Genomic DNA, 57,671 nt, shown 5'->3' with positions numbered 1-57,671 from the left:
CCGGATTGATTCCTAATACGATAACTTCGAGATTGTTCAGATTATCATTGGCTTTTACAAAACCGAATTTATTTTTTTCGATAATATCTTTAAAATTTGAAGTTGTGAGGCTATTTGTTTTTATTAATTTGGTTGTGAGATAAGACGTTTTATTTTCCTCTGCAAATTTGGTGTTGTCATGATACATATATCCGTCTGTTAAAATGAAAAGAATATTTCTTTTATCATTTTTAATGCAGTAATCTTTCACTTTATTTTTAAAAAATTCCCAAATATCAGAACCGACATAATTTCCGTCGTGTATTGCAGACTGATAAATGTTTAAAGGTAATTCAGAATACTTTTTATCAACAGAATCAAAATAATTTCGTTCTGTATTTTTATCAAAAGCAACCTTAAGTTCTTTTGTAAACTCATTCATCTTCGGATCGGAAGGTTCAGGATTAAAGAAAACCTGCATCTGATCATCGTAAGTGATGATCTTCTTTGATTTTATGTGATTTAAAAAACCTTTTTCAATGGACTTGATATATTCCGTATCTCTTTGGAAATATTCCATCGTGGGATTTGGGTTTGTTTTAGGATCAATTCTGTCTGACAAATCAATTAAAATACTGAGATTGATATTGTTTGAATCTACTTCAGGTGGACAATTTGTACAAGGTGATGGAGGTGGAGTTTTTTTGCAAGAAACTAAAGAAATAATCATTAATAAATAAAATATCTTTCTCATAATCTGTAATTTATAAAGATGATAAGTAAACAAGGTTCTGATTGTCCGAATTGGCTCCCACGGTTTCCAGATTGGTATTGTACGTTGATATACAATCATCGATCATTGTTTGTTTTTCCGTTCTGGAAACCGCAATTTTTTCTCCAATGAATGTGATCCAGCCCTGAACATATTCCGAAGCATATAATTTGTAATCTTTAGTCGGAATGATCACTCCGTCAATAATATTCTGAAGTTCTTCAATTCTGCCTCGGGTTTTTATGATCAATTCTTTCGTATTCCCAATTGCTGTAAGAATTTCTTCAATTTCCGTCTTTAAAACATTGATCTTTTCCTGAAAAAACTCGACTCTTTTCTGCCTGATTTCCTGTTCGTTTTTGATCTTGTCTTTTTCCCGGTGTTCCTTCATTACAAAATCAAAAACAACTCCCCAAATAATGTAAACAATGAACCCTGCGAAAATAATTCCCCAAAACTGAATTTTGGTAAAGGCTATTTTAAGGTCGAAATCGGGAGAGTTAAAAGTTTTGTTTAATTCATATAGTTTTGATTCGATTTCATAGGCTAAAATAGAATCGAAAACAAAGGTCACGATAAACAACAGACCAAGCTTTACGTAATTGGCCTTGGTTTTATTTTCTCCGAACATGTGAATCAGAAAGCCTAATCCGAGAAATACAAAGGGAATCAATGTAACAAAAGCCACTTCAATAAAACCGTCATTCCAGGCTTTCATCCAAGCATTTGCATCCAAAACACTCTGTATCACAGTACTTTTGGCATCAAAGGTCTTAAAAAAGGCCGAATAGGAAGTTGAAATATAAAATGTTCCTAAATATAAAGTGATGGGAATCAAAAGAATCAATCCAATCCAGAACTTTGCTGATGCACCTCGTGTTGCTTTCACATTATATTTCTCAGGATTTCTAGGAAGATCAAGGATTTCAGCTTTTAACGCTTCAATCGTATGTTGATGGTTTTCAACTTCTGTATTTTTTGTTTTCAAAAGTTCTTCTTTGGTGTCCTGTGAAACCGTTAAAGCCTTAATTTCAGTTTCCCGATTTTTCTGTTCATTAACATAAGATTCCTTGAGTTGATGCTGCTTTTCCACCATTTCTTTTTCTTCATTCTGAAATTTCGAATAAACCGCATCAAGACAAATTGAAAGGGTAGAATGATTTCCGCTTGTTCGTGAACTGTCTCTGTAACCCGATTCGTGATAAGTTCTTTTTCTGCTTTCTTCGAGAGATTCGTCGGCCGGGTTGATTTCAGTTTTTGGAAGCTGTTCCTGCTTGGTTTCTATGGGAACAGATTTTAGTCTGAATAAATTTTTTATGCTTGTAGTATCCATAGTGTGTTAATTTTTTAATTCGTATAAAATTTCGTTTTTATTCTTTCCGATTTTTACGGCTTCAATGAGATAATCTACAATTGCCGTTACATTTTCTTCCAAAAAACCGAACATCAGAACGTATTTTTCCATTGCAGAATATTCGTTCGGAGAAACAATTCCGTCTGCCCAGATCATTACTGTAAGATCGTACAGGTAATCTACCTTTTCCTCAATAGTTTTTGGAATTAATGATTTTAAATTGATTGGATTCAGAAGAATTTCGTCCAGATTTTTAGATGAAATGCCTCTTTCTTCGGCAGATTTGTACAACATTTTCAATTCTAAGGCACTGAAATCATCATCACAGATCGCCATCTGATACAGCCTTAAAAAATGAGCTTTGAGATTTTCCGTTATTTGATTGTTTTCCATGGTGATTATTCTTCTTTTGGTTTTTTAGGATTAATGATTCTGTCTCTGGAAACAGTTCTTCGATGGATTGGTATTGACGGTTCTGAAGTTTCTTCGGTAATTTCTTCTTCCTTTTTCGGCTCGGTTATTTCTATAAAATTGATCAACAGAAATAAAATTCCCGTTATCGTATCAATTGGGATCCACAAGCTTTTTCGATATAGATAAATAGGAAAAACAGGATTGAAAAGAATAAGGATAACCAGAAAAATTATACTGAAATAATGTTGCTTAAAGCTTAATGTATTGTATAAAACCAATAGAGCTCCTATGGAAACAAGAATTCTGAGGAAAGTATAATATTCTATGGGAAGCTTGAAAATACCGATGAAACAACAGATCGCACAGAAGGTGAGAAATGGTTTCATAATGTTTGTTTAAAATCCGGTTCTGAGATTATATTTATAATTAAAGCGGTCTTCAGACATAAAAATCAATACGAAGAAATCGAAAAATGCAATTAATGCAGGGATGAAAGTCCAGCAAAATACCAGATAAAGTATTCCCAAAGTGTTTTGTCCTAAGTAAAATCTGTGAATGCCTATTCCTCCAAGGAAAAAAGCAAGTAAAGCGGCGGTAGATTTTGATTTCATAATTTAAACTCGGGATAAGATTTCGTTCTTTTTTTCTTCAAATTCTTCGGGGGAAATTATTCCGTTTTCTTTCAGGCCTTTTAATTTTTGCAATAATTCAAAAGGATCTTCATTTTCTATCAGCAATGTCTTTTTCTCCTGCTGAAACTGTTGAGGCTGTGTGATGATAGGAGTTGCATTATTAACCGTAACTCCTCCCGCAGAAGCTCTCAATGTTTCGAGATTCTTTTCTCTTCTCACACCTCTCATTCTTTCTTCCACTTCCTGAGCAAACTGATACAGTTTTCTGGCTTGATTTTTAGGAAGATAATCCATCATATTGGTGAAGTTTCGTGTGGTTTTCATCATAAAAGTTGCGCCGACAATGCCTTCTTTAATGTGACAATCTGCAATATCTACCCAGCTGTAATCCTGAAAATCCATAGACAAACCAAAGTTTTTTGGTCTGCAGAAAATAATTCTTCTGTTGGTAAGGGCGATGCAGTCCGGAGATAAATTGAGTAAAGGTTTCTTCTGAACTGCAATATATTCTACGGTTTCCTGTGAAGTAAGAAGGCTGTTGATTCTTCCTAAGAGCTTTTCAACAGCTTGAGGATCTTGCTCTTCATTTAAAAATTTCTTTAAGTTCATATTATTTGTATGTGATTATTTTACATTCTTATAATAAACATATCCTTTTTTTCCGCTTGATTTAACCTGTACTTTGTACCAGGGGCCTTCCTTTGAAAGCTGAATAAGCTTCATGTTTTTCGTCACTTTTTCTATGATTTTAGATTTAAAAGAAGGCTTTTCGTAAATATTTGTTGTGGAAATCCCGGCAATATATCTGTTGTTGGAATTAACGTTGACGTTTACCTCATCAATATGAATTTTTGGTGATTTACTGGATTTTCTTTTTGATGTTTTATAAGAATCTGGAGATTTATGTTTCTTAGATCTGCTTCTTTTGGAAGAACTTCCTGAAGACGAGCTGCTTCCGGAAGAACCTCCACCGCAAACGCCACAGGTTCCTCCACCGCTGCAATGTCCACACCGTGAACAGTTAGAGCAAGCGGTGCAATAGGCAGAACCTGTACATCTTCCGTCGTGTCCTATATTGTCATTGGCTTTAAAACAGGAATTTAAAAGAAATAAAGTGAAGGTAAATATGATGAATGGTATTAGTTTTTTCATGGTTAGTTATAGTTTTCTAATGTCTGATGAAGCTGGTTTCTGTAATTGTAGATTTCGTCAAGTGTGTTTAATAGAACTTTCTCTCCCGCTTCTTTTCCGTTGTGAAAAGTTTCCAAATATTTATTAGCGGTATTGAAGTGAAGTCTGCAAAGCGGTTTTCTATTATTATCATCCAATAAAATTGCGAAGTATGACAAAGTATCTCTGTAAGCAATTCTTGCAGAAGGAATTTTTTCTCTTAGAATGGCTTTTACAATTTGAAATCCTTCCAGCTCTTCTTCTGTTGTTACGATTTTGGATTCGTTATTTTCATCAATAGGCTGCGAACTTTTAACGTCGTCTTCCTGTTTTTCGATCTGTTCATTAATGCTTAAGGCTGATTTTAAACGGAAACTGATGGATTCGTTGATAGAAGTTGTTAATGCTTTTTTGGCATATTCTTTAAACGAAATCATCCGGTTTGCCGTTAAAGGTTTTTCAAAAAAACGGTTAACCAAGAGCTTTACCAGTTCATCAGACGGATTTTCAATTTCTTTCTCAAATTCTTTTCTGATGGCTTTGATGTATTTTAAGGCTTCTGCGGAATCGAGAATACTTTCCAGATTATAGTCTTTCTTGGTGAAGCTTTCCAGAATTTTGATGGAACTGTCTTTTAGGTCTTCAATATTAATCGTGAAAAAAGGTTTTTCATCCATAATATTAGGTTTCTCAAGATCTGTGTAGAAGTTATAAACTATTCCGTTCGTCAAAACTCCGAATCTTGTTTTCGATACATGATAATATCTGTGAAGCTGAGAATTATGCGCATCAGCACTTTCTTTCCAGTGTTTACATTCAATAATGAAAATCGGCTCATCATTATTTTTGATGACATAGTCAACTTTTTCTCCTTTTTTGGTTCCAATATCGCAAACATGTTCGGGAACGACCTCCGTTGGATTGAAAATATCATATCCTAAAATTTGGATAAAAGGCATAACGAAGGCATTTTTTGTTGCTTCTTCCGTTCCGATCTGGTCTTTTAAACCGATGACTTTCTGATGTAACTGTTCAAGTTTAATTTTAAGATCCATGATTTATTTTTTTAAAGTTTCATCAATAATTTCTGCAGTCGGAGCATTTTGCTTTACCGAAGCAATTCCGTTTTCCATGCCTGATTTTGTGCTGTAAAGCTGGCTTTTTCCGATAATTTCACCGTTTCTTGCTTTAAGAACGAAATAGTCTTTTTTATTCACTGCAACTCTTCGGTCGTATCTGGAAGCGTCCTGAGAATTAATTTTAACGGATTCAATTCCTTTTACACACGAAGCTTTCTGGACATAGCCTTCGCTTGTTAAAATAATTTCGCCATTTCCGGCTTTCAGATTAAACTGATACTCTTTATTTACTCTTTGAGTGATGATAAATTTTCCCATGGTTGTTTTTTATTTCTATTTGTAAATCCAGTGATTAAAGAAATAATCACTGGAAATTAGATCTAAGCGTATTGAATTAATTCCCAAGTAACCGCTTTTCCATCGTAAGGAGGCATTCTGTTTCCTTTTGAAATTGGGGCTGTTGTAGAAGGGTTTCCAACAACCTTCCAAACTCCTGATTCAGGACAACTTTCTCCTGTTTTCGCTTTTGTTCCTAATGGTTTTTTCATAACAAAAATTATTTATTGTTTAACAATCCAAAAATATGAGCATTAATTTTCGATCGGTTACGGAAAACCGTAAACGCAGAATATTTAATAAAAAAACCTTCCAGAGTTCCTGAAAGGTTATTAGTTTTTGATAAAATAGAAGATTAGATAATACCGATGTCTTTGCACATTACAACAAGTTCGATATTATTTTTGGCTCCCAATTCGTAGCGGAGATCATTCAGCCTTTTTTCGATGGCACTCTTACTGTCGGGTGTAATTTTGTTTTCTTTAAAATGTTTTTCGATATCGCCCTGTTTCCATCCTTTGGCAAGAAGTTCAATAAGCGTAACGTCATATTCTGTAAACTCAAAGGAAGTATTTCTAATGGAATTTAAAATCTCCTGCGGAATAACGGTTTCGCCGGAAAAAACTTTTTTAATTGTGCTTCTGAGATCTTTTCCGTCATTTCTGCCTTTACTTACAAAACCATTAATTTTGTGTATTTTAAAAAGATCATCAATAATCTTCGGTTTCTTCTCAATGGAAAAGGCAATGACTTTCAGGTTCGGCTGAATTTTTTTGACTTCTTCAATGAGTTGTTGTCCGGAATTGATCTTCTGCAAAATATGGTCTTTATCAAAAGACAGATCTGTAATCAGCAGATCGTAGGATTCAACAGTTGCAGCAGTAGTTTTTATTTTTTGCAATGCATCATCACAGTAATTCACAAAATCAAAATGCTGAATCTGTAATTCGGTAAGGGCATTGACCACGCCTAAATTTCTGACTTCATGATCTTCGGCTATCAGTACTTTTTTAAACATATTTCGATTGTATTGGTATGGTTATCTCAATAATTAATCCTCCTGTCGGATTTTTTTCAAAAGTAATATCTCCTCCAATGCTTTCAATACGGTTTTCCGTATTATGTATTCCTGTACCTTTTTGCTGATTCAGATCCCCGATTCCTACGCCGTTGTCGGTATATCTTATGATTAAATTTATATCATTTTTTTCAAATTTCACAGAAGCCCGTTTTGCCTTGCTGTGTTTTTTCATGTTCACAAGAATCTCTCTTATGATGTAATACAATTCAAGCTGCGTATTGTAGGGAATATTTTCCCAAATACTTTCCTTGTAACTCACCGGCAAGACTCTCTGTTCCTCGGAAGAGTAGGAGGTAATCATATTGATGAAGCGTTGCGCAAAATCTTTTTCTGCAATATTTTCATGCGAAATGTCTCTAGATTCTTCATACATTTTTTCGATATCATTGAGAATTCTTGTCTTATCCATTTCAGGATTATTCTGAACATCAATCATCATGTGATACAAGCCATTCGCAACCACATCATGAACCTTTTTCGACATTTTGAGCTGTGTGTTTTTTACTTCGAGTTCTTTTTCTTGCTGAAGGCGTTTTTTTCTTTTTTTGTAGTAGAATGCACCTCCGATTAATGCTAATGCTAAAGCTGCAAGACCAATGTTTTGTTTGAAACTTTTGTTTTTTAATATTTGATTTTCAGCATTTTTTTGTTCTACATCATATCTTACGACCGCAAATTGATTCTTAGCTTTACTTTTGGCAATTTGTAAACTATCATTTAATGTTTGAAACCTGCCAAAATATCTAAAATAATTTTTTTTGTCTAAATTAATTATCTTTTGTAAAGCTTGGATTTGATCTTCTTTACTATCGTTTTTAGTTGAAACTTCGAGCATTTTTTTTGCATAATCAAGTGCCTTAGTAGAATCTCTCTTTAAAAAATAATTAGATAGCGTAGCATAACTGGAATTTTCTTCGTACGGATTTTTCTCTTCTTGTCTAATCTTTAATGCTTGATAAAGTTCGGGTAAAGCATCGTATTGTGGGTTTTCATTAAATTTTGCTCGTGCTAAGTTATTTAATGCTCGTGCATATGAAATTTTATTTTTTGTATTAAGAGCTTGTTTAAGATTTTTTTTTGCCTCTGGGTATTTTTCTATTGTTGTTAGTACATTTCCAAGATTATTGTAATATGTGTATTTATTTTCGGGAATATTTGCGTATTTAATGGCTTCTTTATAAAATTTCACTGAATTATCAAATTCATAAAGATATGAAGAACATATTCCCATATTATTATAGCTGGCGGCTAATGTAAGTTTAATGATACTATCCTGAGTGTTCTTGAGAAATTTATTTGCTTCAAGAGAAGTTTCAATACTTCCGTAATAATCACCATTATAATGTTGAATAATTGCCATATTTACTAACGATTTTCCAACTCCAACAGAATCTTGTTTTTCTAGATAGGCATTTTTTGCTAAGTTGAAATAATAAAAAGCAGAGTCTTGATCTATTTCTTTTGCTTTTTTATAGTAAGTATTCGCAATACTTTCCCTTTGATCTAAAGGATTGGTCTTCTTACAAGAAGAAAATAAGACTAGAAAGATAAATAAAAAGGAGTTTTTCATGGTTTTAAGTTTTAATGTTACAAAGTAATAAAAAAGAGCAGATCTAAACAATCTGCCCTGTAATGATTAATTAAGGTTGTGTAAATGGAGGTGGAGTCTGTCCTGTATTGCCCCCCGTATTACCTCCACTGCCTGGAGGATCTCCCGGATCAGTTCCGCCGCCCGGATTTGTCAATTGAGTGGTTGTCTGTCCGTTATTATCGTGATTACATGATGATGTATTTGCATTATTATTTCCGAATGCTAATGAGATTAGCATCAATATGAAGTTTAACATTGTTCAAAAAATTTGAAGTTGAAATTTGTTTTCTTCCTCTCACGAAGTATTTATCGTGAGCTGTACACATTTAAAATTTCGAAGCGCTTCTAAAATTTTTTGGGAAGTGAACCTTCAAAAACGGAAGAGAAACATCTGCTTCCCAACCCGGAGTTTTCTTCCGTTTTATCTGGCGATTTTTGAAATCAGTTTGGTAAATTTGTTATTGTCTTTTGTTTTAATTATTTGTTTATCAACTGATTTCTGATTACAAATTTCTGGGAATTTTATATGATGTCACAGACACAAAATAGACATCAATAGACATAAGATGGACAGGATATTCGTTACGGAAACCCGTAATGCGACACGGTAGAAAATCAAGTATTTTGTAATACCCTTAAAAACTATATATGTCCAAAATAAAACTACTAATCAATGAAGTATTTAAACAAGGAGAATTAGATTCTGGTAAGAGTAAAAAATATCCTTTATCTCTTTTTTTAAAAGTCCATCTTGAAGCTTTTAATCTTTATGTGGATGAAAAGACATTTGTTAGATATTATGAAGCTTATGTTTTAGGAACAGGAAAGGAAATGGCTCCTGAACCTGACACATTGAATAAGCTAAGTAATTATTTAGGTTATAGCGATTTTACAGAATTCTCCAGAACTTTTGTCAAAAAAGATGATGAGGTAAATAAAACAACAGTAAAAATAGCTGTAGATGGGGATGAAGAATCCTTAACGGAAAAAATTTCTAAAGTCATCATTAATATTACCAATGAGCAATACTTTAAAATGCCTGATTTTATGAAAAAAAATGGATTAGGAATTATGGAAATGGCTTTACTTATTTGTCTTGCTACAGGCAGCGTTGTTTTTTCTAACAATAAAAAAACGAATACTTTAGGTTTTATATCAGGTATGGAACTTGCAACTGAAAAAAAGTATATGTATTGGGATGGAGAAATGTATATTGCAACAGACAGTACTTACATAAGTCCTGAATTTGAAGTTGTCGCAATGGATGAATTTAGGTTCAAATTTTTCAAGAGAATCACAAGAAAAGACACAATGACTGTTGAAAACTCCCTTGGAAAGACATGGTATTCTAAATATTACGGAGACGTAGAATTTTTTACAGCAGACGGAATTGATCCTGACAATAACAGGGAACTAAGAAAATCTACTGCGCCGATGATTGAAAAGTATGCGGGTAAAAATGCAGATTCTATTCAGGTGGAATAATTTCCTTCACAATAATTTAAAATTCAATTAAAACAATTCGCAGGATATTCCTTTAATTTCGTCTATTTTAAGATGAATAAAGGAATATTCTCATTTTTGTTAATGCTGTTCTCGCTGTTTTCGGCTCAGCAAAAATCTGTACAAATCGCTTTTCTTTCGGATGTGCATTTTCAGGATTTGTATGGAGGTTTTTCGGATCATGATTTTAAAGGAATTATCAATCCCAAAACGGGAAAATCAACGATCTTGAGAACGATGGATTCTCAGTTGCACTCCACAAGAATTTTTAATGAAAATTATTTTGCTTTCTTAAAAGCATTGGATGATGTTGCGAAAAAAGGAATTAAAATCGTTGCCATGCCCGGTGATTTTTCGGATGACGGACAAGCGTATAATATCCGGGGTTTACGCGAAATTTTAGAACAATATCACAACAAATATAGCATCGATTTTTATATTACCACAGGAAATCATGATCCGGTCGGGCCGTTTCGGCAGGATTCAGGAAAAGATGACTTTCTCGAACCGGACGGAAATTCATTGGGAATTTACAGTAAGGAAAACATCGGGAAAGTAAAGAATAAAATCATCACCAAAGACATTGCAGAATCTGGTTATCTGGAAATTTTAGATGAGTTAAAAGACTTTGGGTTTTATCCTAAAAAAGAAAATCTCTTTTGGAGTACGCCATTCAATTTTCAGTCCGTTAAAAATTATTCTTACGAAAAAGCTTTTCAAAATGCCGATTACTCCAGAAGAATGTATGAAGTGGCTAAAGGTTTTTCTGTGCCGGATTTAAGTTATGTTGTTGAACCAGTAAAAGACGTTTGGATAATTGCCATTGACGGAAATACTTACATTCCTAAAAACTTAAATGGCAATCCCAATAATCCTGCCAATTATAAAGGGGCAAGCTTGGGTTACAACAATGTTTTGTCTCATAAAAAACATCTGATTGATTGGGTAAAAAAGATTACAAAGGAAGCAAAACTGAACGGAAAAACAGTCATTGCTTTCACCCATTATCCGATGATCGATTTCAATGATGGAGCGACGAGTGAAATTAAAAATTTGTTAGGCGAAAAAAAATGGCAGCTGGAAAGAGTTCCCGATGAAGAAGTGGCAAAGGCCTTTGCCGATGCCGGTCTTCAGATTCATTTTGCCGGTCACATGCATATCAACGATACAGGAATCAGAACGTTTGGGGATAAGATGCTGGTGAATATTCAGGTACCTTCGTTGGCGGCTTATCTTCCGGCATACAAAGTCTTGACGATAAAATCTCCTGATCAGATGGAAGTCCGGACAGAAGTTTTACAGGATGTTCCGGGTTTTGATGAATTATTCCCGCTGTATGAAAAAGAATATGAAGCTTTACAAAAAGATAAAAACCAGATCCTCTGGAATAAAGATATTTTACAGTCGAAATCGTATCATGATTTTATGCTGTTTCATTTAAGAGAGCTGGTTCGGTTGAGAATGATTCCCAACGACTGGCCAAAAGATTTTATTGAAAAGGCAGAAAAATTAAATGGGAAAGATCTTTTGTTGCTCGTTCAAAATAAAGTTCAATTACAAGAAAATAGAATCAGAACCGATGGTTTTAAAGCGTGGAATTTTAAGGATCTGCTGTTGGATCTCTATAAGTTTCAATCCGCTGATGAACTGGCAAAAAAAGACATTCCGAAAGAGCGATTACGGCAATATCAGACCTTAGAGAACCTGTTTCAGGAAAATCGATCCCAAGATCCGTTTATTTTACAATTAAAATCTGTGTTTAAAATTCTTTCATTGCTTTCAAACGGTGATCCGGCCGATCATTTTGAAATTGATCTGAAAAAGCAAAAGATCAAACGTCTGTAGTAATCAAAAAAACCTGAAAAAGAAAAGACCATTAAAATCTGATGGTCTTTCCTATTATAAATCTAATCGTAAAAAATGTTCTCAAGCTTTCTGACTACGAAATTAATGAGTCTTTTCTCAAATTGATTATACAATGTGTTAAGTGTTTTTTAAAATTGTGTGAATGCGGGAAACTCCCTGTCTGATGTGTTTACAATTAGATTTATTGTAATTTTCTCAAAATGGGAAATTAATGTTGTATTGATTTTAAAATAATGTTGTGTTAAAACAATTTGAATTTTAATGTCTTTATTTTGTACTCCGAAAAAGAGAAATATAGTACAGCTGTTGTATTGAAGGGTTTGATAACTGTAGGATTAAAAATCAAAGCTTTAGAATTAATTTCACCTCATATAAAACGATTATTTTTACAAAAAAAGCGAAGGGATTGCTCTCTTCGCTTTTTGTTTTCAGGGTTGTAAAGGTTATGCTTGGTTTAGCATTCCCAATTCTCCGAAATGTTTTTTAAACTTCTGGATTTTAGGACCCACGACAGCGCTGCAATAGGGCTGTGTCGGGTTTTCATTATAATATCCCTGATGATATTGCTCGGCTGGCCAGAAAATATCAAATTTTGTAAGCTCCGTTACGTACGTTCCCTGCCATCTTCCGGATTCCTGAGACGTTTTGATGGCCTGTTCTGCTTTTGCTTTTTCAGCTTCATCTTTATAATAAATTACAGAACGGTACTGTGTTCCGATGTCATTTCCCTGTCTGTTCAGTTGGGTAGGATCGTGAAGGAAAAAGAAAACATCCATCAGCTGTTCATAAGAAATAACTGCCGGATCGTATGTGATCTGTACTACTTCTGCATGTCCGGTTTCTCCGGTGCATACCTCTTCATAGGTCGGATTGTCTTTATGCCCTCCGGAATATCCCGAAATGGCAGATTGTACTCCTTTCAGCATATTGAAACAGCTTTCCACACACCAAAAACATCCGCCTCCGAAAGTGATCTGTTCTAAATTATTGTTATCCATTCTAAGTTGATTATTGTATTTAAATATTTTCTCTTGTAAGGAATATTAATGGAGAAAAAACCAATCAAAAATAAGGAAAAGTTTTGCATTTGTATGTTTAATTACAGCTTGAAACGCAAATCACATTCATAGATTTTAGAAATGATAGTAAAAAAACAAACAACCCCAAAAATGAAATTGTTTGTAATTGATTTTAAATGTTGTACTGTTTTATTCAGGACCAACAGGAGTGTAAACGCACCATCCTCTAACGCAAGTTGCTGTATATAAAGGTTTGGGAACACAATAATTGGTACAAGGTCCCTGTACTCCTCCTGAAATTGCTTTTTGTTGTTTTCTGCTTAAAGCTTTAAGATTTTTCATATTAATGATTTTTTGGTTTTTAATACAGTACAAGTTAAACAATTTTTATTTGATTTTTAGTGATCAATAATTTCACATTGTGAAGTATTTTAGAAACAAAAAAGCACCCTAAAAAGGATGCTCAATATCATTTAAAATAGCTTTCAATTACTTTTCCCAAACCAATGCACTGGCTCCCAAAATAGCAGCATCTGCTTCGTCCAGTTCACTGAAAACCAATTTTACTTTGTTCCTGAAAATAGGAAGAAGGTTTCTTTCCATGTGAAGTTTGGTGGGCTTTAAAATAAAATCTCCTGCTTTAATTACGCCACCAAACAGAAGGATGGCTTCAGGTGAAGAAAACATCACAAAATTAGCCAATGCTTCCCCTAATTTCTGTCCTGTATATCTGAAGACCTCGATTGAGATCGGATCACCTTTCAGGGCACACTCGTGTACCGTTTTAGAATTGATGGCTTCTTCCGGATATTGGTTCAGCATAGATTCCGGGAATTCTGCCCTCATTTTCTTTGCTGTAATGGCGATTCCCGTTGCAGATGCATAAGCTTCTAAACTTCCTTCAGAACCTGTGCTCCAGTGTTTTCTTCCTCCCGGTTTTACAATAGTATGACCCAGTTCTCCGGCGAATCCGTCATGTCCGTAGATCAGTTTACCCCCTGCAATAATACCGCTTCCTACCCCGGTTCCCAAAGTAATCATGATAAAATCTTTCATTCCTCGAGCTGCTCCGAAAAGCATTTCACCGATAGCGGCGGCATTAGCATCATTGGTAATGGTACAAGGAAGTCCGAATTTAGCCTTCATTAATTCCGCAAAAGGGATAATACCTTTCCACGGAAGATTGGGGGCCTGTTCTATGGTTCCTGTATAGTAGTTGGCGTTGGGAGCTCCTACTCCTATGCCATCAAAATTTTTCTCTTTTCCGTGGCTGTTGATCAGGGGATGAACTGCTTCGTATAAAGCGTCAATATATTCTTCTACAGTAGGGTAGGCATCCGTTCGGATATTACCTTTTTCCAAAACTTCCCCTCTGTGGTTTACCACTCCAAATTTTGTGTTCGTTCCGCCAATATCAATTCCCAGCGCAACGTGTTTTGACAAATCTACTAATGACATTCTGTTGTAAAATTCTAAAAGGTTAAAATTATAAAAAAGATTGTATCATTAGACGATTAAGCAACATTTATTTTAAAAAAAATTTCAGACCGTTTTCAGGGTCTTTTTTTTCCTTCTTCCCCACCAGATCATAAAGCCAGTGACTGGTAATGAGGCACATATCAAACTTACAATGAAAGCGATGATTTTTGTAGGAAGCCCTAAAATGGATCCTACGTGGATGTCATAATTGGCTCCAACCGTTTTTTCTCCGAAATTTTTGTCTTTCATATCGTGAGTGTGGAGCAATTCACCTGAGTTTTCATCAAAAATCAGACTGCTGCTTTTGTGGTAAGAATATGATAAGTGTTTTACGTAAACCTCAAAATTCGGATGTTCATGATCATCCATGTGTTCGTGGCCCAAATCGATAGAGAAACCGTAAGAATCCGGATATTTTGCTTTAACCGTATTGCTGATCTTATCCAAAGTTCCCTCTGTTCTTAATTCTATCGGTGCTTTTGTTTTAATAGATGAAAAATCGGGATAGGCTGTTTTTCCCCCTGAGAAAACAAAGTACATCGCTGCCTGAACGACAAAAAATGCGTAGAATAGACCTGTAATTGAGAAGATTAAGGCAAAGATAGAAGCATAAAATCCTAAGACATTATGTAAGTCGTAATTTTTTCTTTTCCAGCTTTTTACATTTTGCCATTTGAAAGAAAAACGCTGTTTTCTTGCGGCTTTGTTTTTCGGCCACCAAAGAATAATTCCTGAAATCAGCATGATGACAAAGATGATAACCGGTATTCCGACTACATATGTTCCCCAGGACTGCTTCAGTAAATAACTCCAGTGGATCATTTTTACAATCTGGAAGAATCCGTTTTTCTCATCATACGTTCTCAGGACTTTTCCGTTGTAAGGGTTTACATAAGCGGCTTTATAAATCGGAAATTCATCAAAATAATTCCAGCCTTTCGGATCGTGCTCGTACCAATAAAAAAGATAAGACATCTTTTTATCCATCGGAATATTTACCCAATGCACAGGATATTTTTCTTTCACCTGCTCTACAACGGCGCGTTCCAAAACACGGATTGGCAGAACCTGCTTCTGCCCGATATTGGGCTCGTTATGATAAATAACGTCCTTGCGGGTAATGTTTTCGATTTCGTCCTTAAAAACGTACAAAGCTCCTGTAATCGAGATAATGAAGATCAGAAATCCAATGCCCAAACCCAACCACAAATGCAGTTTGCCTGTCCATTTTTTAAATACGCTTGGCTTTTTTTTGTGATGCTTTTTCCTCATGTTTTCCTTAAGTCCGGCAAAGATAAGATTTTAATTTTTATTTAGAATGTTTATAAATTGTTGTGCCTTGAAGTGATTGTCTGTTTCATCGCAAGGTTAAACAAAGGTTTTTCTTCTAATTTTTATATGAGTTTTAAAATAAATCAACTTAAAATTTATATTCCACCATGAACGTTCCTCTCATTCCCAAAGAATTGGTGAAGTCGGCATCTCTGGCTCCCCACCACGCAATGGCAGGCTGATACAGTTTATTGAAAACATTTTCTATCCCCAGAGATACTTTCCAGCTTTTATTCACATCATAGCTTGATTTAAAGTTGAAGATCGTGTATTCAGGAACTCTTCCTTCGCCGTAAACATATAAGCCTTTTGCATTTGGCTCGAATCTGTCCTGTGCGAAAGTATGAAGCATATCCAACCCAAGAGACAAAGATGAAATTGGTCTCACCTGAACATAAGCCAAAACTTTCGGGGCAGAAATTCTGCTGTTGTTGATCTTTGTCGAATAGTCTCCGTCATCTTTCGGTGAAGTTACTCCTTCCATCCAGCTGTAGCTTCCTCCGAAATTGATCCATTTAAGAGGTGTGAAATGTAAGAATCCTTCCACACCGTAAACCACTTCTGGCGCTCTCTGTACGATAAAGGCATTGTTGGCCCCCTGTGCGTAAGAGTAGCCCAGTTTTGAGGTGCTTACATAAGAAGTTACCTCATAGTTTACCCATTTGGCGATTTGTCCGGTTACCCCTAATTCATAATTATTAACGATAATCGGTTTTGTTTCAATTCTGTCGATGGTGCTTTCTGTAGCGTCTCTTAATGTTCTTCCTAATTCATTGATTGAGAAAGACTGAGAAAAGCTTCCGAAAATATTCACAAGCGGATTGATATTGTATCGTACCCCGATATTTCCGACCAAGCTGTTGAAATCTAGTTTTCCACCTTTCACAAAAATGCTGTTAGGGAAAGTTCCGTCGTTTTTGATTCTTGGCAATGTGTTGAAATCACTTACATCCACCTTCATATTTTCGTACCGGAAACCTCCTTTGATGGTCAGTTTTTTTAATAAATCAATTTTAACCAAAGCGAACGGTGCGATGTTGGTCATGCTCATTTCAGGAGTCCAGAAACGTCCGTCTTCAAGTTTCTGAGCGGTTTTATCATTCAAAACGTCTAAACCGTAAATGATTTCTGCCTGAGAGTTTGCAGCATTCCAAAGCTGGGTATCTAAATTTAGTCTTGCCCCTCCTTTTCTAGAAACAATATTAGACTGCCCACCGTTTAAAAAAGTATTGCTGTATCCGTATACCGTTCTGAAATCCTGGTAATAAAGGTTGGTATTTAAAGCAGTTCCTTTCCAAAGGTTTTTGTTGTCGTAGCTTAGTTTATAATTGTGATTTCTTGGTGTTCCCTGCGGAGTCGTTTCTAGTCCGTTTCCTACACCTTCTCCGATGGTCGGTTTAATTCCATATTTTCCGTTGACCAAACCTAAATTTAAATCAGATTTTGAGGCATATCCGATATAAGAAGCTTCAATTCTTTGATTATCATTGATATCGTAACCTAACTTCAACATTCCGTTGTAATTATCCATTTTTGCGGTGCTGTAAGTCGGGCTAAGATTTACACCGTCTGCATCTTTCATATAGCCTGTTCTTTCATAAGCCAATGAGGCAACATAATCAAAATTTTTGGTGATTTTGCCTGACAATAACTGACTTGCTCTGAAACCCAGGGTTCCTCCATAGGGCTGCCCGCTGATTCCTACCTGAGAAATTCCTGAAATTTTCTTATCAGAACTGTTTTTTCTTGTAATATAATTGATAATACCCCCGTCTGCACCGTTTCCGTAAATTGATGAAGCCCCTTTAATGACTTCAATTCTTTCAATGACCGAAGGATCGATCACCCTTAGATCTCTTGCTCCGTTTCGAAGTGGAGTAGACTGTGGAATTCCGTCAATTAAAACCAAAACCTGGCGACCTCTTAATGTTTGTCCGGTATTTGATGTCTGTCCTGAACTTGTTGCCAAACTCGGAACCGTATATTGTAAAATACTTGTAATATCTGAATTTACCGTTAGCTGCGACTGAATCTGCTTCTGGCCGACAATGGTTACTGAGCTTGGAATTTCCTTGATGCTTTCTTTTTTTCTGGAAGCCGTTAAAACAATTTCGTCTACTTCTTTTACCTGTACAGAATCCTGCTGCTGAGCGAATGTTGTGATCGTTGCTAAAATAGCTACGGATAATATTATTTTTTTCATTTCTTAGTTCCTTTTTTCTTCTTTCCCAACCATACCAAAAAGCCTGTTACAGGAAGTGAGGTGCAAATTAAACCTGCCATAAACCAGATAATTTTTCCTACAATTCCGAAGTATGAGCCTGTATGGACATCATAATTGGCATTGGCATATTTTTCGGCGTTAGTCAGATCTTGATGAGGTTTATTGGCTAATAGTTTTCCTGAGTATTTATCAAAAACCAGCTGATTTCTGATGGCAAATTTTCCGTCTTCACCATAAATGAGGACAGGAATATTTTTCAATTCTTTTCCTTTTTTATTTTTTCCGTTTAATGGAATCCTGAAACTTGAAGAGGATAAGTATATTTTTTTTGTTTCCTGAGCGGTGATGTCAAATACCGAACTGTTCTTTGCTAATAATGAATCCGGAGATTTTATTTCTTTTTCTTTCGGAAGCTCCCATGATCCGGATAATGTAATGTTGAATACATTTTTCACCCAAGGATAAGCGAAGTAAATTCCCGATAAACTTAATAATAAAGCAATAAAAGAAGTATAGAATCCCAGAATATTGTGAAGATCATAGTTTTTACGCTTCCAGGTCTTTACATTTTTCCAGTCGAATGTTAAACGTCCTTTTCTTGCTTTTTTGTTCTTCGGCCACCAAAGGACAATTCCTGTAATCAATAGAATGATAAATAAAACTACCGGAATCCCGACCACATATTTCCCCCAATCCGATTTTAATAATAAACTCCAGTGTATGGATTTTAAGATAGGGAAGAGGTCGTATTTTTCATTATAAATTCCGAGAATTTCGCCGGTATATTGATTAACGTAAACCAGCTTGTTGATTTTTATTTCATCAAAATAGTTCCACGCTTTTTTATCTTTTTCTACATAGAGAAATTCGTAAGATTTGTTTTTGTCTAATGGAATTTCAACCGAACTGATCGGAAATTTCTCATTAACTTCTAATGAAACTTTCTCTTTCAGCACTTCAATGGAAAGTGGCTTTGGGGTAACTGTTTCAGCGTTTACATAAATGACATCTTTTCTAAGCTGATTCTGGATTTCATCCTTAAAAACATACATCGTACCCGTTAAAGAAACAACAAACACAATAATACCAACGGACAAACCCAGCCACAGATGCAGCCTGGCAGACCATTTTTTTGTAAACGAAGGTTTCTTTTTATGGTGATGCTTTTTCTTCATGAGAAAAAAGTTAACCTTTTGAGGGGTTAACTTTTGTTTTTATATACTTAGAATTTATATCCGATTGATAATCTGAAGTTTCTCGGAGCTTCAGCCTGGTAATAGTAGTAGTTTCCATAAGGAGACCCTGAGTAAAGGTATCTGTTGAAAACATTAAATACATTCAATCCTACTCTGAATTTTGTGTTTTCCCAAGAAAGACCGGCATCGAATTTTACATAATCATCCAAATCTCTTTGTGTACCGGCATTTGCCCATGCCCAAGTGCTTCTGTCTGCAAGATAAGTTCCACCGAATGAAAGACCGAAACCTTCTAAAGCTCCATCAACGAATGTATAGTTTAGCCATCCGTTTGCAGTATGCTTTGCATATCCCGGAACTCTCATTCCTACCGGATTATTTGCAGGATCATTAGACTCTGTTACTTTATTTTCTGTGAAAGCATAATTGAAGATGGCATTAAATCCTCTTGTAATTTCTCCTTTTAAATCAAATTCTACACCTTGTACTCTTGTTTTTCCCAATAAAATTGAGAACTGCTCACTTGGTGTATTGGTAGGATCGTTTACCGTAGCATTGTTTTTAACAATATTGTATGCAGATAATGTAGTATTCCATTTTCCTCCAAACCAATCTTTTTTCACCCCGATCTCCATATTGTTTCCTGTAATAGGCTTTACAGTGCTCCCATCTCTGAAGATTGCTGCCTGAGGAACGAATGACTGATCATACAAACCATAAACGGACATACTTTCGTCAATAGAATAGCTTATACCAACACGCGGTGTGATTTTATCTGCTTCGGATTTTGTTCCATAGTTGTTTTCCTTTACATTGGTATAACGTGCAGCAAGGGTAAGTCTTAATTTATCGTCTAAAAATCCTAGCTCATCCTGTAAATACAAACCTGTATAGTTTTGGTCGATAGTACTTCCTGCTCCTGCTCTTACTGAAAGTGGTTTTGTTTTATCAAAAGGAACATAAGTTGATGAATTGTTTGGGCCATAATATGCCCCTGTCCCATTAATATCATAGTTATTGGTGTTGAGGTTATACCAATAATTATAGTCGGCAACTGTATTTCCCGGGTCAGTTGAAGTAGCAGGTCTGTAGTCTCCATTCGCATTAAACATATCCAAATTGTATCCCTGAGACCAATCTGCCATATACTTTTTGCTTCCTAAATCTAGACCTGTCAAAATCTTGTGACTTACTGCTCCGGTTTTTACATAACCGTTCAGGAATACTTGTCCAAACTTCATCGTGTTGTCTGCTTCCCAATATCCTAAACGACGGATCATATAATTTCCTACGAAGTTGCTTGGCCAAAGATTGCTTCCCATCGTATATTCATTTACATACGTTAACTGAGAAGTTAATTTCCAATTGTCATTGAATTTATGTTGTAAATTAACATTTACTGTATTATTGTCAACCTTTGTTGGTTCAATGCCTGGGTCTGTAGCAGTGTAAGAAACTGGTCTTGTTGCATAACCGTCATAGCTGAATACATACGCAGAACCTACTTCAGACATTTTAGCTCTTTGATAAATATATTCTGCGGTTAAAGTTGTTTTATCGGTAAGATTTACCTTTACTGAAGGGTTAATAATATATCTGTCATTAAATTCATAATCTCTGAAGCTATTTTTGTTCTGAGCCATTAAATTTAATCTGAACGCTACCTTGTCAGTAATTTCTGTATCAATATCGGTTTCACCTCTGTACATATTGAAACTTCCAAGCGTTACTCTCGCTGAACCGTTCAAAGATTGTCCTGTAGGTTTTTTCGTTACAATATTGTAAATCCCGCTAGGTTCGCCGTTAGACATTAAAAATCCGGATGGGCCTTTAATAAATTCAATATGATCTACAAAAGACATATCTTCACTCAGCGGTCCCCAGTTTGAAGTAACATTTACACCGTTCATGAAAGCAGCTGCTCTGGATCCTCTCATATTTACTCTGGTATACATGTCTCCCCAGTGCTCTAATCTTTGTGCTCCTGCTACATTTCTAAGTACGCCGTCACTCAGAGTCGTTACCTGTTGGTCTTCTAATGCTCTGTTTGTGATGATAGATACATTTTGAGGGATTTTAATCAACTCTTCGTCTAAGCGCATAGAGGATGAGCCTTCTTTTTCAATATATTTTTTGTAGTATTTTCCGTTTACAACGACTTCTTCAATATCGTTTGATTTAATCGTATCTTTTTCCTGAGCAAAAGTTAACATAGAACCCAACAATGAGGCACAGATCAGTACATTTTTCATGAAAGTCAAAATTTCTGCAAAGATATTGTTTTTAATTATTCTAAATTAGAAATAGGATTGATATTTATCATATAATTATTATACAATAAATAAGAAAAACCCGCAACAATCTGTGTTGATGCGGGTTTTGTATTGTGAATTAATTATTTTCTTATGCTGGAATTTCTCCTTTGTACAAGAAAGAAATAATTTCTTTGTTTAATTTATCGATCATTTCACTGAATAAATGGAAAGATTCCTGCTTGTAAATTACCAACGGGTCCTTTTGTTCGTAAACAGCTCCCTGAGAAGATCTTCTTAAGTCGTCCATTTCACGAAGGTGAAGCTTCCAGTTTTCATCAATGATTGAAAGGGTAATATTCTTTTCAAAATCGTTGATTAAACTTTCACATTGTGTTTCGTAAGCTTCTTTAAGATCTGCAACGATAGTCATTGTTTTGTGACCATCTGTGAAAGGAACCTGAATCATTTTAAACATTGAACCTTGATTTTGATATACATTCTCAATAATAGGGAATGATTTCTCTTTCAATAAATTCAGTTTCATTTGATAGTCTTCCTGAGCCGCTTTGAATAAGATATTCGTTAATTCCGGAACTTGCTTATTACCAAAATCACTTTCGGAAATAGGAGAAGCCATTGTGAAATGTTTGATCACTTCAAATTCGAAATCTTTATAGCTTCCGTTTGCTTTTCCTTTCGCTACAATGGAATTGGCAACATCAAAAATCATATTTGTAATGTCATACTTCAGGTGATCTCCAAATAAAGCGTTCTTTCTTCTTTTGTAGATTACGTCACGCTGTTTATTCATTACGTCATCATACTCAAGAAGTCTTTTTCTGGTTCCGAAATTGTTTTCCTCTACTTTTTTCTGAGCTCTTTCAATAGACTTGGAAATCATGGAATGCTGAATAACTTCGCCTTCTTTATGCCCCATTCTGTCCATCATTTTAGCGATTCTTTCAGAACCGAATAAACGCATCAGGTTGTCTTCCAGAGAAACATAAAACTGCGAGCTTCCCGGATCTCCCTGACGTCCTGCTCTACCTCTCAACTGTCTGTCAACACGTCTTGAATCGTGTCTCTCTGTTCCGATAATTGCTAAACCTCCTGCTTCTTTTACTTCTTTAGAAAGTTTGATATCGGTACCACGACCTGCCATGTTGGTTGCAATCGTTACAACTCCCGGCTGTCCTGCTCCTGCAACGATTTCTGCTTCCTTCTTGTGAAGTTTTGCGTTCAACACCTGGTGCTGGATTTTTCTTAACTGTAAGGCTTTTGAAAGCAACTGAGAAATTTCAACTGAAGTTGTACCCACCAAAACAGGTCTTCCTGCAGCTGTTAATCTCTCGATTTCTTCGATTACAGCGTTATATTTTTCTCTGTTAGTTTTGAAAACTAAATCTTGTCTGTCGTGTCTTAAAATCGGACGGTTGGTAGGAATTACCACAACGTCTAATTTGTAAATTTCCCAAAGCTCGCCAGCTTCTGTTTCTGCAGTACCTGTCATTCCCGCAAGTTTGTTGTACATACGGAAATAGTTCTGTAAAGTAACAGTTGCAAAAGTCTGTGTTGCGGCTTCGATTTTTACGTTTTCCTTCGCTTCGATCGCCTGGTGAAGACCATCAGAATAACGTCTTCCTTCCATGATACGACCAGTCTGCTCGTCAACGATTTTTACTTCGCCGTCAATAACTACATATTCATCATCTTTTTCGAATAATGTATAGGCTTTAAGCAATTGGCTCATGGTGTGAACTCTTTCAGATTTTTCGGCAAAATCGGAGAAAAGTTTTTCTTTAGCTTCGAATTCTTCTTCTTTGGATAAATTTTTAGCTTCCACTTCTGCGATTTCAGTTCCGATATCAGGAAGAACGAAGAAGTTGGGATCAGAGTTTCCTTGAGACATGTATTCAACACCTTTGTCTGTCAAATCAACCTGATTGTTCTTTTCTTCAATGACGAAGTAAAGATCTTTATCTACGATCGGCATATCACGATTGTTATCCTGCATATACTGAGCTTCAACTTTCTGAAGCAATGCACGGTTTCCGCTTTCCGATAAGAATTTAATTAATTGTCTGTTTTTAGGAAGACCTCTGTAAGCCTGAAGCAATTTGAATCCTCCTTCTTTTGTATTTCCTGCAGCGATTAGTTTTTTAGCTTCATTAAAAATCGCAGAAACAGTTTTTTTCTGAACTTCAACGATTCTGTCGATAGAAGGTTTCAGAACATCAAATTCCTGTCTGTCTCCCTGGGGAACCGGACCTGAAATAATTAATGGTGTTCTTGCATCATCTACCAAAACAGAGTCAACCTCATCCACGATAGCAAAGTTTAATTCTCTTTGTACCAGCTCTGAAGGTGAAGTTACCATGTTATCTCTCAGATAATCAAAACCGAATTCGTTATTCGTTCCGTAAGTAATATCTGAATTGTATGCTTTTCTTCTTCCGTCTGAGTTCGGTTGGTGATTATCGATACAATCGATGCTCATTCCGTGGAATTGGTACAATGGTCCCATCCACGCCGAGTCTCTTTTTGCCAAGTAGTCGTTCACTGTTACAACGTGAACTCCTCTCGCTGGAAGTGCATTTAAGAAGATTGGCAATGTGCCTACCAAAGTCTTACCTTCTCCGGTCGCCATCTCGGCAATTTTACCGCTGTGAAGAATAATACCTCCGATAAACTGTACATCGTAGTGCACCATATCCCAGTTTACAGGTGTTCCGGCAGCATCCCATGAGTTTTTCCAAATAGCAGTGTCTCCCTGAATTTCTACGAAATCTTTTCCGGCAGCAGCCAACTGTCTGTCCCAGTCAGACGCTTTTACCTTGATCGATCCGTTCTGAGCCCATCTTCTTGCCGTTTCTTTTACTAAAGCAAATACTTCAGGAAGAATTTGAAGGAGTACTTTTTCTTCGATTTCGTATGATTCTTTTTTCAGAGTCTCGATTTTTGTGAAAAGAGCTTCTTTCTCGTCAACGTTCTTCGAATTTTTTATCTGCTCCTGGATCTGTTCTATCTGAGCTGTGATTTTGCTGGTCGCAGATTTAATATTTTCTTTAAACTCAGCAGTTTTCTCTCTTAAACCGTCATCAGACAATTGCTGAATAGAAGGTTCAACAGCTTTGATTTTTGTTACAACTTTTTTTACTTCTTTTAGGTCCTGCGCTTTTTTGTCTCCCAAAAACCCTTTTAGAACTTTGTTTAAAAAACTCATAAATTTTTTGCTTTATGCCTAAAGGGATATCCTTTAAGCGTTTTTAATAACACTTACCGTGTAAAATAGATATGTAAAAAAGGGCAAAAAAGCTCTAAGCGAGGCCTAAAGCTTATTGCTTTTAATTAATATTCGTCTTCGTTCCAAAGATAATCTTCGTCCGTAGGATAGTCGCTCCAGATTTCGTCGATTGCATCATAGATTTCCCCTTCATCTTCGATCGCCTGAAGATTTTCTACCACTTCCATAGGTGCACCAGTTCTGATGGCATAGTCAATAAGTTCTGCTTTTGTCATTGGCCAAGGCGCGTCACTTAAATAAGAAGCTAATTCTAATGTCCAGTACATAATTTTCTAATTTTTTGCAAAAGTATAAAAATAGCTTATATTATATGCTTTTTTACACCTGATTTTCAATTCTTTTTATTAATTTTTGTTCATTATATGTCGCAGACAGCATTATGAGTGTGTTAGCGAAATACTTGATGTCATTTTCTCAAAAACCATTCCACAAATTTTTTTATGCCATTTTGGAAGTTTGTGTCAGGTTTGTAGCCAATTAATGTCCGGGCTTTGGTAATATCGGCATTGGTTTTCAGGACATCGCCGGGCTGCATTGGCAGATTTTTTCTGATGGCAGATTTTCCTAATGTTTTTTCAATGGTGAAAAGCATTTCATTTAAATTAATGACTTCACTTTCGCCTAAGTTGATAATCTCATAAACATTTGAATTGCTTTCTAAATAATGGATCGATTTTTCAATCCCATCAATAATGTCATCGATAAATGTGTAGTCTCTCGCTGTTGTTCCGTCGCCGTAGAAAGGGATTTCCTGATGATCTGAAATTAATCTGGTGAATTTATGAATTGCCAGATCAGGTCTCTGTCTCGGCCCATACACCGTAAAAAACCTTAGTTGGATCATATCAATTTTATAGAGATCATGGTAAACATGGCCTAAAATCTCACCACATTTTTTCGTGGCGGCATAAGGTGAAATAGGATTGTCTACATTATCTGCTTCAGAAAAAGGAATTTTTTCATTGTTTCCGTAAACGCTTGAAGAGGATGCACAGACAAATTTATTAATATTGAAATCTTTACAGAGTTCCCAAAGATTCATTGTTCCTCGGATATTGACTTCTTCGTATTCCAGCGGCCTTTCGATAGAAGGGCGAACTCCTGCAAGGGCAGCAAGATGGATAATCAAATCAATCTTATGATTTTTGAATATTTTTTCCAATCCTTTTTTATCGCGGATATCTTGATAATACAGCGTATAATTTTGTGATTCTGAAAGAGAAATTAATTTCTGAATATCACTTTCCTTATCGGTGAACTCAAAAACGAAATTTTTATCAATTGACTCTAAAGTATTTTTGATTTTTACGGTATAATCGTAGAAACTATCGAAGTTGTCAATGTTTATGACAGAATGTCCTTTTTTTAATAATTGCTCAACTAAGTGGGAACCAATAAAACCGCTTCCTCCGGTTACAAGATAATTCATCGTGTCTTATTATGATTACAAAAGTATAAATTTACATCGTGAAAAATATAATTGTTAAATTTACTTAAAAAAGTTAACTAAAATTAATATGCAGTTTCAAGGTCAAATTTTAAAAATGACGAGCTTTAATGATGAGCCGATCCAATATTATCTTAATCTTTCAGGAGATCTTATCCACATGAATGAATTGTTCGGAAAAGAATTAACCATAAAACATACAGGCTTTCAATGTGTGAATTGCCAGCTCAACAAGCCGATTTACAGAATGGGTTTCTGCAAAAGCTGTTTTTTTGAAAGTCCTTATGCCAGCGATACGATCATCCGTCCCGAACTTTCTACCGCCCATTTGGGAATTGCGGAACGGGATTTGGATATAGAAAAGGAAATTCAGTTGCAGCCGCACACGGTTTATCTGGCTTACACCGGAGAAGTGAAGGTAGGAGTAACGAGAAATACACAGATTCCTACAAGATGGATCGATCAGGGAGCAACGTTTGCGCTGCCGATTGCCAGAACAGAAAACCGCTATGAAGCAGGAATGATAGAAGTTGCCTTAAAACAACATGTTGCCGACAAAACAAGCTGGAAAAAAATGCTTCAGGATGATTTTGAAGATGATGTTGACTTAATAGATTTTCAGCAAAAGATTAAAGAATATTTTCCTGAAGATTTCCAGAAGTTCTACAGTGAGGGCGAAAATCTTTGGAAGTTCGACTATCCTTTTGAAAAGCCAGAGAAAGTAACATCGTTTACTTTGGATAAAAGGCCGGAATTTACCGGAAAACTAACCGGGATAAAAGGACAGTATCTTGGTTTTGACGGGGGAGAGTTTATTAACATTAGAGGGCATGAAGGCTATGTGATTGAATTGAATATAAAAAATTAACCAAATCTCAAATTAAACCAAATCACAATCATGAAAAAATGGGTTAAAAAGTTAATCGTAGTCCTCGGAATTTTGTTGGTGGTTATTTTACTGGCAAACTTTGGACTTAATATTTGGCTTAAGACCCAGCTTCCCAATTACATTAAAAACAATACTGACTATAAAGTTTCCTACAAAAGTCTGGATGTTGATCTGATGTCGGGTAACATTCTTTCAATAGGAATTACGGTTAATAATAAAAATCCACAGAATAGTAATGTTATGGGGCTTCAGGGAACTGTTGATACCTTGAAAATAAGTCGTTTTGGAATTTATGATGCGATCTTTAATAAACAGATCAGTTCGTCAGATTTATTATTGTCAAAGCCTACTTTAAATATTATTCTTGCTAAGCCTGTCGATACAAAGACAGGCAAGAAAAGAAATCCTGTTCGTTTCGAAAATATCAGAATCAATGAAGGGAATATTAGTATTTTCAGATATACAAAACAAAAGTTTTTTTCTGTTCAGGATCTGAATTTATATGTTGAAAATCTTCAGATGACAGAAGAGTCGGTAGAAGATAAGCTTCCCGTTGTTTTTGATAAATATGATATTCGGGGAAAGAATTTTTTTGTTCGTCCGGATAATGTTTATGCCTTGAAAATTAAGGAAATAAAAACTTCAGACGGACAAATGTCCATTGATCAATTTCAGTTGATTCCTTTATTGAGTTTTGATCTTTTTAAAAAATATTATCCTAAAAAAACGAAACTTTTCCGATTTAATATCCAAAAAATGGAATTCACGGATATTGTTTTGAAAAAGAATAAAGTTTCTCTTGCCAATGCAAGTTTTTATAATCCGGATCTATTGGTTTATATAACAAATGCGGCTCCTATAAAAGCTAAAAAAAAACTCAACTTTGAGCTTAATCTTGATGATATAAAATTAAATAATGCAACTGTTCAGGTGATGAAACCTGATGGAAGAAAACTTTTATATGCCAGAAAACTGAACTTAAACATCAATCAGTTAAAGTTTGATAAAGAAACAAAAGAAGAAATAATACCTGTTGGGTACAAGGATTTTCAGTTGTCTGGACAGGATATTTTATATTCTAATCATCAGGATTTTAGTATCAGAAATATATTGTTAAATCCTAAAAAAGGTGAATTGAGAATTATTTCCGTTGCTCCGAACGGTTTGTCTCAGGGAAAAACTTCGATGGATCTCGTGGCAAATTATATAGGTTTTAATATCAATAAATGGGAGCTTGTGGATAAAAAGCTGAATCTTGATGTGAAAGATGTTTTAGTAGATCGCGTAAAAGGAAGCATTAAGGCAGGAGAAGTTCAGGCTGTCAAAAAAACAGCCAATCTGAGCGGAATTCAATTTCCGATCCTTATCAGGAAAGTTGCCCTGAAAAATTCAGATATCACCTATGAAAAAAATAATCAGCCGCTGAGTTTTAATAATCTGAATGCGATAATTAATGATATTCAGCTGACTTCAAAAACTGGTAATTCAGGTATCGCGGTTGATATGAAAAACTATATCCTCACTTCGAATAGTTTTGCCTATAAAACCAAATTTTATAAGATGACATCAGGACTTCTGAAGATTGATAAAAATAATATTAAAGTAGCTCAGTTTGCGATGAAGCCTCTCGTTTCGAGAGCCCAATTTATCAAAATGATACCTGTTGAAAGGGATTTGTATGATATCAAAGTAAATCAGATCACAGCGAATGGAAATTGGGACTTATTCTCCCAGAATAAATCGGTCAACGCATCAAATGTGACTGTTCAATCTGCCGATGCCAATATTTTCAGAAGTAAAATTCCGAATGATGATCCTAAAGAAAAGCTTCTGTATTCGGCATTGCTTCGTACCATAAAAATTCCTTTTACCGTCAATAATCTGAATGTAAAGAACTCGATTCTTGTTTACGAGGAAGATACACCTGAAAGTGCTGGTCCGGGAAAGTTAACTTTCAGTAACTTCAATATGAATGTTAAAAACCTGAATTCGGCCAAGGCAAAAGGAAAACCTACGAGAGTTGATATCAAGATCGATTGTTCTTTTATGAATTTGGCACCGCTTTCCGTAAATTGGAATTTTGATGTGGCAGATCGCCGTGATATCTTTACTATTTCGGGTAGAACAACAAATCTGCCTGCACAGGGAATCAATCCGTTTATTCGTCCGTATCTGCATGTAACGGCAACGGGAACGATTCAGGAAATGCTTTTTAATTTCAAAGGAAATCCAAAAGGATTGAACGGAAGTTTTAATTTAAGGCATAAAGATCTTAAAGTGGCAATTTTAGATAAAAATAACCGCGAAAAGAAAGGTTTTTTAACAGCTGTTGCGAATTTACTGGTGAAATCTGATTCGGGGAAACTTCCTGAAGATGTTACTGTGGAAGATGTAGAGCGTGATCCTACAAAATCATTTTTCAACTTATTTTGGAAAGGCATTGAACAAGGCTTAAAGAAAACTTTGATCGGAATTAACATCGATAAAGCAAAGAAAACTGTTGATCATGCCAAAACCAAAGTGGAAAATGTAAAGGAGGATGTAAAAGGCATGAAGCAATCTGTAAAAGAAATCAGCCAGGCTGCCAAGAAAAATACGAATGAAAAGGATAAAGAAGCAGAGAAACAGCCCAAAGAAGAAAAGGAAAAGAAAGGTTTTCTAAAGGGTGTTTTCAAGAAAAAAGAAAAATCCGGAACTGAATAATTCCGGATTTAAAGTATATTAGTCAAAATCAAATTCGTCGCTTTCTAGAATAGTTATTTCTCTCAAAAATTTGTCAAATTCCTCACCGGGATAATTACTATCCGCGCCATAAGAATCGATAATCATCCCCATGTTTCCGTCCGTATCTTTTACCAAATACAGTACTGCATTATCGTCCGGACTGCTTGGTCCTTCAAAACGGTATGTTTTAATGATAGTAAGCTCATCAGGTTGGTAAACTTTCTCTGAGTTTTCAAATTTCATTTCACAGTTTTCGTTCATTCGGAATTCTCTGTGGATGCCTCTTTGTGCCAATCTGGTCATTACTTGACTCAGCGTAGTCATTTTATCAATATTTCCTGTACCTTCCATAATAATATTTTTATTTAAAAATACAATAATTAAACCATTGATGTACAAAGTATGGTATCGAACCGGCTGCTTTTTAATGTTAACAAAATTTATAATACCAAAAAATATCTTGGGTATACTTTTTGCAATAGTGAAATAAATAAATCAGACAAAATATGAAAAAAGAAGTTGGAGTTTTACTGGCAGGAGGAGTAGGTCTTTTGGCGGTATTAAGTATCATAGGAATAAAAAAAATATTACATAAAAGAGATAAAAAATATAGTGATGCCTATTCGGATTATCACAGACATTTTGATGGAAAAAATAGTGAAGATGAGCACCATGGTGTAGAATTTTACGCATTGAAGTAGTAGAAATATATATTTAAATTATGTTTAAATCCGGCACTGTCACAGAGGTCGGATTTTTTTGTGGAAAACTTTAGTGTTAAAGTTTATTATTTTCAGAAAATTCCATTCTAATTTTACACTTGAAATGCAGAACGAAAATATCATAAAAGGTCAGGGAGCGCAGCGAAATGTTATCAACCGTTTCGACAGATATACCTATGAGCCGGAGGATGAAGATTTGGAAACTGTAAAAACGTCTTTCACGGAAGTATTTCCGAAAACGATTGTCAATCAGGTGAAAAGTGAAGATCTGCCCATGGAATATTCCATGAATCCTTATCAGGGGTGTGAACACGGATGTTCATATTGTTTTGCCAGACCCACCCACGAATATTGGGGTTACAGCGCCGGAATTGATTTTGAAAGAAAGATCATGGTAAAGAAAAATGCACCAGAATTATTAGAGAAATTTTTCCAAAAAAGAGGGTATAAGCCGGCTTCCATTTTACTTTCGGGAAATACAGATTGCTATCAGCCTGCAGAACGGCAATTTGAGATTACCAGAAAGATTCTGCAAGTTTGTCTGGATTACAGACATCCTGTCAATGTGCTGACAAAAAATGCTTTAGTATTACGAGATATTGATATTTTGAAACCGATGGCTGAACAAAATTTGGTTTCCGTTTCATTGAGTATTCCGACCATTAACGAGGACTTGAGAAGAAAGATGGAGCCCAGAACAAGTTCTGCCAAAAATAAGCTGAAAGCGATAGAAATTCTTTCCGAAAATAATATTCCGGTGAATATAATGGTTGCGCCCATTATTCCCGGATTAAACAGCGATGAACCGTTAACTATTTTAAAAGCCATTTCAGATGCGGGAGCGCAGAGTTTCGGGTATACTTTGGTAAGATTGAACGATACCGTGGAACCCGTTTTTGTCAATTGGATAGAAAGTGCTTTTCCGGATCGGGCGCAGAAAGTTTTAAATTTAATCCGTTCCATGCGGGGTGGGAAATTGGGTGAAAAAAGATATTTTGACCGCCAGAAAGGGGAAGGGAGTATTGCTGAAATGATTCACAACACATTCAAAATCGGAAGGAAGAAATTTTTTGAAGGCAAAGAGTTTCCCAAGCTTTCGACAAAGAATTTTACAGGAGCAAAAGATCAGCAGCTCCGTTTGTTTGATTAAAAAAATCACCGCCAATAATGCTTAGGCGGTGATTTGTATATTTTTAAAAACAGTTAATCAGTCTGTTTAATCCTTCAGTCAGAATTTCCTGAGAAGTCGAAAAACATATTCTTACGTGTCCTTCAGCGCCTTTTCCGAACCATCTTTCCGAGCCCGGAACAATCGCAACTTTACCTTCTTTCAAAACATGCTGTGCAAATTTGTCACTCGACATCCCGTTATTAATCTTAGGGAAAATTACGAATGTTGCTTCCGGAAGATTTGGAGTTAAAATTCCTGAATTGTTAAGCATACTGTGAGCTAAATCTCTGTTGTGCTGTAAATGAGTCAGAAAATCATCGAACCAGGGTTTTGCTTTGTCAATGGCAACACTTGCGGCAATTTGGGATAATGTAGAAACGCCTTCAATCGTGGAATTGAACATGGACTTTTCTGTAAAATCATCCAGTAGATCCTGGTCGTTGCATAGAACCGCACCAATTCTCAATCCAGCAATTCCGAAAGATTTTGAAAACCCGAAAACGGTAAAGCTTTTCTTCTTCGCGTGTTCCGAAACCGAGGAATAGGTATTAAATTCTTTTTTGTCATACACAATATCACTCCAGATTTCATCGCTCATCACCCAAAGATCATGGGCAGCAGCGATCTCTGCAATTTTCTGTAAAATTTCCTTAGAATAAACTCTTCCAACCGGGTTGTGAGGATTACAAACGCTGATCAGTTTTGTTTTTGGACCGATTAAAGAAACCAGCATTTCAAAATCGATATCTCCTGTTGCAGAATCTACTGCACATAATTTAATATTCCCGCCAACTGCATCTACCGTTTTTTTGAACAGGAAATCAACAGGATCGAAAATAATCGCTTCATCTCCTGGACTCAGAACATATTTTGCAACCATAAACATTCCCATTGCGGCACTGTTCACTGCCAATACATTTTCCGGAGTAAAACTTCCATTTTTCTTTGTATTAAAATGTTCCGCAACACTTTTCTTAAATTCGGGAATTCCGGAAAAAGGACCGTAGCTTAAATATCCGTCCTTAATATATTCGATAATTCCGTTTTCTATTTCTTTTGACATTCTGAAGTCCGGATCTGCCGCTGTTAAAGGAATTATTCCGTCTTCCAGTGTTGCCCATCTTCCGTTATAGGCTTTTCTTTTCAGGGCTTCGAAATTGATATCGTTGTTTGTAAACATTTTTATTTGTATGAAATTGGTAAAGTATTTTTTGGCTGTTCGTTTAATGGAAGAAGAAATTGCTCCAGTAAGGCTCTTCCATTCTTGATATGAATATTGATTTCAGGTCTTCTTTCATCTTCGTATTTTCTGAAAGTTTCCTGAAGATCGTTTCCTTCAACTAAAAGATTCGTTAATGTAAAAGAATCTTTCATGGCAGAAGTAACGCCCTGGCTTGTAAAAGGAATTAACGGATGTGCTGCATCTCCTATGAAGACTACATTTTCATGGTAGAATGGGTTTAATTTTTCCAGTTCATACACTCTCCAGATGTGTGCATTTTCGTAGCTTGAGCCTTCAATAATGGATGAAATCAAAGGATTCCAGCTGCCAAAATTATCAATCATAAACTGTCTGATGCAATCCGGAGTATAATCTTCATTAATAAAGAACTTGGTAATGTCAAACTGGCAATACCAAAGAATCTTTGAAGAGGAAAGCTTTAATACGCCAAATGTTAACCCACCGTTTTCATGATGGAATTTCAGGAAATTACTTTCGATTTTGCCCGCCAGTTCCTCATTTTCGATGATATTCACCACTTCATTTTCCAGAACGGCTTTCATGGTTTCGCCCTGAAAAATAGTTCTTCTGATCCGGCTTCTTGAACCGTCTGATGCCACTACGATATCCGCTTCTAAGGTTTTAGTTTCATCAAGAGAAATTTCAGCTTTTCCATTAGAAAAACCGTTCAATGCAACGGTAGAATTGTATGAAATTTTATCTGCAGGAACTCCTTTCGCCAGAATTTCGATCAATGCGCTTCTGGAAACCACAAAAACATTGTCCAGGTCTTTTTCCGAGATGATTTCTCCGGCTTGGTTGTAATGATAATATTTTTTCAGGAAACTTCCTTTTGCATAAAGATCGTTAATATCAATAATGCTTGAAAGGTGTTCGATACCTTCTTTCGGAAGGATAAATCCGTGTCCTTTCAGGTCGTTTGGTGTTCTTCTTTCGTAGAGATGATAGTCAATATTATTTTTTTCTAAATAATTTGCCATGCTCAAGCCGGAAACTCCGGCTCCAATGATTGCAACTTTGCTCATCTTTTATTGTTGTTAGTTTTATTTGTTTAAATCTGTAATTTTTTTCATTAAAACTATAGTAACTGCGAAAAATATTTTTCCAGATCGGCAGATTACTCTTTTAATGAATACGGGGAATAATTTCTTTAATCGGGATATTTTAATTCAGATAAAGAAAAGAATGAATGGTGATTCCTGATCAGGACATTATTGTAAAGTAAAAAAGACTACTCCGGTGCCTTGAAAATGTTATCATCGGAATGGAACCCTGCAACACCGCCACTTACCGCAAATTTCATGGCAGAAGCTGCGGTCATGCCTACAACAGGCTTTATGTTTTTTTCTTCCGTTACAATTACCCAACCCGAAATTGCGTATGAATGAGGAAGGTATACGGCTACATAGTTGTGTTTTTCAACATCTGCCATTTCTTTTTGGGTTAAAAACCCGATTCTCCAGATCTCCGGATTTTCATTGGTCTTTACCCAAACCGGATCATTGAATTTCTTCTTATCTCCTACGAATGAAGACATGACATCTTTTGTAGGAGTGTAAATATGTTTTACGCCGGGAGTTTTTTCCAGCAGGCGATCCATCGCATCAAAAAAGAATCTTCCTACAACGAATTTATTTCCTAAAAACCCTAAAAGCGCTGTAAATAAGATAGTTGAAATAAAAACCAATCCCGGAATTTCCTTGGCAACCGAAGGAATAATATTGTCAATTGACGTTACAACATACCAGATAACAAAGATCGTCAGACCAATAGGACCGATAATCACTAATCCCTGAAAGAAATTTTTCAGGAAAAAATTGGCAATATTTTCAAACGTCAGTTTTTTCAACGCAAATAATTTTTATCCGTGGATACTTTCGCCTTTTCCATAAGACTGGATGATTTTCGCTTCATATTCCAGCCATTCTTCCCAGCGTTTGTTTACTTTTTCTTCATCTCCAAGCTGTCTTGCAAACCCAATAAAAGTGGTGTAATGATTGGCTTCCGAGATCATCAGTTCTCTGTAGAATGTTTTAAGCTCTTCATCTTTAATATTTTCAGTCAGAACTTTAAATCTTTCACAGCTTCTGGCCTCAATCATGGCTGCAAAAAGCATTTTGTCAACAATAAGATCGTCTCTGTTGCCTCCTTTCTGGATGAAATTCACCAATTCGTTCACATAATCATCTTTTCTAGTACGCCCGAAAGTGTAGCCTCTTTTTTTGATGATCTCGTGGACCTGACCAAAATGTTCAAGCTCTTCCTGCGCGATGGCAAGAAGTTCGGTAACAATTTCCGGATATTCGGGCAGCATGGTAATTAAGCCGATTGCATTTGTAGCGGCTTTTTGTTCGCACCAGGCGTGATCCGTCAAAATTTCTTCGATGTTTCCTTCAGCAATATTTGCCCACCTTGGATCGGTAGGAAGTTTCAACTTAAACATGTTTTAAAATTTTCTGTAAAATTAAAACAAATTGCGTTACGATTAAAGTTTATTTAAACATTGAGGACGTGGTAAGTGTAAATTTTTGAATAATTTAAGAATATTGGTATTTTATTTGATTTTAATTTGATACCAATTAAAAAATATAAACATATGGAAACTACCACAACTTTAAAGTCTAAAGCAGGTGCTTTACTTTCAGCAATGTTCATCATGTTAATGTCGGCATTCAGTTTTGCCCAGGAAACAACAACGGGTACAGGGACGGTAACAACTGAGCAGAAAACTACCACAACAACCGAGTGGTACGCAGATCCAACTTATATAATTATCGGAGCTGTTGTCTTAATCATCATTGTTGCTTTAATCGCAAGGAGCGGAAGAAGCAGAGATTAATGAGAAGCAGTTTTTCTTCTTAAAAACTCTAAGAGTTTCCAACCTGATTCATCAACTTTTTTCAAGCCGGCTGAAATGATGAATGCTAAAATGATATTAATACCATAAATTATAATCATTAAAATCCACCAAGGCAAAGTCTCTTTCAAAGGAACAACTAAAAAGTATATTAGAGAAGAACTTATTCCCTGCCCAAAATAGAAAAATATTGCATTTTTCCCGATATATGTCACAAAATTTTCTTTTGCGATCTGCAACCTGTTGTAAAATACAAAAAGGGTTACCAAAGAAAACAGAGTCCAGATAATGTAAGGCGTTTGGGGTGGAAATTTATTTTTATTGATCTTGAAAAATATTTCATTTCCGTAAAACCAGAACATCCATACTAATGCTGCTGCAACAATTCCGTACAGCAGAGGAATTATAGTTGTCGGAATTTTTTTGCCTTTCATTTTATTGGCAACTAAGAAAACCGTCATATAAAATGCGACATACCCAACCTGTCCCGAAGGATAAATTGCAGGAAAAATATTGAACAGTAAGGTTAAGGAAACACAAAGCCCGATAAACCAGTTAATGTGTTTAGGAAAAAATCTTAAGATCAAAACTCCGAAGACCGTTAAAATATAATAAACCTTTAGATACCAGAAACTACCCATTACAACAGGAAAAGTATCTGCATTGGTATATTGATGAAGATACCAGTTTCCTAGATTTTCCCATTGTGGAATGGTTGAAATACTTGTGGTGGCATATTTTGATCCAAAAGTAGAATAGAAACTTTGCAGCCATTCCATAGAGAAAAATGTTAGGCCGAAAACTTTAAAAAAGTAATCTAAAAAAAACAGGAACGTTACGAAAATCATGTAGGTTACCTGTAGCTTCAGTAATCTGTATAGTGTTTTTTCAATGTTTGAACCTGAAGTAATTCCGCTTAAAGCATAAAATAAAGCGACATCAAATACCAGAGAAAATACTCTTACTTCAGCCGGAATATAAAACTGTCCCGACCAAAATGCGGTGTGAATAAATATGATGGAGAGTGTTGCCAATCCTTTTGCGAAATCAATATAAAGGTCTCTGTTCATGATGCTCTAATCTGGATTCAAAAGTAAATAAACTTTATGAATATTTCAGAGAAAGAAAAAGAGCCGGCTTCCATGAAACCGACTCTTTACTATTGTGAATATTCCGAAATACAATTAAATTGTATTGTCCGGACATTTAAAATCATCACTGCAAGCTGCACAGATAACGATATCTCCGCATGCATACATGCAGAATTCTGGTTCCGGCAGTTTTATTCCTCCTGCTCCTTTAATACTTTTTAATTGGCCTTTGCTTAGTTTTTTTAGATTTTTCATATTGTTTTAATTAAAAATTTGATAATCAAGTAAAGTTAATCAAAAAAACAATAAATCAATAGAGTGTGGTATATTTTATTCTGGTGAATTTAAATAAGTTTCACGTGAAACTATAAAATAAAAAAACGGGTTAAGTAACCCGTTTTTTTTATTTCTTAATCAATCCTAATTCGATCAGTCTTTCATGTAAAAATTCTCCTGCTGTAGTATCTTCGTACAATTTCGGATTGTTTTTGTCTACACAGTTTTCAAGGGCGTTTAATGACATTGAACTTATCGGATGCATAAAGAAAGGAATGGAGTATCTTGAGGTTCCCCACAATTCTCTTGGCGGGTTTACCACTCTGTGGATAGTAGATTTCAACTTGTTGTTGGTATGTCTTGATAGCATATCTCCCACGTTGATCATCAGTTCGTCCGGTTCTGCAATTGCATCAATCCATTCTCCGTTGTGGTTCTGCACCTGAAGACCTTTCCCCTGAGAACCCATTAAAAGGGTAATTAGGTTGATGTCTCCATGCGCTGCAGCTCTTACCGCATCGTTCGGTTCTTCTGTGATTGGGGGATAGTGAATCGGTCTTAAAATAGAATTTCCTTCTGCGATCTTGTCGTCAAAATAAAATTCATCCAATCCAAGATAAATTGCCAATGCTCTAAGAACATACTGTCCCGTTTTTTCAAGCATTTGGTAAGCTTCTTTACCTACTTCGTTGAATTTTGGAAGTTCCTCAACGATTACATTGTCTGGATACTCGCTTTTGTATCGGGAATCATCAGACACATATTGTCCGAAATGCCAAAACTCTTTCAAGTCTCCTTTTTTAAAGCCTTTTGCAGTTTCTTTACCGAATCCTACATAGCCTCTCTGTCCGCCAATTCCCGGAATTTCATACTTCTGTTTTGTTTCCGTTGGCAATTCAAAAAAGTTTTTTACCTCTCCATACAATTCATCTACCAATTTGTCATCAAGAAAGTGGCCTTTTAAGGCTACAAAACCAATTTCTTCATAAGCTTTTCCGATTTCATTTACAAATTTCTGTTTGCGTTCCGGGTCACCCGAAAGGAAATCACGCAGGTCTACACTAGGTATTTTGTCCATTTTTAGAAATTTACGAATTGCTAAATTACAGATTTTTGATTTAAAAATTATTTCGTGTTCCGCATTTATAAATTAAATTTGTATTATGAAAAAATATTCTTCTAAAAGAAGTATTCAGATACTTGCACACCTTCTTCAGCAATACGGAATTTCAGACATCGTTGTTTCTCCCGGATCTAGAAATGCACCTTTGGCGATACATTTTTCAGAAATAGACAGCTTCAACTGTTACAGTATTGTGGACGAAAGAAGTGCAGCTTTTGTAGGAATGGGGATGGTGATGAGCGAGAAAAAACCGGTAGCTATTACCTGCACAAGCGGTTCTGCAGCAGCTAATTATTATCCTGCCATTACTGAAGCTTTTTATTCGAATATTCCTTTGCTGATACTTACAGCGGACCGCCCGACGGATTATGTGGATATTTTCGACGGACAGACCATCAGACAGAATAATCTTTTTCATCAGCATTCTTATGGAGATTTCCAACTGTTGGAAGACAACCGCGAAAATGCTGAAGATATTAATTTTGATACGATTAAAAAGGCAATCGAGCTTTGTATAGAGAAACAAGGCCCGGTACATATTAATATTCCTTTAGAAGAACCTTTGTATGAACTGATTTCTGAACTTCCGACATTTCCAACGGTAGAAAGAACGATTCAGCAGAAAGAATACGAAATTCCTTCAAACCTTGTGGCCGACTGGAATACGTCACAGCGGATTTTGATTCTTGTAGGAACCAGAGACCACAGCCCGGAACTGGAAAATCAATTGACCCAATTGGTTAAAAATCATTCTGTAGTGGTATTGAGTGAAGCGAACTCGAATCTTTACCACGAAAAATTCTTCAGGTTTATTGATCGTTATGTTTTCAATTTTACGGAAGATGACTTTAAGATGTACGCTCCGGATTTATTAATCACGGTGGGACAGAATGTGGTTTCTAAGAAGGTAAAACAGTTTTTAAGAAAAGCAAAACCTAAGCAGCACTGGCATCTTGATCCTGTGTGGCAGCCGGATACTTATTTTGCATTAACTGAAAAAATTGAGGTAAAACCCGAGATTTTCTTTTCCAAGTTATTGAAATTTATTAATCTGGAGCCGAAGCCTTATTTTAACCTTTGGGAGGTTTTAAGGGATAAAAAAGATGCTAAGCATGAAAAATTCTTAAATTCTGTGGAGTTTTCGGATTTTTATTTCTTTCATAAAACTTCTCAGACGATTCCGGAGAACTATAATATTCATTTCAGCAACAGTTCCGCGATCCGATATGCACAATTATTTGATTACGGAAAGAGAAAAATATACTGTAACAGAGGAACAAGCGGTATAGACGGCTCAACTTCCACAGCAATGGGATTTGCCATTAAAAATGCCAATCCGACTTTACTGATTACAGGAGATTTAAGCTTCTTTTATGATATCAACGGGCTTTGGAACCAATATATTCCACCGTTTGTAAGAATCATGATCTTTAATAACGGTGAAGGAAACATCTTTAAAATTATTCCGGGACCGGGAAATGCCAACCCCAATACATTGGATGAATTTATTGCCACAAAGCATCATAAAAATGCAGAACATTTGGCAAAGCACTTCGGTTTTTCTTACACCAAAGTTGATGAAGAGGTTACATTAGACCGTGTTCTGGAGAATTTCTTCAAGCCGGATACTCAGCCTAAAATATTGGAAGTCAATACCCACGCCATGCATAATGCGGATATCCAGAAATCTTATTTTAACTTTTTAAAAGAGAACTAAAGATCTAAATATTCTTCATTGCCTGGCAGATTGGTAATCCTGTCTAGCGGATAGATGAAATTTTCATCAAAATCATTCATTGCATTAATGATCTGGAAGTGAGAAAATTGCTTTATATTTTGTAAAGTAATTTCCGTTTCTTTGATCTTTTTATGCTTTAAAAGATTTTGTCTCTGAACACCATTCAAAAGATAACTATTGGGAGTAAACCAGTCTTTACCTTTCAGAAATAAAAGATTAGAGAAAGAAGTATCTGTAATGTGGTTGTTTTTAACGATAATGATTTCTTCAGCCTTAGATTTCATCTTCATTTTTTCCAGCTCCTTACGGTCTTCAAATTTGAAGGAATAATCGTAGCTGTTGTTTTCAACAAGCTGAAAATTTTCAATTTCAGGAATTGCATAAGGAATCATCTGGGTACGGACTCTCTTGTCAAGATCATAAACAACTCTTAGCTTAAAGAGACCGTCTTCATCATGTTCAAGATGTTTATAAATTTTTGCAAGATCAATGGAACCTTCCTTCCCAAAATGGGCGAAAGTCTGATCCACACGCTTTTGGTGGAAATCCAATAAGAAAATTTCCTGATCTTCTACTTTAATGCTTTCAATGAATTGGGACATAGATTTTATTTTTCATTTCCTGATATTCGTCTTCTAACCGGCTCATGTGCGTGATGCCGCCGCCACTTTTGAAGTAAAGCTCATCGCCCTCCTTTTCAATAAAACGGATCATGACACAGCTGTCGACATTTTTTCCATCAAACCAACCGCAAATCCCTGTGTAGTAACCTCTGTCAAACCCTTCCGCTTCAAGGATTATTTCTAATGTTTTTGGCTTAGGAGCCCCTAAAATAGATCCGGCAGGAAGCAGTTTTTTCATAATACTACCTATTTTACCATCAAATTCAGGCTTTAAAAAACCCGAAATTTCAGAACTCATGGCGTACAAATCCTTTTGCTTTGTTTTAATAAAGTCAATGTACTGAAATTTGTCGACCTTTACATCATTTGCTACCATGCTGAGATCATTCCGAAGCAAATCAACTACGGTATAATGTTCGGCTTTTTCCTTCTTGTCGTTCTTCAGAATTTCTGCTGCATTGTCCAGAGAGGCATCAATGGTACCTTTCATCGGGTAGGTAAGGATTTTTCCGTCGATGATCTTTACAAAAGTTTCAGGAGAAAAAAATACGAAAAAATCTTTATAAAAAACCTTATATTTTGCACGGGAATGATAAAAAATTTCTTCCAGCGTTAAATTGGTTTCAATCTTTGTTCTTCGGGTATAGTTTACCAGATAAGAATTTCCGAAGCGGATATTTTTCTGAACTTTATCAAATCCTTCCTTAAAGCTATCCAAGGTTTCCGGATAAGATTTCCACTCGATTTTTTTATCTAGCGGCTGTTCCTTCTTTGTGTTAGAAAAGTTTTGAAAATCAATTAATAAACCTGATTTTTTAATTTCATCTTCTTTAAAAATTTCAACATTTTCTGCAAGAAAGTCGATAATGAAAAAATAGGGAACTTTCTGGGCCGAAAGCTCGTCCATTTCCATAAATTTTTGATGATTCACTGAAAACATTCCGCAAAAGTAATTATTGATGTTTACTTTTGCACAAAATTTTTTTAATGGAAAGCAAATATCCACAGAAACCGGGATTAGATTTTATACTGAAGCAGGCATTTTTATATTGGAACAAAACACTGATGTTTCAGCTGATGTTTTCGATCATGTATTTTGGGGTTTTCATGACAGTATTTTTTATGTGTGATATGAAATACGGAATCATTGGTGAATTTAATGAAGTTTCAAAATATCTGCAGGACGGAATGCAGGCCTATGTAACAGAGCTTAATAAGCTGGTGGCTACCGAAAATTATCAGAATTTTTCTTTATGGATGATGGGGACTACCATTTTTCTCTATCCTTTAAATCTTGGTTTTTATCAGATCTACCGAAAGATCGATCTTGGGGAAAAGCCTGAGCTTGCGGATTTGTTCGTTGGCTATAACGGATTGAATTTTTTCAAATACATTTCATTCTACATTTTCTGGTATTTTATTTTTAAGTTTACGGCCCCTACCATAATTTTGGCGGTGATTTGGGTTTGCATTACCATTTTCGTGGCACCGATGATGTTTTTTATGAACAAAACTATCTTCGAATCTATTTCTTTAAATTTTAAAGCATTGAAAATGTATTTCTTAGAAATATTTGTGTGTGTTATTGTTGCAGTTATCTTTAAATATATCGGATTTCTATTATTTTTTGTAGGTGCGCTGTTCACGTTTCCTTTCTGGAATGCCATGATCTATTCGCTTTACAAAACAATTTTCTCGGAAAAGGGATAAATTTCCGTTTTTTTAATGTCTTTTCGCTAAAAAAAGATTAATTTGGTAGAAATAACATTAAAAAAATACACCATGTCAGAATTTAACGAGTTTGACCAGCAAGGGTCGGTTCCCGAAAGAAGTACGGGATCTATCATTTCGCACGCTTTTGAAATGTATAAAGGCGTTTTTCTCTACGCAATTGTTGCGATGATTGTTTATATTGCTTTGGGATATGCTATACAGCTTTTAACTGGCTTTGATTCAGGGGCTATTGTTGAGGAGATGAGAGAATCTGGAGATTACAGCAATTTCAGCTATTGGAATATGCCGGGATTCCGTCTTTACCTAACATTCTCCAGTCTGTTAGGGCTTTTGTTGGCTCCTTTATATGTTGGCCTGATCTATATGGTTAATAAATACAATACCAAAAATGCAATTGAATTTTCCGACCTTTTTATCGGATACAGACAGAATTTCGTTAATATTCTGATCTATGCATTTCTTTCATGGATTATTTCTACTGTTGCACTGACTTTATGTGTGGTGCCGATTGTATTTGTTTATCCGTTTCTGATGTTGGGATATCCTATCCTTTTGTTCGAAAATGCATCTGCAACTGATGCTTTGGGTAAGTCATTCAACATTGTTAAAGAAAATTACGGCACTTTTCTTGGTATTACGATCTTAGGTTTTCTTATATCCATGGCAGGAATCGTACTTTGCTTTATCGGGATAATTCTTACGGCACCTTTTATCATGGTAGTAATGTATTCTGCATACTGTGCCTATTTGGGAAAACCGAGACAAATAAGTTTTGAAAAATAATGAATAAAGATCAGCAGATAAGCAGCGTAAAAATAAAGCAGGTTTCGTTACTGGCTATTATTTTGGTATTGGCAGGATTAATATGTTTCAATCTTGCTCTATTTATCCCTTCCGTGTTGGGAGCCATTACTATTTATGTGGTTTGCCGGAAGTACAATTTTTATCTGCAGGAAGAAAAGAAATGGAAGCCGTGGCTTTCCTCTCTGCTTTTGATGTTTGCAAGTTTAATTATTCTTATCCTTCCGATTTACTTTATCGGCGATCTGCTTATTGAAAAGTTGGGAAACGCACAGGCTTACATGACTAAATTCAATGTATTCCTTGAAAAAATCCACACTTATATTTATTCAAAGACAGGATTTGATATATTGAGCAACGAAAATACTTCAAAGCTTAGAAATTCTATAGGACAGTATTCTACAAAGGCTTTAAGTGGCACTTTTAATACTCTTACGGTGGTACTTTCCATGTATTTTATTTTATATTTTATGTTGGAAAGACCCCGCTTTTTTGAAAGAATACTTTCTTCTTCAGCCCCTTTAAAGAGATCGAATGTTTCTTTAATTGGCGAGAAAATGAGAAAACTGATCATGGCGAATGCTATCGGGATTCCTGTGGTAGCTCTTGGTCAGGGTATTGTTGCTTTGGTAGGATACTTTATTTTTGGAGCACCGAGCCCGGTTTTGCTTTTCGCGCTTACTGCAGCGGCATCTATGGTTCCGGTAGTGGGTGCGGCAATTATTTATATTCCGGTTTGTATTTATATGGTTGCTGAAGGAAATACAGGAATGGGTTTAGGGCTTGCGGCTTATTGTTTGGTGGTGGTTGGCTTAACGGATAATGTTCTGCGGTTTACCCTTTTGAAAAAACTGGAAGATATTCATCCTTTGAACACCGTTTTCGGAATTATCATGGGAATGAATCTGTTTGGTTTTATGGGATTAATTTTCGGACCTATCCTGATTTCGTTGACACTCCTATTGATCCAGGTCTATAGAAACGAGTTTTCGGATGATGATACGCCTGATCTGCAACTGCCGGATAAAGATGATGAATTAGAACAAAAAATTGATTTAACAGTATAAAATGGAGAACGGAATAACGCCTGAAATATTAAGCGAAATCTGTGTTGTAAAAATGCCTTTCGGAAAATATGAAGGAACAGTTTTGGCGGATTTACCGATCAGTTATCTTGAATGGTTTTACCGAAAAGGGATGCCTAAAGGTAAACTGGGAATGCAGCTTTCGACGATATATGAAATAAAACTAAACGGATTAATGGATTTACTGATTCCGATTCGTAGTGGAGCGTTATATGATAAAAAACAAATACCAAAGACGTATAAGTTTTAGAAAAATTTCGGCGGCATCGAAGATGCCGCCGAAATTTTGTTACTCTTTCAAAGCGGCAATTTCGTCCCTTAATTTTGCTGCTTTAATGAAGTCCAGATTTTTTGCTGCGGCTTCCATTTCTTTTTGTTTTTGTGCAATTACCTTTTCGATATCTTCTGAAGTATAGCTGGCTTTGGTCTCCGCAACTTTCTGAAGGATCTCTTTCTGGGTGTATTTTTCATCCGGGAAATCTTTGCTTCTTCCGACTAAGTTCTCAGAAATCTTTTTATTTAACGCAACAGGAACTTTGCCATGCTCTTCGTTGTACTGCATCTGCTTTGCACGTCGGTATTCCGTTTCATCAAGCGTCGCCTGCATAGATTTTGTGATTTTATCGGCATACATGATTGCTTTTCCGTTAAGGTTTCTTGCAGCACGGCCAACTGTCTGAATCATCGATCTTCGGCTTCTCAGCATTCCTTCTTTATCGGCATCGAGAATGGCCACCAGCGAAACTTCAGGTAAATCTAATCCTTCTCTTAACAAATTAACCCCGATTAAAACATCAAAAAGCCCGACACGAAGATCCTGCATAATTTGGATACGCTCGAGTGTTTCCACATCCGAGTGAATATATCTCGTTCTGATTCCGAATTTTACGAAATATTTGGTTAATTCTTCCGCCATTTTCTTTGTCAGCGTAGTCACCAAAACTCTTTCATCGGCATCGGCTCTTTTCTGGATTTCTTCCATTAAATCATCAATCTGGTTAAGCGTTGGCCTGATCTCAATAATAGGATCTAATAACCCTGTCGGTCGGATAATCTGTTCAATATAAGCCCCTCCCGTTTTTTCCAGTTCATAATCAGCCGGAGTTGCAGAAACATAAATAACCTGATTCTGAATGGCCTCAAATTCTTCAAATTTCAAAGGTCTATTGTCCATTGCAGCAGGAAGTCTGAAGCCATATTCCACCAAAGATTCCTTTCTGCTTCGGTCGCCTCCATACATCGCATGAACCTGGGGAACCGTTACGTGGCTTTCATCGATCACCATTAAAAAGTCTTTTGGAAAATAATCTAGCAAACAGAAAGGTCTTGTTCCTGGTAACCTTCCGTCGAGATATCGCGAATAGTTTTCAATTCCCGAGCAGTAGCCTAATTCTTTAATCATTTCAAGATCCAGCTCGGTTCTTTCCTGTAATCTTTTGGCTTCCAGTGGTTTTTCAATTGAATTGAAAAAGTCAACCTGCTTTACCAAATCATCCTGAATATGTCTGATAGCACCATTTAAGGTCTCTTTGGAGGTCACAAAAAGGTTGGCAGGGTAGATCTGAATCTGTTCAAAATTGGAAGTCACATTCCCGGAAACAGGATCGAAACTCTGGATTTTTTCAATTTCATCACCAAAAAACTGAATTCTTACGGCATTGTCTGCGTAAGCAGGGAAAACATCAATAACATCACCTTTCACACGGAAGGTTCCTCTCTGGAATTCATTTAATGTTCTCGCGTATAATGCGTTTACCAAAGAGTGAAGGAGTGCAGTTCTTGTCACTTTTTCTCCGATGGCAATGGAGATTAATGATTTGTGAAATTCTGTCGGGTTCCCGATACCATAGATGCACGATACGGAAGCAACAATCAGTACGTCTCTTCTTCCTGAAAGTAAACTTGCCGTTGCAGAAAGTCTAAGTTTTTCCACTTCCTCGTTGATGCTCAGGTCTTTTTCAATATATGTTCCTGTGGTTGCGATATAAGCTTCAGGCTGATAGTAATCGTAGTAACTGACAAAATACTCCACAGCATTGTCCGGGAAGAATTCTTTGAATTCCATGAAAAGTTGTGCTGCCAGAGTCTTGTTGTGCGCCAGAACCAATGTGGGTTTCTGAACGTTTTGTACAACATTGGCCACTGTAAAGGTTTTACCGGATCCGGTAACTCCCAGAAGGGTCTGATATTTTTCGCCGATATTAATGCCTTCGGTTAATTTTTCGATGGCTTGCGGCTGGTCTCCGGTTGGTTTATATTCTGATTGAAGGTTGAATTGCATAGAAATAAGTGATCTTATATAACAAAAGTACGAAAGTTATTCTTGCCAATCCAATGATTTAACATGTCTAATAATGTATTGTCTCTTGTAGCTGTTTTTCAGGTATTTGCTTAGATAGTTCTTTATTGATTTTAATTATAATATAAATTTTATGTTATGATAATAAGTTAAACGTTTTATTTTGGTGTATTTTCAATAATATTTTAAAAATAGTATATTTTTAATAGTTAATGATTTTGGTTTTTAAATATATTTGCGTTAATCTATAAAAAATAACATGAAACAAAAATTACTCTCTTTAATTTTATTCTGCCTTTTTATCTCTGCATATTGTACAAAGCCTTTGCCTCCGGTTACGGTTTCACTGTATCAGGATGCAGTTTTTTATGATATGTATGCGGCAACAGTAAATCAGCCTTTGCCTACGGATGCAGTTCGCCTCAGCAACAGTACGTATACCAGAAAAATGACCGATGCTCAGCTGGATTCATTCGGAAACCAGGTAACGATGAATATTACAATCGGCGCTTTGTGTGATAATTATGACAGGTTGGCTCACGTAACTTTGGCTTTTGTTCCAAAAGGTGCTACATCGTACGATACAAATATGGTGAAGAAGCTGGAAATTGGACGTTTTGTAACGCCTTTTATGAACAAGAACATTTCGCCGACCAGTGTTCCGTATACCTTCCAGATTGATAATTTGGGTGCGATTTTTAAAGATGCCAATCTAAGAAGTCAATACGATTATTGGATAGAATTCAGTGTTTTTGGAGTTCCATATGCAGCTCAGACTCAGGTTGCGGGCTGTGCTGCGAGAATTGACACCTTTAAAGGATCACTAAGTTTTGTAACAGATAATAATACTGCAATTCCTGCTGTGAATAACGCTTTAGTAACAATGGCGGCGATCAAAAGTTTTAATAATTACAATGCTACCGACGAGCCTGGAACAACTTTAAGAATGCTTAATTTTACGACTACAAATACAATTAATAATGCCAACTTTTATTTAATAACTTCCAATCACGGAGCAAATTCAGGAGGGGAAGAATATGTGAGAAGACAACATTATGTTTATCTGAATGATCAGCAGATATTTACTTATAAGCCGGGTGGTATTTCATGTGAACCTTTCCGTCAGTATAATACGCAAGGCAACGGAATTTACGGAAGTTCTGCTCAGTCTACGGCATGGTGGACTTCGTGGAATAATTGGTGTCCGGGGAATTCTATACCGATCAGAAAAATCAACTTAGGAAATCTGGAGCCGGGTTTTCATACCTTTATGATTACTGTTCCGGATGCACAATTTGTGGGGCAGCAGGGAGATTTCCCTTTGTCTGTCTATCTTCAGGGTGAGGCAACCTCCATATTGGGAACCAAAGAAATGTCTGTAACGGATATCAAAATTTATCCTAATCCAACATCCGATTTCGTTAAAGTCGCGAGTACCAAAAAAATAAGAGGCGGAGAAATTTACTCTATGGAAGGAAGATTGATAAAAACCTTCATCGGTGCAGAATCTGATATTCGTGAACTTCCGACTGGAAATTATGTTTTAAAAATAACTTTTGATGACGGACTTTCTTTTAAACATAAGATTGTTAAAAAATAAAAGATAAAAAAACAGCACTCAATTTTGAATGCTGTTTTTTTATTACTGTAGACTAAGTACTATGGGAAATCTAAAATTACTCTCAACAGGTATTCCGTCTTTGGTTGCAGGTTTCCATTTTTTGTTTTGAAGCACTGCAAATATGGATTTTGAAACTTCGCTGTTCATTGTTTCATCACTTCCGGATACATTAAACATTTTCAGGTTACCTTTTTCATCAATCAGGATGTTGATGTTGGCTTTTAACACACCTTTTGATCCTTTTGCAAATTTTGAATCAAAAGCCAGCATAAATTCATTTCTCAGCTTATCGATTCCACCTGGAAACTCTGCTGGGGTTTGTTCATCAGCTTTTGCATTCAACGGAGCTTCTGATGTGTTTTGTTCTTTTGTTGGAGTCAGGTTTGTGTTTTTACCTTCTTTCGGACGGATGGTGTCTGTAATTTTTTTATTTTCATTGCTCTCTTTTACAGGCAATGCTTTTAGTGCTTCAAGATGATTTTTGTATTCTTTATCATCAGTGGCTTTAAAGCTGAGTGCGATATTTTTTTCACGGTTGAATTTTAATGCATATTCTGTCGTGTACAAAGTAACGGCATAATCAAATTTGCCATAATCAGGATTTTTAGGTAAGATTTTCAGGACATAAACGTGATAAAAATCTGTGTTTTTATAATTGTTCAAAATACTGTTGTCCACAATATTTCCATTCAGAGTAATATTATATTGAGGATTAAGGAACTGGTCTAATTGCTTCTGAGTCGGGACTTGCTTAAGAATTTCATCATAATGAATCCAAATCGGAAGATGAAGTTGATTTTTAATATCAATTTTATCAAATAATTCAACCAGTCTTACCTGCTCACTTCTTGGAACTTCTGTCTTGAATCTTTCAAAATCCTTATTCTCAATAATATCCGTGTACTTTTCGGTAATTCCTAAAAACTCTTTCAAAGCTTCCGGCTGATTCTTATGGCTCACAGGAGAAGGTGTGAAAATTTCAGATATCGGATTTTCGGTTTCGGCAGTTCCGTTGGCGTATACTTTTTCTGCAAAGAGTAATGTTAAACTTCCGAAAACTGGAAGAGCAAGATATTTTTTTATCGCCGCGAATTTAGAATTTTTTGCCGTCATCATAATGAATCGTTTTTTGGTGTTGTCGAAATTGAACTGATGGGTTAAATTAAGTTTTTGCTGTTTTAAAATCTCACTTAGAATAAGGTTCTGATAGCTTTTAATGTCGTTACCTTTCTTGATAACAGCCTCATCTGCCAAAAATTCATGGTTGGTAATGATTGCTTGTTTATAGAAATACACAAATGGATTAAACCAGGTCATTATTTTCAGAATTTCCACAAGAAAAATATCTAAAGAATGCTTTTGGTCTACGTGAATCTTTTCATGAAGAAACATTTTTTCATCTATTTTGTCATTCTCTAAGTAATTTTTTGAAAAATAAATCTTATTCATAAAGCTGAACGGAGCCATCTCCTGATTCAGCAGGACGACAGTTTTGTGGTTGTAAACAATTTCTTCTCCTTTAAGTTTTTTTAATTTAAAGATAGAATGGATAAATTTTATTAAAAAGAAAACAGCAACTGCGACATATATAATAAGTAATACGTTTTCATGGTTAAAAGTTTTTTCAGCAGGAATAAGAACTGCCGTGGTCGGTTGCTGTTTAATAGTTTCAAAAATAAGTGCCGGTTCTACAGCTTCAGCCTCTTTTTCAATCGTAATAAAAGGAACTGTGTAGGAAAAAATCAACCCCAAAAGAAGATAAATTCTGTTGAATGTAAATGTTTTCTCTTTTGATAAAAACAGATAATAAAGTCCCAGTAAAAGCCCGGAACAGATGATGATTTTTAGGAGAATGATCATTTTTCATCGATTTGCTGGTCAATAATATCACGGAGTTCTTTCAACTGTTTCTGCGAAAGTTTTGCGTTTGAAGTAAAAAACGATGCAAACTGCGTCACAGAACTGTTAAAAAAACGGTCAATCATAGAAGACATTTCTTCTTTAAAATATTCACCTTTGGCTACTTTGGGGTAGTATTCACGGGAATTTCCATACAGGGTGTATCCTACAAGATCTTTATTCTGCATTCTTTTCAGAAGCGTGGCAATCGTAGTATTTGCAGGTTTGGGCTCGGGATAAGATTCCAGAATATCTTTCATGAACACTTTTTCTTTGGCCCAAAGAATTTCCATGAGATCTTTTTCGGTATCGGTTAATTTCTGTTCTTTCATATTCTACGGATTGTTATTTTGTTCTACAAATGTAGAATATTTATTTTAACGGCCAAATTTTATTGGCATTATTTTTCCATTCAATTCAGTATATTCAATCCTAATCCTATGAAATTCAATAAATTTTATATCACAGCATTCAGTTTATTTTTAATTTTTTCTTCGTGCAAAGAAAATAAAATCAGTGCACAGCAAGTCGGAAAAGATGGAAGTGTGGAAACAGAACAGCCTAATTCTCCTGAATACAAACCGGCTTTTGCAGGGCAGACGAGAATAAAAGCAGTGAAAACAACTACTCCCTATCAGGTTGAAGTTTTAAATAAAGATCTTGGCAAGCCCTGGGGAATTGTCAATTTGCCGGACGGACGTTTTTTAATTACCGATAAACGGGGTCACATGAATGCTGTTTCTTTGGACGGAAAACAAATCATGAAGATTGAAGGTTTCCCGAAAGTTGATTCGAAAGGACAGGGTGGTATGCTGGACGTCGCTTTGGATCCTGATTTTAAATCGAATAATATCATTTACTTCAGTTTTTCAGAACCTTTTGAAAATGGAAATCATACGGCTGTTGCCAAGGGTGCGCTTTCCCAGGATTTAAAAAATATTTCTGATGTAAAAGTGATTTTCAGGGCAACTCCGACATACGACGGAGATAAGCATTACGGAAGTCGCCTGGCATTTGATAAAGAGGGAAACTTATTCGTAAGTACGGGGGAGAGATCAGATAAGCAGACAAGGGTATATGCTCAAAAAACAGATAATTATTTAGGTAAAATTTTAAAAATAACAAAAGACGGAAAACCTGCTCCAGGAAATCCCTTTGTTGGAAAAACAGGATTTAAGCCTGAAATCTATGCTTACGGAATCAGGAATCCCCAAGGAATGGCGATTGATCCCAACGGAAGCCTTTGGGATGTTGAAATGGGACCGAGAGGAGGGGACGAGATCAATTTAATTCAACCCGGAAAAAATTACGGTTGGGGAGATGTAACCTATGGAATTGAATATTCCGGTCAGAAGATCAATAACGGAACAACCCAAAAAGCAGGAACGGAACAGCCTGTTTATTATTGGGATCCTGTAATTTCTCCAAGCGGAGTAGATTTTTACACCGGAAATATAGCGGAATGGAAAGGGAATTTGATGATAGGCTGTCTGAGCGGTGAGCATATCAACAGAATTGTGATGAAAGACAATAAAGTAGTGGGTGAAGAGCGTCTGCTGGAAGATCAGAAAGAAAGATTCCGAGATGTATTAAGCGGTTCAGATGGTAATCTCTATGCGGTAACTGACAGCGGCAAGCTATATAAAATTTCAAAAAAATAAATGCTGATGCTGATAAAATAAAAACAGGCTGTCATAAAATGGCAGCCTGTCTGTCTAATGATATGTTAAAAATGAATGTTTATTTAAGTTCTTTGAATTCCTCCCCGGAGATTTCTCCGCTTTGGATTTTCCTTAATTCATCCATATACTGGCTCATGTAAGCATCAATTTCAGGATATTGGGTATTTTTACCCATTTTGTAAGCTCCGTTCAGAACTCCCTGATAATAATAAAAGAAATTATAATCGAAGGCAGAAGCGGTAAGATCATATTGACCTAACAGAAATCCTAAACGTACTGCAGATCTGCGCTGAGGTGGCGTTCCGTGATGTCCCGAGCTGGTCGTCTGATAATCACCGATACTCTGTGCAAATTCGTAAGCTGCAGCAATCTGTGCAAAGCTTGTCTGATTGTATCCGTTGGGTCTTCTTAAATAATAACCTGCAAAACCGTCAGCTTCCAGTTCGTTCGGTCGGGCGGTAGATTCACTTACGGAAGGCAATCCGAAAATGTACTGTAGCTGATGGCCGTATTCATGGGCTAAAATCATGGCATTAACAATGTCTCCGCCTTTATTTTTGGCGTCATAATAAATCGCGTAGCCGTAATAAATTTTTCCGGTGGAATAAGAAATGGCATTGTAGGTCGAATTGAAATTGGAAGGATCGTTCACAAATCTTAATGTGGGATTGCTTCTTCCCCACAGACTTGCAATTTTGGTCATTTGGGAATTCATAAAACTCGTATCCGCCGAGTTTTGCAGAGAAGTCGTTAGAACGGAATTCGAACTCCAGTACTGATCTACATAATAGCAGACTTTTTCAAGGGCATTCGGCTGATCGATCTTCAGATTGTCTGTTTGCTGTTCCTGCTGTAAGGGATTTTCTGAAATGTCGTCGTTACATGCTGACAGTGAGAGTGCAGCAGTGGCTCCCAAAAGTATTGGGATGAGGAAGTTTTTTTTCATATAAAATAATTTAGGTGTTTGCGAAGTTATTCATTTAAACGTAAAACAATATCACTTTATTGTGAAAAATTATTCAGCACATAGTTAAAATTTTATATAAAAAAGATGGAATTGAATTTGAGGTAATTAGAAAATAATTCTTATATTTGCACCTCGAAATAACTAAAAATTTATAAACAATGTTTGCAATTGTAGAAATAGCAGGGCTTCAATACAAAGTTGAGCAAGACCAGAAGTTGTTTGTGAACCGTTTAAAAGGAGACAAAGGAGGGAAAGTTTCTTTCGATAAAGTACTTCTTACTGTAAACGGAGCAATCACGGTAGGCGCCCCAGCTGTAAGCGGAATCACTGTAGAAGCAGAGATCCTGGATCACGTAAAAGCTGATAAAGTAATCGTTTTCAAAAAGAAAAGAAGAAAAGGTTACAAAGTGAAAAACGGTCACAGACAATCATTAACTCAGATTCAGATTACTGGTATTACAGGATTTGACGGAGCTAAGAAAGAAACTAAAGCGAAAAAAGCGCCTAAAACTGAGGAGGCTAGCGCAGAATAATTGTTAAACCAAAAAACCTTAAAATAAAATGGCACATAAGAAAGGAGTTGGTAGTTCCAAAAACGGTAGAGAATCTCACTCTAAAAGATTAGGTGTGAAGATTTTCGGAGGTCAGGATGCTATTGCCGGAAACATTATTGTTAGACAAAGAGGTACTCAACACCACCCAGGTGCAAACGTGGGAATCGGTAAAGATCACACTTTGTTCGCTTTAGTAGACGGTAAAGTAGTTTTCACTAAGAAAGCAAACAACAGATCTTTTGTATCTGTAGAAGCAAACGCATAATTTTAGCGTTTCATAAAAATTAAAACCTCGGCATTTGCTGAGGTTTTTTTATGTATCATCGTAAGCATATTCTTATTACATTTACAATGACATCAAATTAAAATCAATTGTTATGAAAAATGTAAAGAAAATCAAAAGACAGGATCTTAAAAATGTAATGGGAGGGGCGCTTCCTGTAAAAGATTGCTTACCGTGTAATATTTACTGTAGTATTCCGGAAGGTGAAAGACCGCCTTGCAATATTGTTTATATTGTGGCTCACTGCAACGGATGTAAAGATTATCCGGCAGAATCTTAGTAATGAAATAAAAAAATCTCCTTCAGCCTGAAGGAGATTTATATTTTAAAAGCCAACCTGGAATCCTGCTTTGATCCCGAAAGTTGAAATATCAGGACGATCCAGATAATTTCCTCGCCAGTTGAAGTCTACCCTGAAAATCCTAAGGTTTCCAAAGCCTATGTTTTCGATACCAACTCCATATTCATAATAAATATGCTCGCTTGGGGCAGAATATTTAAATCCTTCAACATTAATTGCTTTCGAGGCATCGCTTAAAGTTCCGTAAGCTCCTCTGATAAATGCAATTTCCCTTAATTTTAATTTCTTAATCAAAGGGATGTAAGAAAGGATTTTACCGTTAAAATGGTGTTCCAAATGAAGAGTAGTATAAGTGTCAGCGAAAAATTCATAATAATTAAGCTGGGCAAAAGTATTCTGAGCCAAGCTGTACGATTGGTTGCCCGGAATGACATTCTGTAATGCCAATGGAACCGTATCAAAATTTTTCCCTGCTTCAAAGCTGACTAAAGTCTTGCCCCAGCTTCCAATTAAGACAGGCTTATAGAACATGAATTGTAGCTTATTGTAATTAAAATCCGAACCAAATAACCCTTCAACTCCTCTTGTATATTTCAACACGATGGTTGGTGCCAGTGTTCCGTGTTCGTATCTGTCGATCCCGGTCTGGGAGAATTTTGCACCCGGTCTGGCGATTAAACTTAATGTAAAATGCGAGTCATTTGTAGTTTGACGCAGATTTCCATCCTTATAATACATCAGATTAAACCCTTCAGGATTGGCCGATTTAATGCTTTGCATGGTTCCGTCTAGTCTGATCTGGAAGTTTTTCCAGGGCTCAATGGAAGTAAAAACATTGCTTTGGTTTACCGAGCTTAAAGAAGCGTTTTCACCTCTCGCAAAAAGAGTAGAAGAAGCAAAGGTTCTCGCCATAATTCCATCGTCATTGGTCAGCTGAACACCCAATTGAAGAATGTCTCTTCTTGTTCCGGCACCAAGGGTAAATCTGTTTACTCTGTTGAACATAAACCTTGCCTCAGCACCATATTTCACCTGCTGGTCTTTGAAACCGTAAGCAGTATAGAACTGAACTCTCCAAGGATCGTTTCTTGTAAAATAGGTTCTTGCGCCTAAACGGATTCTGTCGCCCTCGATTTCATTTTTCCCGTAAATAGAGAAAATCGGACCTAAATCAATGCCTAATTTCTTCACATTGTAATAGCCTGAACCTAATGTTTCATACAGCTTAACAATTCTGTTGAATTTGGGGGTTTGATTAAGCTTATCAAGCATATCATAAATTCCCTGCTCACTCTTAGATAAAGAATCCGGTCTGGCTTTTACCCAATATGCATCATCTTTATCAACAAATTTATCACTGTACTCTTCTTCTGTTCTTTTGAAAACTTTATCTTCAAGAGGCTTATTGAATTGATATTCTGAATAATCAACAGATCTTTTTGCTAAAATGCTTTTCGCTGTTTTCTTTTTTGAAAAGGGGGTCATCTCGATTTCTGTGACGAATTTTCTAGGCAAAAAAGTATTTTCGTCAGGATTGTCATATTCGAGTTCGGTAGATATTCCGTTGATGAAATTAACATTGATTTTCTGGGTGGATTTTAAAGTAGCCCCTAAAACAGCATAAGAATCGGTATCGATATAAAGATATCCCTGAAATGCTAATACTTCAGTTCTCTTCGGCTGATAACGTATCTTAAAAGCACTTTCCCCGCGTATTGAAACAGTGTCTAATAAATTATAATCATACGTGCTGAAACCTGTTTCTCCTACCGGACTTGGAAAACCGATATCGAAATAATTCAGCGTATTATCATAGATATTGATGTCCCGATACAGATTTTTTGCCGTTAGCGTAATGATCTGATTATCCTGAAAACCTGAAGTTTTTTGGGCAACTAAAAGTCTTTTGGTTCTTTTGGAAGGCTTATTCTCTCCGTAATTTTCATAAATGGCTTCGTTGAGGAAAACCGGAAGGCCTATTTTACCACTGGCGGTAGAATCTTTGTAATCAAAAATAAATTCTAATTTGTTAAAGATTTTTCGCTTCATAAAAGCACTGTCCAGATTGTTGGCATCAAACTGAATTTTCTCGTACTCTTTATAAGTATAGGTATCGAATTTATCTAAACCGTTATTTCTTTTTCTTTCCCAGACTTTCTGCATAATAGCATAAGCGGGATTTTCCTTTTTGTTCTTATACTTCGGCTTCTCGTTATGGATAACAACTTCCTGGATGTTGCTGACTTTTTCCTGAGCCAGCTTTACAAAAATATTGGTAGCGTTTTCAGGAGTAATGTTGATGTTTTCCTGAGCGAAATTTTTCTTCTGAAATCTTAATTTATAAATAATGGTATCAGACTGTACTGCGAAACTACCGGAAGCAGTCGTTAAAGCAGGATCATTTTTTTCATTGATAAAAATATCTACCCCGCTGATTTCCTTATTGGTTTTAGCGTCCACAATCTTTCCATTGGCTGTAGTTTGTGCGTTGATATAGTCTACGAAAAAGAACAGGAAAAAGAGAGGGTAATATTTAGAGTTTTTAATTGACATTTGTTGTTTCTTCAAGCTATTGCATAAACAAAAAGTATGCATTTTTATTGTAAAAAATAAATAATATTTAAATCATAATGAATTTAAATACAAAACTACAAATGTAATAAAAATAACTGCATCATTTTGACGGACTTATAGTTATTATTTTGTTAAAATAAAGATATTTTTGAAGGGATGATTATTTCGAATTTTGAAATAAAAAAAGACCTACATTTCTGTAAGTCTTTTGGCTCCTCCTGCTGGGCTCGAACCAGCGACCCTCTGATTAACAGTCAGATGCTCTAACCAACTGAGCTAAGGAGGAATTTCCTATTGTTTTAGTGGTGCAAATATAATATGAATATTAATAGCACGCAAATTTTTATTTCAAAAATATTAATATTTTTCCTTTAGTGAAGGGTGTTTAGCAGTTATTTAATTATTTTTCAAGGAATTAAATAATGGCTGTGCCACAGATTAAAAAACTAATTGCTTAGTTCTAACGGATTTTCGTATTTCCTGTTTTCTTCTTTTTCTTTTGTTCTTTGTCTTGCCATTTCCTGCCCTTTGATAATTGTGGTTCCCTGGCTTGCAAGTACGGCTGTTGCGTTGGCTTCAGCATTTTTTAAAGTTTCTTTCAGTTTTGCTTGTGTTGTTTCTATGGCTTCTGTGTATCTGCTTTTCTTAACGGTAATTAATTTACCTTTCAGTTTGGCGGTTGGGATAGATTTTACCAGTTCAAAATCAAACTCTCCTTTATCATCTGTTATTTTGATAATCAATCCGGGTAATCCGCTGAATTTATAAGGACCATAAGACAGAGGGATTTCGGGGGAATACCATGCGATCCAATTTCTTCCTTTGAAGGTTACTTCAGCTTTTTTACAATTAACAGTATTGATTACTTTTGTTTCATCCACAAGTTTCCAGGTTTTTATTACCGGTTCTTTGTAAGTGAGTATGACATTCCGACTAATCTGAAATATTGTATGTTTTCATTTGATTGGATGATGGTAAAAGATAAATTTGTTTTGGGAATTACTGTGCCTGCTTTCCAGCCTAGAGTAATGCTTCCGTCAGGATTGTGTGTGCTATTGAGAGAATTTTCCATTACCGAATCACCTTTTAGCGATATGGCGCTCGCAAAAAATGCGCGTCGATCGGCTATTTGTAATGAGAAAAGCTCTTCGTATCTATTTTCAGTTCGGGTATCAAATTTGGCCTTTAGAAGATAAGTAAATTCCCCACGTAAAGTATCTTGCTTGCCCGATTGGGTGTAAAATAAGACACTATACAGTAAAATAAATATTTGAAATACTTTTTTCGGATCAGTCTCAAAAGTTGGGGAGAAAATAAAAATAGTAACTTTGTGGAATGTTAAATGATGCTGAAATTCTGAAATTATTCTTACCCGAATTAT

At 35.9% G+C, this 57,671-nt stretch carries 55 protein-coding genes, 1 tRNA gene and 2 pseudogenes (1 of these 58 running past the window's edge); 17 read left to right on the top strand and 41 right to left on the bottom strand.

Features of this window, described 5'->3' with window-relative positions; translation table 11 throughout:
* From BUA89_RS21270 to BUA89_RS21215, 13 genes are all read right to left on the bottom strand, one after another.
* A protein-coding gene (locus tag BUA89_RS21270; protein ID WP_072963759.1) for a hypothetical protein crosses the window boundary here: on the bottom strand, nt 1-733 show its 5' portion. It extends 149 nt beyond the left edge of the window; 733 of the gene's 882 nt are visible here — the first part of the coding sequence; it begins with the start codon at nt 731-733; its stop codon lies off the left edge, out of view.
* A gap of 10 nt (nt 734-743) precedes the next feature.
* Nucleotides 744-2,084 (bottom strand): beta-carotene 15,15'-monooxygenase, encoded by a 1,341-nt coding sequence (locus tag BUA89_RS21265; RefSeq protein ID WP_072963756.1) that lies wholly within the window; start codon nt 2,082-2,084, stop codon nt 744-746.
* Nucleotides 2,085-2,090: 6 nt separating this feature from the next.
* A complete protein-coding gene (locus BUA89_RS21260; RefSeq protein ID WP_072963753.1) occupies nt 2,091-2,498 on the bottom strand; it encodes a hypothetical protein in 408 nt (135 codons plus the stop codon).
* Nucleotides 2,499-2,503: 5 nt separating this feature from the next.
* Nucleotides 2,504-2,905, bottom strand: a complete 402-nt coding sequence (locus BUA89_RS21255; RefSeq protein ID WP_072963750.1) for a DUF6804 family protein — start codon at nt 2,903-2,905, stop codon at nt 2,504-2,506.
* A gap of 9 nt (nt 2,906-2,914) precedes the next feature.
* Entirely contained in the window at nt 2,915-3,130 is a 216-nt protein-coding gene (locus BUA89_RS21250; RefSeq protein WP_072963746.1) for a TM2 domain-containing protein, read from the bottom strand.
* Nucleotides 3,131-3,133: 3 nt separating this feature from the next.
* The gene (locus tag BUA89_RS21245; protein ID WP_072963743.1) at nt 3,134-3,760 is read right to left on the bottom strand and encodes a PH domain-containing protein; all 627 of its coding nucleotides are present in this window, start codon (nt 3,758-3,760) and stop codon (nt 3,134-3,136) included.
* A gap of 15 nt (nt 3,761-3,775) precedes the next feature.
* Nucleotides 3,776-4,303, bottom strand: coding sequence for an SH3 domain-containing protein (locus tag BUA89_RS21240; RefSeq protein ID WP_072963740.1), 528 nt, complete (start codon nt 4,301-4,303; stop codon nt 3,776-3,778).
* Between the two features lie 2 nt (nt 4,304-4,305).
* Nucleotides 4,306-5,376: a type I restriction endonuclease gene (locus BUA89_RS21235; RefSeq protein ID WP_072963737.1), complete on the bottom strand. Its 1,071-nt coding sequence runs from the start codon at nt 5,374-5,376 to the stop codon at nt 4,306-4,308.
* 3 nt (nt 5,377-5,379) lie between these two features.
* Nucleotides 5,380-5,718 (bottom strand): YegP family protein, encoded by a 339-nt coding sequence (locus BUA89_RS21230; RefSeq protein ID WP_072963733.1) that lies wholly within the window; start codon nt 5,716-5,718, stop codon nt 5,380-5,382.
* Between the two features lie 62 nt (nt 5,719-5,780).
* Nucleotides 5,781-5,948 carry a hypothetical protein gene (locus BUA89_RS23230; protein ID WP_178362488.1) on the bottom strand — a complete coding sequence of 56 codons (168 nt, stop codon included), beginning with the start codon at nt 5,946-5,948 and terminating at the stop codon, nt 5,781-5,783.
* A 143-nt stretch (nt 5,949-6,091) separates the two neighbouring features.
* Nucleotides 6,092-6,754, bottom strand: a complete 663-nt coding sequence (locus BUA89_RS21225; RefSeq protein ID WP_072963729.1) for a response regulator — start codon at nt 6,752-6,754, stop codon at nt 6,092-6,094.
* Nucleotides 6,747-8,387, bottom strand: a complete 1,641-nt coding sequence (locus BUA89_RS21220; RefSeq protein ID WP_072963726.1) for a tetratricopeptide repeat-containing sensor histidine kinase — start codon at nt 8,385-8,387, stop codon at nt 6,747-6,749. Before BUA89_RS21220 ends, BUA89_RS21225 begins: the two co-directional genes overlap by 8 nt.
* A gap of 70 nt (nt 8,388-8,457) precedes the next feature.
* Nucleotides 8,458-8,664, bottom strand: a complete 207-nt coding sequence (locus BUA89_RS21215; protein ID WP_178362487.1) for a hypothetical protein — start codon at nt 8,662-8,664, stop codon at nt 8,458-8,460.
* A 392-nt stretch (nt 8,665-9,056) separates the two neighbouring features.
* On the opposite strand from BUA89_RS21215, the gene BUA89_RS21210 reads away from it, so the two are divergent.
* Both BUA89_RS21210 and BUA89_RS21205 read left to right on the top strand, forming a co-directional pair.
* A complete protein-coding gene (locus BUA89_RS21210) occupies nt 9,057-9,893 on the top strand; it encodes a hypothetical protein (protein WP_072963720.1) in 837 nt (278 codons plus the stop codon).
* Between the two features lie 72 nt (nt 9,894-9,965).
* Nucleotides 9,966-11,756, top strand: coding sequence for a metallophosphoesterase family protein (locus BUA89_RS21205; RefSeq protein WP_072963717.1), 1,791 nt, complete (start codon nt 9,966-9,968; stop codon nt 11,754-11,756).
* 464 nt (nt 11,757-12,220) lie between these two features.
* Here the strand turns inward: BUA89_RS21205 and msrA are convergent, their stop codons facing one another.
* The 10 genes from msrA to BUA89_RS21160 all read right to left on the bottom strand — a co-directional run bounded on the left by msrA (nt 12,221) and on the right by BUA89_RS21160 (nt 26,015).
* Nucleotides 12,221-12,775 carry a peptide-methionine (S)-S-oxide reductase MsrA gene (gene msrA, locus BUA89_RS21200; RefSeq protein WP_072963713.1) on the bottom strand — a complete coding sequence of 185 codons (555 nt, stop codon included), beginning with the start codon at nt 12,773-12,775 and terminating at the stop codon, nt 12,221-12,223.
* 210 nt (nt 12,776-12,985) lie between these two features.
* Entirely contained in the window at nt 12,986-13,138 is a 153-nt protein-coding gene (locus tag BUA89_RS23225; RefSeq protein ID WP_178362486.1) for a bacteriocin-like protein, read from the bottom strand.
* Nucleotides 13,139-13,285: 147 nt separating this feature from the next.
* On the bottom strand, nt 13,286-14,254 hold the full coding sequence (locus BUA89_RS21195; protein WP_072963710.1) for an ROK family protein: 969 nt from the start codon (nt 14,252-14,254) through the stop codon (nt 13,286-13,288).
* An 84-nt stretch (nt 14,255-14,338) separates the two neighbouring features.
* Complete coding sequence (locus tag BUA89_RS21190) at nt 14,339-15,547, bottom strand: PepSY-associated TM helix domain-containing protein (protein WP_072963707.1); 1,209 nt, start codon at nt 15,545-15,547, stop codon at nt 14,339-14,341.
* Between the two features lie 148 nt (nt 15,548-15,695).
* Nucleotides 15,696-17,810, bottom strand: a complete 2,115-nt coding sequence (locus BUA89_RS21185; RefSeq protein WP_072963704.1) for a TonB-dependent receptor — start codon at nt 17,808-17,810, stop codon at nt 15,696-15,698.
* Nucleotides 17,807-19,006, bottom strand: coding sequence for a PepSY-associated TM helix domain-containing protein (locus BUA89_RS21180; protein WP_072963701.1), 1,200 nt, complete (start codon nt 19,004-19,006; stop codon nt 17,807-17,809). The genes BUA89_RS21185 and BUA89_RS21180 overlap by 4 nt, the downstream gene beginning before the upstream one ends.
* A gap of 47 nt (nt 19,007-19,053) precedes the next feature.
* Nucleotides 19,054-21,279 carry a TonB-dependent siderophore receptor gene (locus tag BUA89_RS21175; protein ID WP_072963697.1) on the bottom strand — a complete coding sequence of 742 codons (2,226 nt, stop codon included), beginning with the start codon at nt 21,277-21,279 and terminating at the stop codon, nt 19,054-19,056.
* A gap of 151 nt (nt 21,280-21,430) precedes the next feature.
* Entirely contained in the window at nt 21,431-24,505 is a 3,075-nt protein-coding gene (gene secA / locus BUA89_RS21170; protein WP_072963694.1) for a preprotein translocase subunit SecA, read from the bottom strand.
* Nucleotides 24,506-24,630: 125 nt separating this feature from the next.
* Nucleotides 24,631-24,852, bottom strand: a complete 222-nt coding sequence (locus BUA89_RS21165; RefSeq protein WP_027382805.1) for a DUF2795 domain-containing protein — start codon at nt 24,850-24,852, stop codon at nt 24,631-24,633.
* Nucleotides 24,853-24,992: 140 nt separating this feature from the next.
* Nucleotides 24,993-26,015 (bottom strand): GDP-mannose 4,6-dehydratase, encoded by a 1,023-nt coding sequence (locus BUA89_RS21160; protein ID WP_072963691.1) that lies wholly within the window; start codon nt 26,013-26,015, stop codon nt 24,993-24,995.
* Nucleotides 26,016-26,103: 88 nt separating this feature from the next.
* On the opposite strand from BUA89_RS21160, the gene BUA89_RS21155 reads away from it, so the two are divergent.
* Both BUA89_RS21155 and BUA89_RS21150 read left to right on the top strand, forming a co-directional pair.
* The gene (locus BUA89_RS21155; RefSeq protein WP_072963688.1) at nt 26,104-26,901 is read left to right on the top strand and encodes a DUF2797 domain-containing protein; all 798 of its coding nucleotides are present in this window, start codon (nt 26,104-26,106) and stop codon (nt 26,899-26,901) included.
* Nucleotides 26,902-26,931: 30 nt separating this feature from the next.
* Nucleotides 26,932-29,625, top strand: coding sequence for a hypothetical protein (locus BUA89_RS21150; protein WP_072963685.1), 2,694 nt, complete (start codon nt 26,932-26,934; stop codon nt 29,623-29,625).
* An 18-nt stretch (nt 29,626-29,643) separates the two neighbouring features.
* Here the strand turns inward: BUA89_RS21150 and BUA89_RS21145 are convergent, their stop codons facing one another.
* The gene (locus BUA89_RS21145) at nt 29,644-29,997 is read right to left on the bottom strand and encodes a hypothetical protein (RefSeq protein WP_072963822.1); all 354 of its coding nucleotides are present in this window, start codon (nt 29,995-29,997) and stop codon (nt 29,644-29,646) included.
* Nucleotides 29,998-30,152: 155 nt separating this feature from the next.
* On the opposite strand from BUA89_RS21145, the gene BUA89_RS21140 reads away from it, so the two are divergent.
* Both BUA89_RS21140 and BUA89_RS21135 read left to right on the top strand, forming a co-directional pair.
* Nucleotides 30,153-30,347 (top strand): hypothetical protein, encoded by a 195-nt coding sequence (locus BUA89_RS21140; protein ID WP_072963682.1) that lies wholly within the window; start codon nt 30,153-30,155, stop codon nt 30,345-30,347.
* Nucleotides 30,348-30,471: 124 nt separating this feature from the next.
* Nucleotides 30,472-31,518: a PA0069 family radical SAM protein gene (locus tag BUA89_RS21135; protein WP_072963678.1), complete on the top strand. Its 1,047-nt coding sequence runs from the start codon at nt 30,472-30,474 to the stop codon at nt 31,516-31,518.
* Nucleotides 31,519-31,561: 43 nt separating this feature from the next.
* On the opposite strand, the gene BUA89_RS21130 is transcribed toward BUA89_RS21135, so the two are convergent.
* The 4 genes from BUA89_RS21130 to miaE all read right to left on the bottom strand — a co-directional run bounded on the left by BUA89_RS21130 (nt 31,562) and on the right by miaE (nt 35,225).
* Nucleotides 31,562-32,719: a pyridoxal phosphate-dependent aminotransferase gene (locus BUA89_RS21130; RefSeq protein ID WP_072963675.1), complete on the bottom strand. Its 1,158-nt coding sequence runs from the start codon at nt 32,717-32,719 to the stop codon at nt 31,562-31,564.
* A gap of 2 nt (nt 32,720-32,721) precedes the next feature.
* The gene (locus BUA89_RS21125) at nt 32,722-33,807 is read right to left on the bottom strand and encodes an FAD-dependent oxidoreductase (RefSeq protein WP_072963670.1); all 1,086 of its coding nucleotides are present in this window, start codon (nt 33,805-33,807) and stop codon (nt 32,722-32,724) included.
* Between the two features lie 206 nt (nt 33,808-34,013).
* On the bottom strand, nt 34,014-34,631 hold the full coding sequence (locus tag BUA89_RS21120; protein WP_072963666.1) for a DUF502 domain-containing protein: 618 nt from the start codon (nt 34,629-34,631) through the stop codon (nt 34,014-34,016).
* A gap of 12 nt (nt 34,632-34,643) precedes the next feature.
* The gene (miaE, locus tag BUA89_RS21115) at nt 34,644-35,225 is read right to left on the bottom strand and encodes a MiaE family protein (protein WP_072963663.1); all 582 of its coding nucleotides are present in this window, start codon (nt 35,223-35,225) and stop codon (nt 34,644-34,646) included.
* 153 nt (nt 35,226-35,378) lie between these two features.
* Here miaE and BUA89_RS21110 point away from each other — a divergent pair, with 153 nt between their 5' ends.
* Nucleotides 35,379-35,621, top strand: coding sequence for a hypothetical protein (locus BUA89_RS21110; protein WP_072963660.1), 243 nt, complete (start codon nt 35,379-35,381; stop codon nt 35,619-35,621).
* Here the strand turns inward: BUA89_RS21110 and BUA89_RS21105 are convergent.
* The 3 genes from BUA89_RS21105 to BUA89_RS21100 all read right to left on the bottom strand — a co-directional run bounded on the left by BUA89_RS21105 (nt 35,618) and on the right by BUA89_RS21100 (nt 38,084).
* Nucleotides 35,618-36,709, bottom strand: a complete 1,092-nt coding sequence (locus tag BUA89_RS21105; protein WP_072963656.1) for an acyltransferase family protein — start codon at nt 36,707-36,709, stop codon at nt 35,618-35,620. The two genes, BUA89_RS21110 and BUA89_RS21105, sit on opposite strands and share 4 nt — an antisense overlap.
* A gap of 114 nt (nt 36,710-36,823) precedes the next feature.
* Nucleotides 36,824-36,985: a bacteriocin-like protein gene (locus BUA89_RS23220; RefSeq protein ID WP_178362485.1), complete on the bottom strand. Its 162-nt coding sequence runs from the start codon at nt 36,983-36,985 to the stop codon at nt 36,824-36,826.
* Between the two features lie 148 nt (nt 36,986-37,133).
* The gene (locus BUA89_RS21100) at nt 37,134-38,084 is read right to left on the bottom strand and encodes an isopenicillin N synthase family dioxygenase (RefSeq protein WP_072963650.1); all 951 of its coding nucleotides are present in this window, start codon (nt 38,082-38,084) and stop codon (nt 37,134-37,136) included.
* 85 nt (nt 38,085-38,169) lie between these two features.
* Here BUA89_RS21100 and menD point away from each other — a divergent pair, with 85 nt between their 5' ends.
* The gene (gene menD / locus BUA89_RS21095; RefSeq protein WP_072963647.1) at nt 38,170-39,846 is read left to right on the top strand and encodes a 2-succinyl-5-enolpyruvyl-6-hydroxy-3-cyclohexene-1-carboxylic-acid synthase; all 1,677 of its coding nucleotides are present in this window, start codon (nt 38,170-38,172) and stop codon (nt 39,844-39,846) included.
* Here the strand turns inward: menD and BUA89_RS21090 are convergent.
* Together BUA89_RS21090 and BUA89_RS21085 are read right to left on the bottom strand one after the other, a co-directional pair.
* Nucleotides 39,843-40,469, bottom strand: coding sequence for an aminotransferase class IV (locus tag BUA89_RS21090; RefSeq protein WP_072963644.1), 627 nt, complete (start codon nt 40,467-40,469; stop codon nt 39,843-39,845). The two genes, menD and BUA89_RS21090, sit on opposite strands and share 4 nt — an antisense overlap.
* On the bottom strand, nt 40,453-41,430 hold the full coding sequence (locus BUA89_RS21085) for an aminodeoxychorismate synthase component I (protein ID WP_072963641.1): 978 nt from the start codon (nt 41,428-41,430) through the stop codon (nt 40,453-40,455). Before BUA89_RS21085 ends, BUA89_RS21090 begins: the two co-directional genes overlap by 17 nt.
* Before the next feature lie 47 nt (nt 41,431-41,477).
* Here BUA89_RS21085 and BUA89_RS21080 point away from each other — a divergent pair, with 47 nt between their 5' ends.
* The 4 genes from BUA89_RS21080 (at nt 41,478) to BUA89_RS21065 (ending at nt 44,360) form a co-directional block, all read left to right on the top strand.
* On the top strand, nt 41,478-42,200 hold the full coding sequence (locus tag BUA89_RS21080) for a hypothetical protein (protein WP_072963637.1): 723 nt from the start codon (nt 41,478-41,480) through the stop codon (nt 42,198-42,200).
* 72 nt (nt 42,201-42,272) lie between these two features.
* Nucleotides 42,273-43,007 carry a beta-carotene 15,15'-monooxygenase gene (locus BUA89_RS21075; protein WP_072963634.1) on the top strand — a complete coding sequence of 245 codons (735 nt, stop codon included), beginning with the start codon at nt 42,273-42,275 and terminating at the stop codon, nt 43,005-43,007.
* Nucleotides 43,007-44,092, top strand: a complete 1,086-nt coding sequence (locus BUA89_RS21070) for an AI-2E family transporter (protein ID WP_072963631.1) — start codon at nt 43,007-43,009, stop codon at nt 44,090-44,092. The genes BUA89_RS21075 and BUA89_RS21070 overlap by 1 nt, the downstream gene beginning before the upstream one ends.
* A 13-nt stretch (nt 44,093-44,105) precedes the next feature.
* A complete protein-coding gene (locus BUA89_RS21065) occupies nt 44,106-44,360 on the top strand; it encodes a DUF3820 family protein (protein ID WP_072963820.1) in 255 nt (84 codons plus the stop codon).
* A 39-nt stretch (nt 44,361-44,399) separates the two neighbouring features.
* On the opposite strand, the gene uvrB is transcribed toward BUA89_RS21065, so the two are convergent.
* Nucleotides 44,400-46,391, bottom strand: coding sequence for an excinuclease ABC subunit UvrB (gene uvrB, locus BUA89_RS21060; RefSeq protein ID WP_072963627.1), 1,992 nt, complete (start codon nt 46,389-46,391; stop codon nt 44,400-44,402).
* Nucleotides 46,392-46,668: 277 nt separating this feature from the next.
* Between uvrB and BUA89_RS21055 the strand changes: the two genes are divergently transcribed.
* The gene (locus BUA89_RS21055; protein WP_072963624.1) at nt 46,669-48,009 is read left to right on the top strand and encodes a peptide-N-glycosidase F-related protein; all 1,341 of its coding nucleotides are present in this window, start codon (nt 46,669-46,671) and stop codon (nt 48,007-48,009) included.
* A gap of 42 nt (nt 48,010-48,051) precedes the next feature.
* Here the strand turns inward: BUA89_RS21055 and BUA89_RS21050 are convergent, their stop codons facing one another.
* Together BUA89_RS21050 and BUA89_RS21045 are read right to left on the bottom strand one after the other, a co-directional pair.
* Complete coding sequence (locus tag BUA89_RS21050) at nt 48,052-49,890, bottom strand: M56 family metallopeptidase (RefSeq protein WP_072963621.1); 1,839 nt, start codon at nt 49,888-49,890, stop codon at nt 48,052-48,054.
* Nucleotides 49,887-50,261, bottom strand: coding sequence for a BlaI/MecI/CopY family transcriptional regulator (locus tag BUA89_RS21045; RefSeq protein WP_072963618.1), 375 nt, complete (start codon nt 50,259-50,261; stop codon nt 49,887-49,889). Before BUA89_RS21045 ends, BUA89_RS21050 begins: the two co-directional genes overlap by 4 nt.
* Before the next feature lie 108 nt (nt 50,262-50,369).
* Here BUA89_RS21045 and BUA89_RS21040 point away from each other — a divergent pair, with 108 nt between their 5' ends.
* Nucleotides 50,370-51,590 carry a PQQ-dependent sugar dehydrogenase gene (locus tag BUA89_RS21040; protein ID WP_072963614.1) on the top strand — a complete coding sequence of 407 codons (1,221 nt, stop codon included), beginning with the start codon at nt 50,370-50,372 and terminating at the stop codon, nt 51,588-51,590.
* 79 nt (nt 51,591-51,669) lie between these two features.
* Here the strand turns inward: BUA89_RS21040 and BUA89_RS21035 are convergent, their stop codons facing one another.
* Nucleotides 51,670-52,557 carry a neutral zinc metallopeptidase gene (locus tag BUA89_RS21035; RefSeq protein ID WP_072963611.1) on the bottom strand — a complete coding sequence of 296 codons (888 nt, stop codon included), beginning with the start codon at nt 52,555-52,557 and terminating at the stop codon, nt 51,670-51,672.
* 179 nt (nt 52,558-52,736) lie between these two features.
* On the opposite strand from BUA89_RS21035, the pseudogene rplU reads away from it, so the two are divergent.
* From rplU to BUA89_RS21020, 3 genes and pseudogenes are all read left to right on the top strand, one after another.
* Nucleotides 52,737-53,108 (top strand): annotated as a pseudogene (gene rplU / locus BUA89_RS21030) (50S ribosomal protein L21); the annotation flags it as partial.
* 31 nt (nt 53,109-53,139) lie between these two features.
* Nucleotides 53,140-53,397 (top strand): 50S ribosomal protein L27, encoded by a 258-nt coding sequence (gene rpmA / locus BUA89_RS21025; RefSeq protein WP_072963606.1) that lies wholly within the window; start codon nt 53,140-53,142, stop codon nt 53,395-53,397.
* Between the two features lie 112 nt (nt 53,398-53,509).
* Nucleotides 53,510-53,695, top strand: coding sequence for a hypothetical protein (locus tag BUA89_RS21020; protein WP_072963603.1), 186 nt, complete (start codon nt 53,510-53,512; stop codon nt 53,693-53,695).
* Between the two features lie 45 nt (nt 53,696-53,740).
* On the opposite strand, the gene BUA89_RS21015 is transcribed toward BUA89_RS21020, so the two are convergent.
* From BUA89_RS21015 to BUA89_RS23350, 4 genes and pseudogenes are all read right to left on the bottom strand, one after another.
* The gene (locus BUA89_RS21015) at nt 53,741-56,269 is read right to left on the bottom strand and encodes a DUF5686 family protein (protein ID WP_083531755.1); all 2,529 of its coding nucleotides are present in this window, start codon (nt 56,267-56,269) and stop codon (nt 53,741-53,743) included.
* A gap of 230 nt (nt 56,270-56,499) precedes the next feature.
* Nucleotides 56,500-56,576: transfer RNA gene (locus tag BUA89_RS21010), tRNA-Asn, on the bottom strand.
* 160 nt (nt 56,577-56,736) lie between these two features.
* On the bottom strand, nt 56,737-57,171 hold the full coding sequence (locus tag BUA89_RS22800; RefSeq protein ID WP_178362484.1) for a GLPGLI family protein: 435 nt from the start codon (nt 57,169-57,171) through the stop codon (nt 56,737-56,739).
* A 17-nt stretch (nt 57,172-57,188) separates the two neighbouring features.
* A pseudogene (locus BUA89_RS23350) lies at nt 57,189-57,671 on the bottom strand (hypothetical protein); the annotation flags it as partial.

Origin of the sequence: Chryseobacterium arachidis (assembly GCF_900129245.1) — a bacterium.
GTDB classification, from domain to species: domain Bacteria; phylum Bacteroidota; class Bacteroidia; order Flavobacteriales; family Weeksellaceae; genus Chryseobacterium; species Chryseobacterium arachidis.
This window is presented reverse-complemented; position numbering and strand designations above follow the sequence as displayed.

Excerpts from the sequence above, each read along its gene's own strand:
- BUA89_RS21265 (WP_072963756.1), bottom strand. The coding sequence starts at position 2,084 with ATGGATACTACAAGCATAAAAAATTTATTCAGACTAAAATCTGTTCCC.
- BUA89_RS21260 (WP_072963753.1), bottom strand. The coding sequence starts at position 2,498 with ATGGAAAACAATCAAATAACGGAAAATCTCAAAGCTCATTTTTTAAGG.
- BUA89_RS21255 (WP_072963750.1), bottom strand. The coding sequence starts at position 2,905 with ATGAAACCATTTCTCACCTTCTGTGCGATCTGTTGTTTCATCGGTATT.
- BUA89_RS21250 (WP_072963746.1), bottom strand. The coding sequence starts at position 3,130 with ATGAAATCAAAATCTACCGCCGCTTTACTTGCTTTTTTCCTTGGAGGA.
- BUA89_RS21245 (WP_072963743.1), bottom strand. The coding sequence starts at position 3,760 with ATGAACTTAAAGAAATTTTTAAATGAAGAGCAAGATCCTCAAGCTGTT.
- BUA89_RS21240 (WP_072963740.1), bottom strand. The coding sequence starts at position 4,303 with ATGAAAAAACTAATACCATTCATCATATTTACCTTCACTTTATTTCTT.
- BUA89_RS21235 (WP_072963737.1), bottom strand. The coding sequence starts at position 5,376 with ATGGATCTTAAAATTAAACTTGAACAGTTACATCAGAAAGTCATCGGT.
- BUA89_RS21230 (WP_072963733.1), bottom strand. The coding sequence starts at position 5,718 with ATGGGAAAATTTATCATCACTCAAAGAGTAAATAAAGAGTATCAGTTT.
- BUA89_RS23230 (WP_178362488.1), bottom strand. The coding sequence starts at position 5,948 with ATGAAAAAACCATTAGGAACAAAAGCGAAAACAGGAGAAAGTTGTCCT.
- BUA89_RS21225 (WP_072963729.1), bottom strand. The coding sequence starts at position 6,754 with ATGTTTAAAAAAGTACTGATAGCCGAAGATCATGAAGTCAGAAATTTA.
- BUA89_RS21220 (WP_072963726.1), bottom strand. The coding sequence starts at position 8,387 with ATGAAAAACTCCTTTTTATTTATCTTTCTAGTCTTATTTTCTTCTTGT.
- BUA89_RS21215 (WP_178362487.1), bottom strand. The coding sequence starts at position 8,664 with ATGTTAAACTTCATATTGATGCTAATCTCATTAGCATTCGGAAATAAT.
- BUA89_RS21210 (WP_072963720.1), top strand. The coding sequence starts at position 9,057 with ATGTCCAAAATAAAACTACTAATCAATGAAGTATTTAAACAAGGAGAA.
- BUA89_RS21205 (WP_072963717.1), top strand. The coding sequence starts at position 9,966 with ATGAATAAAGGAATATTCTCATTTTTGTTAATGCTGTTCTCGCTGTTT.
- msrA (WP_072963713.1), bottom strand. The coding sequence starts at position 12,775 with ATGGATAACAATAATTTAGAACAGATCACTTTCGGAGGCGGATGTTTT.
- BUA89_RS23225 (WP_178362486.1), bottom strand. The coding sequence starts at position 13,138 with ATGAAAAATCTTAAAGCTTTAAGCAGAAAACAACAAAAAGCAATTTCA.
- BUA89_RS21195 (WP_072963710.1), bottom strand. The coding sequence starts at position 14,254 with ATGTCATTAGTAGATTTGTCAAAACACGTTGCGCTGGGAATTGATATT.
- BUA89_RS21190 (WP_072963707.1), bottom strand. The coding sequence starts at position 15,547 with ATGAGGAAAAAGCATCACAAAAAAAAGCCAAGCGTATTTAAAAAATGG.
- BUA89_RS21185 (WP_072963704.1), bottom strand. The coding sequence starts at position 17,810 with ATGAAAAAAATAATATTATCCGTAGCTATTTTAGCAACGATCACAACA.
- BUA89_RS21180 (WP_072963701.1), bottom strand. The coding sequence starts at position 19,006 with ATGAAGAAAAAGCATCACCATAAAAAGAAACCTTCGTTTACAAAAAAA.
- BUA89_RS21175 (WP_072963697.1), bottom strand. The coding sequence starts at position 21,279 with ATGAAAAATGTACTGATCTGTGCCTCATTGTTGGGTTCTATGTTAACT.
- secA (WP_072963694.1), bottom strand. The coding sequence starts at position 24,505 with ATGAGTTTTTTAAACAAAGTTCTAAAAGGGTTTTTGGGAGACAAAAAA.
- BUA89_RS21165 (WP_027382805.1), bottom strand. The coding sequence starts at position 24,852 with ATGTACTGGACATTAGAATTAGCTTCTTATTTAAGTGACGCGCCTTGG.
- BUA89_RS21160 (WP_072963691.1), bottom strand. The coding sequence starts at position 26,015 with ATGAATTATCTTGTAACCGGAGGAAGCGGTTTTATTGGTTCCCACTTA.
- BUA89_RS21155 (WP_072963688.1), top strand. The coding sequence starts at position 26,104 with ATGCAGTTTCAAGGTCAAATTTTAAAAATGACGAGCTTTAATGATGAG.
- BUA89_RS21150 (WP_072963685.1), top strand. The coding sequence starts at position 26,932 with ATGAAAAAATGGGTTAAAAAGTTAATCGTAGTCCTCGGAATTTTGTTG.
- BUA89_RS21145 (WP_072963822.1), bottom strand. The coding sequence starts at position 29,997 with ATGGAAGGTACAGGAAATATTGATAAAATGACTACGCTGAGTCAAGTA.
- BUA89_RS21140 (WP_072963682.1), top strand. The coding sequence starts at position 30,153 with ATGAAAAAAGAAGTTGGAGTTTTACTGGCAGGAGGAGTAGGTCTTTTG.
- BUA89_RS21135 (WP_072963678.1), top strand. The coding sequence starts at position 30,472 with ATGCAGAACGAAAATATCATAAAAGGTCAGGGAGCGCAGCGAAATGTT.
- BUA89_RS21130 (WP_072963675.1), bottom strand. The coding sequence starts at position 32,719 with ATGTTTACAAACAACGATATCAATTTCGAAGCCCTGAAAAGAAAAGCC.
- BUA89_RS21125 (WP_072963670.1), bottom strand. The coding sequence starts at position 33,807 with ATGAGCAAAGTTGCAATCATTGGAGCCGGAGTTTCCGGCTTGAGCATG.
- miaE (WP_072963663.1), bottom strand. The coding sequence starts at position 35,225 with ATGTTTAAGTTGAAACTTCCTACCGATCCAAGGTGGGCAAATATTGCT.
- BUA89_RS21110 (WP_072963660.1), top strand. The coding sequence starts at position 35,379 with ATGGAAACTACCACAACTTTAAAGTCTAAAGCAGGTGCTTTACTTTCA.
- BUA89_RS21105 (WP_072963656.1), bottom strand. The coding sequence starts at position 36,709 with ATGAACAGAGACCTTTATATTGATTTCGCAAAAGGATTGGCAACACTC.
- BUA89_RS23220 (WP_178362485.1), bottom strand. The coding sequence starts at position 36,985 with ATGAAAAATCTAAAAAAACTAAGCAAAGGCCAATTAAAAAGTATTAAA.
- BUA89_RS21100 (WP_072963650.1), bottom strand. The coding sequence starts at position 38,084 with ATGGACAAAATACCTAGTGTAGACCTGCGTGATTTCCTTTCGGGTGAC.
- menD (WP_072963647.1), top strand. The coding sequence starts at position 38,170 with ATGAAAAAATATTCTTCTAAAAGAAGTATTCAGATACTTGCACACCTT.
- BUA89_RS21090 (WP_072963644.1), bottom strand. The coding sequence starts at position 40,469 with ATGTCCCAATTCATTGAAAGCATTAAAGTAGAAGATCAGGAAATTTTC.
- BUA89_RS21085 (WP_072963641.1), bottom strand. The coding sequence starts at position 41,430 with ATGTTTTCAGTGAATCATCAAAAATTTATGGAAATGGACGAGCTTTCG.
- BUA89_RS21080 (WP_072963637.1), top strand. The coding sequence starts at position 41,478 with ATGGAAAGCAAATATCCACAGAAACCGGGATTAGATTTTATACTGAAG.
- BUA89_RS21075 (WP_072963634.1), top strand. The coding sequence starts at position 42,273 with ATGTCAGAATTTAACGAGTTTGACCAGCAAGGGTCGGTTCCCGAAAGA.
- BUA89_RS21070 (WP_072963631.1), top strand. The coding sequence starts at position 43,007 with ATGAATAAAGATCAGCAGATAAGCAGCGTAAAAATAAAGCAGGTTTCG.
- uvrB (WP_072963627.1), bottom strand. The coding sequence starts at position 46,391 with ATGCAATTCAACCTTCAATCAGAATATAAACCAACCGGAGACCAGCCG.
- BUA89_RS21055 (WP_072963624.1), top strand. The coding sequence starts at position 46,669 with ATGAAACAAAAATTACTCTCTTTAATTTTATTCTGCCTTTTTATCTCT.
- BUA89_RS21050 (WP_072963621.1), bottom strand. The coding sequence starts at position 49,890 with ATGATCATTCTCCTAAAAATCATCATCTGTTCCGGGCTTTTACTGGGA.
- BUA89_RS21045 (WP_072963618.1), bottom strand. The coding sequence starts at position 50,261 with ATGAAAGAACAGAAATTAACCGATACCGAAAAAGATCTCATGGAAATT.
- BUA89_RS21040 (WP_072963614.1), top strand. The coding sequence starts at position 50,370 with ATGAAATTCAATAAATTTTATATCACAGCATTCAGTTTATTTTTAATT.
- BUA89_RS21035 (WP_072963611.1), bottom strand. The coding sequence starts at position 52,557 with ATGAAAAAAAACTTCCTCATCCCAATACTTTTGGGAGCCACTGCTGCA.
- rpmA (WP_072963606.1), top strand. The coding sequence starts at position 53,140 with ATGGCACATAAGAAAGGAGTTGGTAGTTCCAAAAACGGTAGAGAATCT.
- BUA89_RS21020 (WP_072963603.1), top strand. The coding sequence starts at position 53,510 with ATGAAAAATGTAAAGAAAATCAAAAGACAGGATCTTAAAAATGTAATG.
- BUA89_RS21015 (WP_083531755.1), bottom strand. The coding sequence starts at position 56,269 with ATGTCAATTAAAAACTCTAAATATTACCCTCTCTTTTTCCTGTTCTTT.